Here is a 55019-nt window from a genome sequence, read left to right as displayed (position 1 = left end):
AGCCGGCGAGCCCGCCGGTTGCCGCTGTGCCGAGAGCCGCCAGCACCCGCCGTCGCGTCTGCGGCTGCGTCATAGCATTCGGTAGGGATGGGAGCCATATAGGCCGCGTGGTTCGATTCTCGATAGTCGAATGCAACGTCGCTCGCGTGGCTCTCGGCATCGGCCGCCGCCGCGTTGTCATCGCTGCTGGCTCCGGAGATAACAACACATAACCTCCCACTGACCAACGAGCAGATATGCAACCGCGGTTCGTCGGGCGACTCGGGGTCGCCGATGCGGTCACCGTCGCCAACGCCGCGCTTGGCTTTCTGGCGACCGCGGCCGCCCTTATCGACGTGACCTTAGCCGCCCGGCTCATCCTCGTCGGCGCGATCACCGACGCCCTCGATGGGATCGTCGCCCGCCGTCGGGGGAGCACGCCCGCCGGCGTCTATCTCGACTCGCTGGCTGATGTCGCCTCCTTCGGTGTCGCCCCTGCCGTCCTCGTCGTCGCCGTCGTCTTCGAGCAGTGGATGCCGAACGGCGATCCCGTGATCGTCGGTGTTGGCGTCTGTCTGCCCGCCCTATTTGTGGCGATGGCGGTCACCCGGTTGGGGATGTACACCGCCTACGACTACGACAGTGCCGAAACCCAAGGCGTCCAGACGACGCTGGCGGCGACGATCCTCGCGGCGGCCGTCTTGGCCGGCTTCACCGCGGTCTGGCAGCTCATCGGCCTTGTTGGCGTGCTCGCGGTGCTGATGGTTACACGGATCACCTATCCGGATCTCCACCCCCAGGACGCGCTGATTATGGGCGTTGTCCAGGGGTTGGCGATCCTCACGTCGGGCTACTACGGGCGTGTCTTTGCGTTCGCGCTGTTGTTTCTTGCCCTCGCGTATCTTGTCTTCGCGCCGCGGTTTTACTGGCGGGATCATCTCGACAGCACGTGGCTGCAGTCGTCGTTCGGTGAGGAGTAGTCCGGATCTGACCCGCTACATCCCCATATCGGCGGCCGCCTCGGGCACCGGGAGCGCGTTGGGGTCGACACCGAGTAGCTCCGCGGCGTGATCGAGTGCCATATCGAACCCATAGTAGCGTTCGAGCTCGTCACCCTCGGCTGTCTGTCGCACCCGCAACATCGCATACCCCTCGCTGTTTTGGGCGACAACCGCGCTCTGGCCCTCGCGGTCGAAGCTGAGTCGTCGCTCGCCCGCTGTTTCGGTGTAGGTGGCCTGGATATCGCTGTCGCTCGCCTCGCGTGCTGGATCGTCACTGTCTGTCGTCGCGTCGTCGGCCATACCGACAGCAGGGGCTGCTGATAGTCGAAGCTGTCGGTGGCCTGGTGGCGTTGGATAGAAGACCGCGTATGAATGGCGGACAGACCGACTTGCCGGCCGTTCCAAACACAGGGATTCTCGGTTGCCTTCTCCACCCCGCGATCCGGCGAGCGACGGGCGTTCGGCGATGGGCTGCTCGCTTCCGCGCCTGACCCACTGTCGCCGATCAACCGGTGTGGAACACCCCTGCGGGTGTACACACCGAACCGCTGTCCCCGACGGACGAGGTTTCCACGTTGGCTCCCGAGGCCTGTGTCGGTTCGACCGACGCCCCGGCTGTTCGGCCCCCGCTAAAGACTGTCTCACGGGTAAAGAGCAGGGCCTACCTGCCCAGCCTAGTCCACTCCGGAATACAGCCGAGGGCGTTAAGTCCCTTTCGGCTCGCCGCCCCGCGGATGTCGACGCCATCCGGGGGTTGCCACGCTGTCGCCGTCAGTTGCTTGTCGCCGCAATCAGCAGTGTTTCGCCGCGTTCCTCTGCACGCTCAACGCTGAAGCCGGCCTCGGTCAGCGACTCCCGGAGATCGGCCGCGCCGAGGCGTTCGCTTCGCGGCGGGCCAGCCTCTCCCCGTCCCTCAGCCGACCAGTCGACGATCACGAGCCGCCCGTCGGCGTCAAGCACCCGCCGAAGTTCAGTCAGTGTTGCCGCAAGCGGCAGCTCGTGGGCTGTCATCGTCGACACCACGGCATCGACCGAGCTGTCAGCGAGCGGCAGACTATCGGTCGAGCTCTCGACCAGCGACACATTCGCTGGCACCCCGTTGTCCCGAAAGTGGTCGTGCATTTCCGGTTGGATATCGACCGCCGAAACCCGATCGAAAAAGGGTGCGAGCGCGGTCGTGTAGAAGCCGGTGCCGCTGCCGAGATCGAGCAGGTGGTCGTCGGCCCCGCCGCCGGCCGCAAGCGCGCCGAGCAGCTCATCCCGCGAGCAGAACTGATACCGGCTTTCGTCGTCTAACCTGGCTGCCTTCGCCGGATCAAACGTGTGAAATCCCATCAGTCGATTGTGGCTGTCCAGCCCAATAGAGCCTCGGTTGCGCTCCCGTCTGGCGAGGAGTTACGTGGATAGAAGTGGGTCGGTGAGCGCGTCGCGTTACTCCTCGGCCGCGTGCTCCGTCGGCGGGACGACCAACACGGGCACCGGCGCGGTTCGGATCAGCGTCTCCGTCACGCTACCGAGCAGATACCGGTCGAGCCCGGTTCGGCCGTGGGTACCGACGACGATGCAGTCGCTGTCGGCGTCGGCGGCGTACGACCGGATCCCCCCAGCCACCGACTCGTCGTCCTCGACGGCGGTCACAACATCCGCAACGCCGGCGGCGGTCGCTCGGTCGCGGGCGTCGTCGATGATCCTCTCGGCGGCCGAGGTCAGACTCTCGGTGTACTGATCGGCTCGGAGATCTCCCCCAAACAGCCCGGTGTCGATGATCGACAGCAGTTGGAGCGTGCTGCCGTCGGCGACCGCGAGTTCGATGCCGACATCGAGAGCCCCGGCGGCGGTGTCGCTGCCGTCGGTCGGGACGAGCAGCCGCTCGATCGGCGTCGTCAGCGGCGCGGCGTCGGGCCGCAGCGTGAGCAACGGCACGGGCGTCTCGCGGCTGACGCGCTCGGTTGTGCTCCCGAGCAGTCGCTCCTCGATACCGGTTCGGCCCTGCGTCGGCATCACGATGAGATCGATCTCGGCGGTCTCGGCGTACGTCGTGATGGTCGCGGCGACACCGCCTTGGATCACCGCCGTTTCCGTGGGGATCCCCTGTTCGGCAGCTTTGGCTGCGGTTTCGTCGACGATCTGTTCGCCGGCCTGTTCGAGAGCGTCGACGACCTGGTCGCCGATCCGGGTGACGCTGTCGTGGGCGGTGTCGGCGACGTTGAGCACGTGGAGGGTCGCGTCGTGGGCGGCTGCGAGGGCATAGACGCTGTCACGGACGGCCGCAACACCATCGCTGTCGTCGATCGGAAAGAGGATGCGGTCGAACATACCCGTCGCTTCGGGCGGCGACCTAATAACAACCCCTGCCGACGCCGCTGTTAGCAGCCAGTCCCATCAGGTGTCATCCTCGCCCGACCAGCACGTCTCGTCAGCTGTCGTCCTCACGCGGTGGTTCGGGGGTCGACGATGTCTCCTTCATTCGCCCGTAGAGATAGCCGAAGTGGACGATCCCCGGGAGGACGAACCCACCGATCGCCCAGCCGGCCGCTACGGGGATCGATCGCTGTCGACGACGCGCATCCCGGAAGAGCCACACCGAGACAGCGAGTGTCACCCCATAGATGACGACCATGATGGGGCGGTCGATGACGGCGGCGACCAGCAGCGGCGAGCCGGCCGCGATCTGAAACGGTGACCCAGCGGCCGCCAGCGACGCCGCTACTGCCACGGCTGGGATTCCTCGGTAAGCTCGCCGGCCAGCGACCGACCCATCGCCTCGCTCGGATCACCGACGTTCGCCAGTGCCCACATCAGCTTCACCTTCGCGGTGCCGGGCAGCGTGTCGCCGGCTTCGACGATGCCGGCATCCAGCAGATCGCGGCCGGTGTCGTAAACGCGGTCACAAACTCGCCCCTCCAAACACTGGCTCGTCATCGCAACCACGGTTCCGTCGTCGACGAGCTCTTCGACCCGGCCGATCAGATCAGTGTGAATGTGGCCGAGGCCGGTGCCCTCGATGATCACGCCGTCGGCGTCGTCGAGGTAGTCCCACGCCGCGGGATCCATGCCGGGCGTGAACTTCACAAGTTCGACCGCGGGATCCAGGTCGTCGGCGAGCGCGAGATCGGTCTCGCCGCGGGCGGCGTACTCGCGGTTGAAATCGAAGGCGTCGTCGGCAGCGTCGCCGTCCGCGCCGTCGTCTCTGGCGGTCGCATACTCGATCGTTGCCAGCGGCTTGTTGCCAACGGTCTCAAACGCGTCCCGCCGGGAGGTGTGGTTTTTCCGGACGCGGGTGCCGCGGTGGAGCGCGCAGCGGTCGTCGCTGGCCGACGCGTGCATACAGAGCAGTACTTCCGCGCAGTCGGATTTCGCGGCTTCGACCGCCGACACCGCGTTCATCACGTTGTCCGAGGAGGGCCGGTCGGCCGACCGCTGGCTGCCGGTGAAGACGATCGGCACCGGGGTATCGAGCATGAACGACAGCGCGGCCGCCGAATACTGCATCGTGTCGGTGCCGTGCATGACGACGACGCCGTCCGCACCGGCCTCGATCTCGTCGTAGACGGCGGTAGCCAACTCCTGCCAGATCGAGGGATCCATGTTTTCGCTGAGGATGTTGGCGACGACCCGACCCCGGTAGTTGGCGCGGCCGGCGAGCTCGGGGACGGCTCGGAGTACGTCCTCGGCGGTGAACTGTGCGGTCACCGCGCCGGTGCGGTAATCAACTGTCGAGGCGATGGTGCCACCCGTCGAGATGAGCGAGATCGTCGGCCGGTCGTCGCCGAACTCGATCTCGGAGACGGTTCCGTCGTCGGGCTCACCCTCATCGTCGATATCGTGAACGTCGGTTTCCAGCAAGTCGACGCTGGCTGTCTCGCGGTCGATCCCGATGTTGTAGCCGCCGTCGAGCTTGAGGACGATGTGGTCGCTCGTCGAGGAGGGCAACACCACGCCTTCGTTGGTGGTATCGCCGCGCTCGACGCGGACGCGGTCGCCTGGATTCATACGCCCGCCTTGCCCGGGGGTCGACTTGAAACCACGCTTTTGCGGTTTAGATAGTGGGGATTCCAACGGAAGCTTTTGACTCCGCTTGTTTTGAAACGGGGGAGACCGGGAACAACGTTGATGTGTACCCAAACCCATACACAAAATACGGATGGCCTCGAAAAACATCGGCATCAAAGAAGATGTCTACGAGCGGCTGAAAGCGCACAAACGCGGTGATGAGAGCTTCAGCGAGACGCTCGACCGACTCTTCGAGGAACTTGATTCCGATTGGCGGACGAACGCCGGATTTCTCTCTCAGCAAGCGGCTGATGACCTCGAAGCAGCGGTTGAGCAGGGCTCTGAGGATATCGATGCTGCGTTCGATGAACAATCGAGGATCTAAAAATCGAGACGTATCGAGAATAGTTCTTCGCGGCTGTGATACAGATGGCAAGCCGCACAGTATCGTCGCTGACGGCACAACAGCCAAACCGCTGGGGCGTCAGCTACCGGTATGCAGCAGTCCGACGAACTAACCGAGACGGTCGAAGGGGTCGACACCGAGATCCCGTCGAGTGCCGACGATGATGGCGGCTCGGGTCGACTCGGTGGCCGCTTCTCGGCGAAAGCCTTCCTACTCTCGTTGGTCGCCGTCGTCATCGGCGTCGGTGTCGGCGGCGCGATCCCGATCATCGGCAGCATCGGCTCGCTCGCCGGTGTTTTCGCGGCGACGTTCGTCCTCGGTATCCTCGCTGGCGACGCTCGCTATCTCGAAACCGGCCTCGCCGGTGGGATCGTCGTCGGCATCAACTTCGCGTTGAGCCTGCTCACTACTGCCGCGCTCCCCATTGGAATCGACTTCTTCCAGCAGTACGGTCTCGCCTTCGGCGGCCTCGGCGTCGTCCTTGGTGCGGGCCTCGGGCTCGTCGGCCACTACTTCGGCCGGGATCTACGTGACGGGCTGACGCGGGAAATTTAGGCCGCCGTCGCGTCGCTAAGCCGGTCGAACTGCCAGGCCGCCAGCGCGACAGCCACAAACGATAGCACGACCGTCAGCGTCGGCACCACGATCCCGGGCTCGTAGCGCAGCGGCGGGTGGTAGCCGAAGCCGTAGTCGACGAGGTCGTTTGCGAGCAACAGCCCCAGCGAGAGCCCCAGCGCGCCGCGGGTCGTCCGGCCGTAGTGGAGGATAGCGAAGGCCAGCACGACAAACAGCAGGTGGGTGCCGATGATCCCCCAGTACGCATACAGCGCGTCGGCGTCGAACCCGATATACAGCCCAACGCGGCGGTTGAGCGCGATGACAACCCACAGGCCGTACTTGATAAGCCAGACGAAGGCAAAGGTGTGGAGATACGCCAGCGGCCGGTTTGTCGGGGTCGCCGCCAGCGGCTGTCCGATCGTCGGCAGCAACGTTGCCAGCGACAGCGTCGCCAACGCGATCGCGGTCGGCGAGTCCGCATACAGCGGCCACAGCAGCGTTGACACCGCGGGCATGGTGTCGACGTAAAACCGCACCCCGACGAGAAAGGCGACCGCGCTGGCAACGAGCAGCATGACCAGACTCGGGCCATGGGAGAGATACGACTCGGCGGTCGCTTCGGGCACCGGTCGCCGGCGCGTCGGTGTCGTCGCTCGGTCATCCGGCCGCGACATAGCTGGGCTCTGTGCGGCCAGCTACAGGTGTCTATCGGTCGGCCCCGATCACTCGTGTCTGAGCGCGTCGATGGGGTCGATGCGTGCGGCCCGCCAGGCCGGATAGAGGCCGGCGACGACCCCGACAACAACACCGACGACGACGGCGAGGGCGATCCAATCCGGTGCCAACGCGAACGTCACGTCGGCGTAGGCGGCGGCCCCGCGACCGACAAGGAGGCCGAGCGGCACACCGAGCAGCGAGCCGAGCGTTCCCAACAGCGCGGCCTCGATGACGAAGATGCTCATCACATCCCGGTTGCGCGCGCCGACGGCTTTCATGATCCCGATCTCCCGGGTGCGCTCGGTGACGCTGACCAACATCACGTTGGCGATGCCGATCGCGCCGACGACAAGCGAGATGACGCCGATCCCGGTCACAAACCGGGTGATGCGCTCGATCACGTCGCTGATCTCATCGACGAAATCGCTGCCCGAGCGGGCGACCAACTCGGTGTCGCTCGCCGATAGTTGGCGGGCATCGGCATCGCCTGCGAGATAGTCCTCGATCGCCTCGCGCGTCTCGGCTGTTTGTCGTGGATCGGTGACAACGGTCACCTGTGGGTAGGCGCGCTGCCGCACCCCAGCCGAGGGGCTCTCGACGACCGCCTCATAGAAGGGGTCGACCGGCGCGAAGAGCCGCGGCTGGCGGGCAAAGTTGCTCACCGGTAGCTCGCCGCGGGTGCCGTTGACGACGCCCGTCACTGTCACCGGTTGCTCCTCGCCGTCGGGGAAGGTGAGCGTCAGCGTCGATCCGGCTGTCAGATTTTCGCTGAACCCAGTTGCCAGTCGCTCGTTGACAACGACCTCGCGTTCGCCGCTGGTGAACGCCCGACCGCTGACCGTCGACGCCGGCGTGATACTCTCGGGTGTCGTTGCGGTCACCTGCGATCTGGCGAGCGTCTGATTGGCAGCGCGTATCGATGACACCTGAACTGAGCCGCGCGGCAACACCGCGGTGACACCCTCGATCTCACCGATCGCCGCAAGATCGGATTCGGTGAACACCGGCTGCAACACTCGGTCGAACCCCTCGTCGTCGCTGGGGGTGCCGAAGACGTAGATGTTGCCGGCGTTGCTGTCGCCGATATCGCCGATGATCTCAGCTTGGACGCTGGCTCCGAACGTCGCAAACGTGATCACCGAGGCGATGCCGATGACGATACCGACAACGGTCAACGCCGAGCGAAGCTTGTGGGCCCGTACCGATCGCACAGCGATCCGGAGGCCTTCGCGGCCGTCCATCAGGCCTCACCCGTGGCTTCGATCGAGCCGATCTCGCCGTCGGTGATGTGGACGATCCGGTCGGCGCGCTCGGCGACATGGCGTTCGTGGGTGACAAGGAGGATGGTGTTGCCCGCGGCGTGGAGCTCATCAAAGATATCGAGAACGGTCGCGCCGGTGTCGGTGTCGACGTTGCCCGTCGGCTCGTCGGCGAGGATGAGTGCCGGATCAGGTGCGAGCGCGCGGGCGATAGCGACCCGCTGGCGTTGGCCGCCGCTGAGCTCGCTGGGAACGTGGTCGGTGCGATCGCCCAGCCCGACGGCCTCCAGGCGGTCGACCGCGCGATCGATCCGGTCGGCCCGCGACCAGCCATCGAACACCAACGGAAGGGCGACGTTCTCGACGGCGGTCAGCCGTGGCATGAGGTTGAACGTCTGGAAAACAAAGCCGATGTCGGTGCCGCGGATCGCGGCGCGCTCGTCCTCGCTGGCCGTCGAAACCGATTTGCCGTCGACGGCAACGTGGCCCGATGAGGGGGTATCGAGCCCGCCGATCAGATTCAAGAGGCTGCTTTTGCCGGAGCCACTCGGCCCCATGATCGCGGTGTACGACCCCGTTGGGAGTGTCAGGCTCACCCCATCGAGTGCGGTGACGCGGCTCCCGACCGTGTAGTGTTTCGACACCTCGTCGACGACGACGGTCGGCTCGGCCTCGCCGGCCTCGGTTGCGGCTGCCGTCGCGGTCGCTGCTGTCTCGCTCACACCTTCCGTTGGCTGTCTGCGCGTATCAACGTTGGCCGCAAGCGACCGCGCCGGCGGCACCAGCCCACCTCTGCTCGGAGCAATGTACTTACGCCGCAAGCACGTACGTTGCGTGATGAGTTTCACTCCGTTCAGTCGTCGCCTCGGTGTACTAGCCGTCCTCCTCGCGGTCGGCTTGCTGGCCGCCGGCGCGGCAACCGGTCTTCCCGGCATGGCTGTCGACGATCAGCCCTCCGGCGACGAGATCCTCGATCGCGTTGAGACCCGGTACGATTCCGCCGACACGCTCAGCGGGACGGCGACCGTGACGGTCGAAAACGAAACGGCAACGTCGACGGCGACCGTGGCGTACGCCGCCAAACAGCCCGATAAGGTCGCCTACACAGTTGAAAAGGACGGCGAGAGCTACGAGGCTGGCTCGAACGGCAGCGTCGCGTGGGCGGTCGGCGAGAACCGATCCTACGCCCGTGAGATCCCGACCGAAGCCGAGTTAGAGGCGTATGAGGCCAGTGGCAACCCCGATCGGCTCCCAAGCGATGACAGCCAGTATGGCGCGCTGACCGATCCGGTCTCGGCGTCGAACGTCACCGCGACGCTTGTCGATATCACGGATATCGGCGGCGAGTCTGCCTACGTGATCGATGTTGAATCGACCGACGAGGCGGCGACCGTGACCGGCACGCTTTGGATCGCCACCGAGGACAGCCGCCTCCTGCGGGCGACCGCGACCGATGGCACCAACGAGACAACGGTTCGGGTTACCGAGACACAGTTCAACGTCAGCATCCATGACAGCACCTTTGATCCGCCGGCCGATCGGGTGTCGGTGACGACGACCGACGCCTACGACACGTTTGATGCTGTCCAGTCGGCAACAGACCGCTCACTACCGACCTACGACGGCGCGTTCACCGAGGCCACCGTGATCAGCCGGGCTGACGGCCAGGCAGTTATCCAGCAGTACACAGTCGATGACGACACCGTGTCGGTGATCACGGCCAGCGGCGCGTCGATCCCGTTCGATCAACTCGACGGTGAGACGACGGTAACGGTCGATGAGCGATCGGCAACCGCGGTCGAACGTGACGACCGCGCGGTGGTGTTTTGGACTGACGATGGGGTCACAACCGCCGTCGCTGTCGAGGGGACGATCGCCGACGCCACCGCGGCCGCAGCCGGACTGTAACCTGCTGTCGCCGACCGCTGATTTTACCGCCGTATCAGCAAATTATCTCCGGTGATAACTACGGGCGAACGCTTTTTGAGTGGTATGGTGACCATCCGGTATCAGTCAGATGGCGTTCCAGTCACCCCACCATGTTCCCCACTGCTGTTGTTGCGGTAGCCCGATCTCGTGGCTGAGCGACGAGCCGGGATCGGATCGGCCCACAGAGCAGGCCGTCGGCCCAGATTCGCCCCCGGTGCTTGGGGGTCAGCCGACGATCGGAGCCGATCCGGCGACAGGCGACGCGACCCCCGAACCCGACGGGGGGACGCGGCTGCTCACCCCGATCCCGAACCCGGTCTGTGAGGGCTGTGCGACGGCCGCGACGACCCCCGATGGTTCGTCGATCGACCCGCCGTCGGCAACCGATTTGCCGTCAGCAACCGATTCGCCGTCGGCAACCGACCCGTCGTCAACATCCGATTCACCCGCTGAGCCTCCGGCGACCCCACCCGCGAGCGGCCCCAATCCCGTCGTTGTCGATGGGGTCACCTGTTGGCGGATCGGCACCGACGAGACGTGGCAGCTGGCCCGCGACGCGCTCGGCTGTGAGTCGGCCGCCGAGTTCCTGCGCCGCCACACCGACGCCGACGGCCGGCCGTTGCGGTGGTTCGGGATCGACCATCACGGCTCGCCACGACAGGTACGGATCGAGCCCGACACCGTTGGCGACATCACCGCGTTCTGTGAGCACGTCGCCGACGGCACCGCCATCCGGATCGAGACGACGGCTGGGGCGCGATCGATCGATGTCCCCGTCGTCGACGTTCGGCGCGCGGCGGACGATCGCTCCGCTCACGCCGCCCCGCAGGTGTCGGCGTTGACAGCCGAATCTGCCCCTCGGCGACTCACCATCTCACCGTCAGCGATCGAGACCATCTCAATCCCTCCGCAGCCAACGGTTTCAGCACCTGAGCCGGATGCCTCGCCACAACAGCTCGATCGCTACGGTCAGCTGGCGAGTGCCGCCCCCGGCGTGATCGATACCGCCGGGCTTGCGGCGGTCGCGCGGACGGCTGACCCTCAGACACAGACGACCGCGCTCCGGATCGTTGCATCGGTGCTTGCGGCGACACCGACCCCCGGAGTGACGGCGGTCGAGTCGCTCGTGGCGTGTCTGGATGATGGTCGACTCAGCCGACTGTACGCCCTGCGTTCGCTGGCCCATATCGCGGCGGTACAGCCGGCTGTCGTCGCCGACGCGGTCGACGCCGTGATCGACACGCTCCCCGCCGACAGCCGGCTGGTGGCGACGGCGGCAACGCGGCTGTTGGGCCATGTGGCCGACCACGATCCCGGTGCTGTCGTGGATGCGATACCCGCTTTCGGCTCGCTGTTGGCCCCGACCCCAACCCGCGCGCGCCGGCAGGCACTGGCGACCGTCGGGCTCGTTGCCAAGAACCATCCTGACGCCGTTCGACCGCTCGTCCCGCAGCTGTGTTCGCTGCTGGAGACCGACGACACCGCCTACCGGATCACCACCACCGCCGCGCTCGGCCGCGTGACGGCTGCCTACCCGGCCGCGGCGACGCCGGCGGTGCCGACGCTGCTCGCACAGCTCACCGCCGACAGTTCGGAGCTTCGCGCCAACACGGTCGGGATTCTCGGCGATATCGCGGCCGAGTATCCGACCGATATCGCCCCCTACACCGACGAGCTCGCCGGGCTCCTCTCCGATAGTGATCCGACGGTGCGGTCGAATACAGCCGGTGCGTTCGCCCGCATCGCCGCGGTGAGACCCCGACATGTCAAACCGTTTGTCGACGCCCTGGTCGATCTGTTAGACGACAGTTGGACGCGCAGCCGCGTCCACGCCTGTTGGGCGTTGGGCCGGTGTGACGCCGCCGCGGCAGCCGACGCGTTGGCCGAGCGTCGCCACACCGATCCGAAGGAATCAGTGCGACAGCGGGCGGCGTGGGCACTCGACCGGATCACGTGATAGGGGCGCACGAAGGGCTCAATAGCGGCCCCGCCCAACTGATGGCAATGAGTTACATCGTCACCTACCACTGTCCACACTGTGAGGCGATCGTCGAACTCGAACGCACGGGCTATCTCGACGACAAGGCGGTGACACCGTACCCCTTCGAGGGCTGGTCGTACGTCGCTCCCGATGAGCCATTTGAGGACGAGGACGGCGTTGATGGCGTCGAGTTCACCTGCGGCGAGGATGGGACGCTTCGGGAGGGCGAAACCGGCTGTGGGGAGTCGTTTTATCTGAGCTTTGTTCGGTTCGAAGCCGGCCAGGAGATCGATCCACGACAGCCGAGCGAACGCGTCGAACTCGCCGATGAGTCACCCACTGCACCCAGCGGCCCGCGCGGCCCCTCTGGGCCGGGATCGGGCGGATTCTGGTCGTAAGTAGTTTGTTGGCGGCTGTACCAGCGGCTCAACATTTTCAGGATGACGGACAACATCACGGTGGAATCAATGCAAACGGTAGAGGCAACCATCGGTGTCCCTACCCGACATGTTGATATAGCTGGTCGACATATGGTATAGTGACCACCCTGTTCCGGGTGGTCGTAGCACTTGACCCCGCTACCAGCACACTACGTTTGCGCCGCCGGCCAGTTTTTGGCTGGCGGCGTCCCTGATCGGTGAGCGGTGACTCTATCGTGATTCAGACGACTTCTTGTTGGGTTGTTGCCAACGATCCTGAGAAGTAGATACGCCCCCGACTTAGGAGCCATCAGTGAGAATCTCAAATCGGGCCCCACCAGCTGTCCCCTCAGTCGCGGTGATCGTCCAGCCGTGGGCCTCAATCAGGTTCCGGGTGATGGCCAGCCCAAATCCAGTCCCACTGTTATTGGTGGTAACTCCCTGCTCAAACACTGACTGTGCATCAGTTTCGGGCAATCCGGCACCGGTATCTTCAATATAGAAGCCGCCGCCGTCTAACTGGCCGACAGAGACGGTTACCGGCGACTCGTTGTGTTCGACGGCATTGCGGAACAGATTCTCAAAGACGTTTTTCAGGAGTGATTGATCGGCCACAACGGTCATCGAGTCCGGAAGGTCACACGTGATCGTCGCCGCCCCTGTCTGGGTAGTTTCCCAGGCCATCGCAACAATGTCGCCCAGACGGAGCGATTCAGTCTCGGGATCGACTGTCTCGGTGCGAGCCAACGTCAGCAACTCATCGATCATCGACTCCATGCGACCGAGCGACCGTTCGATGGTCTCAAAGGCATCGTCCTCACCGGTCTCCCGAGCAACATCGAGGTATCCCTGTGCGATCTCAAGGGGATTCCGCAGGTCATGTGAGACTGTCGCAGCAAACTGATTGAGCCGCTCATTTTTTTCTTCGAGGCTCTGTTTTGTTCGTTCGAGTTCGCGTTCACGCTCTTTCTGGGCCGTGATATCGGTTTGGACACCAATTATCCGGTCTGGGCTCCCATCATGGTTGTACTCGACGACCCCACGAGCCTGGATCCAGCGTTGGGGCTCGTCTGGCGGTTGCACCCGGAAATCAGCCTGGTATTGTTCGCCGGTCTTAATGGCGTGTTCAAGCTGTTCCGATACCCGATCGAGATCCTCATCCGGAATGCGATCTCCGTATTCAGGTCGGTAGTTGGGCTCAGTCCCTGTTGTGTCGGTCGTTTCCCCGGTGGGTGCTGTTTCGCTGTCGACAACTCGGCTGCCAACCCCAGCGTATGTCCCCGGAAATTCCCCAGGGTCGTATCCGAACAGGCGTTCACTGGTTGTATCCCAGCGGACTGTCCCGGATGCTATGTCGAGTTCCCAGATCCCTGTATCAGTTTGGGACAACGCCAGATCAAACCGTGTGTTCAGTGCTTTCAGTTCCTCCTCTCGGTGTTTTCGGGTCGATATATCCCTTCCAATGCCGATGATGCCCGTCGGGGTACCTTCGGCGTCAGTTTGTCTGACCCCTCGAAACTCATGGGGGATGGTGTGGCGCTCTTTGGTGGTGATCTCAGCTTCGGTGATAGTCTCGCCCGTCTGCAAAATTGTCTCAATTCCCGATTCGATCGTCTCGCGATCGTCCCCCGTGAAGAATTCGAGGGCGTTCATCGTCCCGATCTCTTCGTCGGTGTAGCCGGTGCGTTGTGGGAGTTTGTCGTTCCACCGCTGGAAATCGCCTTCAGTATCGACGACATAGAAGATATCTGGAATCGCATTGAGACTCGCTTCGATGAAGTCTGGTTTTCCCTCCTCAGAACTGATGATATTACCATCGTACGTGAATTGCTCTTCAGGCATAGGGGGAATCAATCAATTGCTTCATTCGAGGGCTTTCTCGCATATTATTCTGTCTACTACAAACGCCTGGTATCGCCCTCCGGGTAGAAAGCGACAGTCTCGATCAGTCCATCGAACCCGAGGTATTTCACCGACGACGCTTCCACCTCAGCCCTTGATATTACAGACCGGCACCGTGCGGGCGACCGGATCGGCGAGATCGAGAGCCTCCGAGACGGCGACCACGTCATCGATATCCTTGTAGACGCCGGGTGCCTCCTCGGCGATCGTTTCGCCGTCCTCGGCTTTGATGTAGATCTGTTGTTGATCGCGGAGGTCGGTTTGTACGTCGCTCGCGCCGTACTCGCGTTTGGCCTGCGTGCGGCTCATGAGCCGACCCGCGCCGTGGGCTGTCGACCCAAAGCTCTCGGCGAGCGAGCCATCCCCGCCGCGCAGCACGTAGCTGCCGGTGCCCATGCTGCCCGGCAGGAGAACGGGCTGGCCCACCTCACGGTAGGCACGGGGCACCTCCTCGCGGCCGGCCGGGAACGCCCGCGTCGCGCCCTTGCGGTGGACGTAGAGTTCCCGCACGTCGCCGTTAACGTCGTGAAACTCCTTTTTGGCGATGTTGTGGGCGACATCGTACAGCAGCTCCATCCCCATCTCTTCCCAGTCGCGGTCGAACACGCGCTCGAAGACCTGCCGCGTTTGGTAGGTGAGCAGCTGGCGGTTGACCCACGCGAAGTTGATCGCCGCGCCCATCGCGCCGTAATACTCCTCGGCAACCTGACTGCCGGCGGGGGCGGCCGCGAGGTTGTCGTCCGGGAGGTCGGCGTTGAACTCGGCGTGTTCCTCGCTGATGCGGCTGACGTAGTCCTTACAGACCTGGTGGCCGAGCCCGCGGCTCCCGCAGTGGATCATCACGACGATCTGCTCGGGTTCCAGCCCGTAGGCGTCGGCCACCCCATCGTCGAAGATCTCGGTGACGCGCTGGACTTCGAGGAAATGGTTGCCCGAGCCGAGGCTGCCGATCTGGTTTTTGCCGCGGTTTTTCGCACCTGCTGAGACGAAGTCGCTGTCGGCGTTCGGACGGCGGCCTTCATCCTCGCAGTGCAGCATATCGTCCCGTGTCGCATACCCTTCCTCGACCGCCCAGTCGAGCCCGCGGTCGAGTACCTCGGTGACGGTCTCCACGTCGGTTTCGACAACGCCACCGTGGCCGATGCCGGTCGGGATGTTGGCAAACAGCGCGTTGACGAGCTCTTCCTCCCGACCGCGGAGGTCGTCGTAGGTGAGGGTCGTCCGCACCATACGGACGCCGCAGTTGATATCGAAGCCGACCGCGCCGGGCGAGATGCAGCCATCCTCGGCGTCGATCGCGCCGACGCCGCCGACCGGGAACCCGTATCCCTGGTGGCCGTCCGGCATACAGAGCGCGTGGGTGGTGATCCCCGGCAGTTGGGTGGCGTTTGTGATCTGATCGAGGGTGTTGTCGTCGCCGATCTGGTCGAGGAGGGCTTCGCTGGCGAGCAGCCGCGCCGGGACACGCATCTCACCCGTCTTGGGGATCTCCCAGACGTGCTCCCGAATCCGGTGGAGCTGATAGCCGTTGATCTCTCGTGTGGTCATAGTTGGCCGTCGTCGGCCGACGCGAAAGAGCGTTGTGCCCGCTATCGGTGGGTCGTTGTCAGCTGCACGTCAAGACAGACGTTCAGTTCGTGTGGTGCGTACGACCGAACGACGTGTTCGGTCTCGACGCTCACGGCGTATTCCGGCTCGGCGGCCTCGCGGATCGCCGCGATTCCGGGCCCGAAGGGATCGTCCTCGTGTTGGATGTCGTAGTAGTGGATCACACACTCCTCGCCGGCAAGTTCGACCGCGGTTTCAACAAACTCGTTCGCGCTGTGGGGGAGATTCATCACCAGCCGGTCGGCCCACCCGCGATAGTCGTCGGCGACATCGCGCACGTCGCCGGCGATCGCGGTCACCCGGTCGGAGACACCATTGCGGCGGGCGTTCTCCCGGCAGTAGTCGATCGCCGTCTCGTTGAGGTCGACGGCGACAACGCTGGCCCCGCGGCTGGCGGCGGGGATCGCAAACGGGCCGACGCCGGCAAACATATCCAATACTTGCTCGCCCGGTTCGATCTGCTCGACAACGCGGTGGCGTTCGGTGGCGAGCCGCGGCGAGAAGTAGACGGCGGCAAGATCAAGCAGAAATTCATGGCTGTACTCTCGATGCACTGTTTCGGTCGGCGAGAGATCGCTGGCTGCGGCCGCGTTGGTCTCCTCGGCTGTCGCTGAGCTATCGACAGCCACCACCTCCCACTCTCGCACCCGAAGCTCGCCTTTGATCTTCGAGGCGCGGTTGAGCACCGACCGAGCCGGGAGATCGGCGTCGATGACGGCCTCGGCGATCGCCCTCGCGCGGTCGGGGTCATCCTCGTCGATGACGACGATATCGCCGATCCGCTCTAAGGAGGGCTCGAAGCCGAGGATATCGGCGGGCGTGCGAACCCCTTGGCGGACGGGGAGGTCGCGGGTCGTCATCTCAGCGTCGCCATCGAGTGCGGCGACAGCGTCGACAGCGGCGTCGGTATCGGTGACCGGAATATAGATCCTGCCGTCGTCGACAGCGATCTCGTGGTCGTCGTCGAGCGCGCCCGCCTCCGCCAGCGCGGTGCGGGCCGCCTCACCGGCTTCGCGGGCGACGGCGACACACGGAACGTCCATACTGGGTCTCCGATATCGCCGCGCCTAAGAGTGACGTTTGGCGGCGACCGCGAGGGCTTTCAGGGCGGCACCCCAACGACCGCCAATGAGCGACAGCGAGTTTCCCGCGCCCCGCCCCGGGCCGTCGTGGGAACGACTGCGGGTGCGGGCCGCCTGTAGCGCGGGTGTTGCCGTCCTGCAACTCGCCGTCTTCTGGGAGTTTGTCGTTCGAACAATTCCGATGCTGTGGCCGCCGGTCGAGCCGCTCACGCAGTGGGTGAGCTTCCTGATGGTTTCGATCGGCTCGTTTGTCGTCATCTCCGGGCTGTTTGGAACCCTGCTCGGTGACCAACTCTATGATCGGTATCTGACAGACGCCTCGTAAGCAGGATCGACGACGCACATTCGTGGTTATCGCCGACGCACATTCCGCGTTGTCGACGCTACGCTTCGTCGCTGGTCGATGCCGACTCGTCCGGCAGCGCGGTCACCCGTGGTGTGTCGGTCACCGCATCCTGAGAGACGACTGCGGTCGCATCGAAGGCGTCAGCCAGGGTTTCGCTTGTCAACACTGTGTCCGGGTCGCCAGCGGCGACAACGTCGCCGTCGGCCAACAGGATGAGCCGATCGCAGTAGCGGGCCGCCAGATCCAGGTCGTGGATCGCGGCGACCGCGGCGGTGCCGTCGTCGACGACCGACCGAATCGTTTCCAACGTGCGGATCGCGTGGTTGATATCGAGGCTCGCGGTCGGCTCATCCAACAACAGCACCGGCGTCGCCTGCGCCAGCGCGCGGGCCAACAACACCCGCTGGCGTTCGCCGCCGCTGAGATCGGTGACCGGGCGATCCACCAGCGACTCCAGCGAGGTTCGCGCCAGGGCGTCGGCGACCGCCTCCCGATCCGTCTCGTCGGGGGTGCCAAACCGGCCGATGTGGGCGTGCCGCCCCATCGCCACCGCCTGCTCAACGGAGAACCCAAACGAGAGCTCGGTCTCCTGTGGCACCGTTGCCACCCGCCGGCCGATTGCTCTGGCCGACAGCGACGACACCGATTGACCGGTCACCGCGATCTCGCCGGCCGTCGTGGGCACGCCACCGCGGATCGCCCGCAGCAACGTGGTTTTCCCCGCGCCGTTCGGGCCGATGAGGCCAACGAGTTCACCGCGGTCAGCCGTCAGTGAGACATTCGACACCACCTCGCGCCCGCCGAGCGTGACCGACACGTCGTCGACGACGAGCGGCGGGTCGCTCACAGCGCGTGCACCTCCCGGCTGCGGAGCAGATACAGGAAGAACGGCGCGCCCAGTGCGGCGGTGACGATGCCGACCGGGATCTCTGTCGCGCCAGCGCGGGCGACCGTGTCCGTGATGACGAGGAAGGAGGCCCCGCCCAGTGCGGCCGCCGGCAGCAACACCCGATGGTCGGGGCCGACGACCAACCGCAGCATATGCGGAACGATGAGCCCGACAAACCCGATCACACCGGAGACGGCGACCGCGGCGGCGGTCAACACCGCCGACACCGCAAGCAGGAGTCGTTTCGTGCGCTCGACCTCGACACCCAGCCCCGCGGCGGCCTCCTCGCCGAGCAGCAGCACGTTCAGATCGCGGGCATATGCCAGCAGAACCCCAAACAGCACGGGGACGATGAGCAGCGTGATCGTCACGTCATCCCAGCCGGCATTGCCGAGATGGCCCATCAGCCAGTGGACAACCGCCCGAAGCCCCTCGCCGCTGTACAGCTGGAGGGCGGCGATCACGGCCCCGAGGAAGGCCTGGATCGCCACTCCCGCCAACAGCAGCGTCGCCACCGGCGTCCGGCCGCCCTCGGTGGCGATCAGGTAGACGACAAAGGCCGTTATCACCGCACCGAGAAACGCCGCGCCGCGAAGCCCCAGGCCGAAGGGGATCGCCGCGGGGACGACGATGGCGGCGACCGCGCCGACCGCGGCCCCCGAGGAGACGCCGATGATCGAGGGATCGGCCATCGGATTCCGAAAGAAGCCCTGCATTACGGTGCCGGCGGCCGCCAGCGCGAAGCCGACCGTCGCGGCCAGCAGGATTCGCGGGAGTCGAACGCGCATCACGATCGTCTCAGCCGTCTGATCGACCGGGTAGGCAACCGCCGACTGCCACTGTAGCGTCGGCAGCGGAAGCTGGAGCGCCCCGGCAACCGACAGCGGTGTCAGCTCGATCCCGGCCGGCAGCGACACCGCGTTGAGCAGAATTTTCACGACTGTTGCCGGCGGGATCCGCACCGGGCCGATCCCCGCGCTCAGGGTAACAGCGACAGCAAGCACCGCGGTCAGCCCCAGCGACCACGTTACGGCGCGCTGTCGGACTCGCATGAATGAAACCGGAGTTGCAGTAGGCAAATACTTATTGCCTTCACCCGGAGATGGGGTATGATCGGTCGACGACCGCTTTTGATCCTGTGTCTGTTGGTGGCTGTGAGTCTCGGTGCTGGGGTGGCGACCGCCGACCCTGTGTCGGCGACGGCGTCGCCGTCGAGTGGCGATTCCCCGCCGACCGCAAACGATTCGTTCCCGGTCACGCTCACCGATGCGACCGGGACGGCGGTCACCGTCGACTCCCGTCCTGAGCGTATCACCACGACCAATCCGAGTGCGGCCCAGACGATGTGGACGCTCGGGGCGGCCGACCAGGTCGTTGGCGTCACACAGTACGCGAGCTACCTCGATGGGGCCGAACAGCGAGACAACGTCTCGGCGGCCGGTCTCGGCGTCAGCATCGAGCGGGTGGTAGCGACCGAGCCGGATCTGGTGCTCGCGCCGAACGCGACCAGCCGTGAAACCGTTGCCACGCTTCGAGATGCCAACCTCACGGTGTATCACTTCCCGGCGGCGACCGATTTTGAAGCTGTGGCTGCCAAAACACAGACGACCGGCCGGCTCACCGGCAACACCGCCGCGGCCGCCGAAACGAACGCGTGGATGTGGCAAAATGTCGCGGCGACCGAATCCCAAACCGCCGACGCCGCTCGCCAACGCGTGCTGTACCCGCTGCTCGGCGGGTTCGCCGTCGGCAACAACACGTTTATCGACGAGATCATCACCACGGCTGGCGGGGAGAACGTCGCTGCCAGCGAGTTCGATGGCTACCGACAGCTGAACGATGAGACGGTCATCGCACTCGATCCCGAGGTGCTGATCGTCACCGACCAGACCGAAGGACAGATTCTTGGCTCTACCCCGTACTCCCAAACAGCTGCAGGACAGAACAACCGAACCGCCACCCTGTCGGTGCAGTATCTCAACCAACCCGCCCCGCGGAGCGTTGTCTACTCGACCAGCAATCTCAGTGCCCAACTCCACCCTGATTCGGCGGCGGATGTGAGCACTACAACCGAAGACGGCGACCCGGCAACCGGTGTCTCCGCGCCAGGATTTGGGATCGGTGTTGCGGTCGCCGCGCTGGTGGCGATCGTTGCCAGCGCGCGACTACGGGAGCGACCGTAGCGTCGCCTACCGCGGGGTCGATACCGTTGCTGTCGCCGTCGTCTCAATACCGTGGTCGGCGTCGCCAACCGATTCGGGGTGTTCTTCGTTCTGATACCGTGCGTCCAATGCGGCGGTGAGGCCGTCCCGAACACAGGCGCGGGCTGCGTTACCGACCGCTGTGGCCGAGCCGACAAACCGCGTTGGCTCGCCGTCGGGGTCGCTGCCGACGATCACCGCGTCGCTCGTCGTGCCGGTGAAGCCGGTTCGGCGGGCGAGGGTGGCCGTTTTGGCTTCGACGACGCTGGCGAGAAGGCTGGCTAGCGCGGCCGGCGGCAGGGCCCGCGAGGTGCCGACGATGATGTTGATCGTTCCGGGGTGGCCGTGATCAGCGTTGCATTCTGCATCGCCGGATTCAGGGGTTGGCGTCGACGTATCGATGCTGTCCCGCGGCGGTAGCGTCGCCGGATTCGAGAGCCCCGCGGTCACGATCGCCTCGACCGGGTCGAGGGCGGCCCGTCTCGCATGTCGTTGCTCGACGCCCGTCAGCAACGCTGGCCCGTCGGCGTCGAACCCAGCGTCAGCCACCCGCCGGTCGATGTAGGCTCGGAGATCGGTTTTCTCCCACCCGGTAGGCACGGTCACGTTGTAGGCCGCATCCGCGTGCTGTCGCCCGCCGTCGACACCCGTCGAGAGCCAGTCGGTGTGTGGTCGCCGCGCCTGTAACACACCGTCGGTGATCGTCGTCTCGAAGATACCCTCGTCCATCGTGGCGTGCCAGCCGCTCCAGTTGGGTAGCCCTATCGCCTTCGAGGGGCGCACAGAAATAAACATAAATTAAATTTTCTGGAAAATAGTGTGGGATAGTAGTATTAAAAGTGTCTTGAGATTGTACTTCACAGATATAGGCGCAAATCTTTTGACGATCGCAGTTCCTATCCGTTTAGTATGAAAACGGAGCGATCCGAACCACACGAATATCGTATTGTTGCGGAGATGAATCCAAATAATGCAATCAATCTCCTGAATCCATCAGCGAACCGTGTGTTTCAGGTCGTTGATTACGAAGATGAGGAACTCAGAGAGGAGCTCGCAGCACTCCCTGCCGGCAAACTGGTTGAGCTCCGGCTTGATCGCATCGGGGGGCGGGCGAACGTCTGGCAGGCGCGTCGCCCGGCAAACGTCGCCTCGCTAACCCCGTGATCGCTTCGATCGCCCTGTACGCCTCGTGATCGCTCAGTTCGCCTCGTTGCGGCTGATCTCGTAGCCGAAGTCGATCGTGTTCTGCGGCATAATCTGAACCGACCACTCGCCGGCGGCCGGATCAGCGATCTCATAGGTGAACGTTTGCTGACTTCCCCGGGCGGCGTAGGTGCCGTCGGTCGTCTCCCGTGGCCGCTGCGCGCCGAGGTTGACGCTGCCGGAGTCCGTCAGGCTGGTGCGGTCGGCGTCAATCTCACGGCCGTCCGGCGCGACAAACGTCACGTCGAAGGAGGCCTCCTGGCCTCGCTCCGCCGCGCGCCGTCGCTGATTGGCGGTGAGTTCCAGTGTCGCGTTGGTTGTCGACTCGCTCACACTGAAGCTTGTCTCGAAGGGCTCCTCGGGGGCCGTCCAGACCTGGAAGTTGAGATCGACCTGCTGCCAGTAGGTGTTGTCGGAGTTCCGGGCCGGATCGGTGATCCCGAGGTCGACGGTCGCGCTGTAATCGCCGCGCTCGGCGTCAGCGGGGGGTTCGACGGCCAGCTCGACGCTGTCGGTCTCGCCGGGAGCGATCTCACTCGGGGCGTCGATCGTCACCCACGAGCGATCCAGGGTGGTGCGACCGCCCGGTCGGTGACGAACTCGGTTCTCGGCGTTGAACTGCGGGTTGACCGGGACGGCTTCCTCGCCGGTGTTGGAGATCTCGATCTCTCGGCTGATCGTCTCGCCGGCCTGCAGATGGGTGTAGATGTGTGTTTCCGAGTTGAGTTGGACGGTTGGTTCCTCCCAGACGTTGACGCTCACCGAGACGCTGTGCACCGGCTGTGGCGGTCGGCCCGGATACCGGAGCGTTTCGTCGGTGAAGGCCACAAGCCCGCTGTAGTCGCCGATCTCGGCGTCGTCAGGTACGTCGACGGTGATATCAACCTCGACAGACTCGCCGGCATCGAGCGTGGTCTCGCCGCCGTCGATCGAGAGCCAGTCGGCTTCGACCGGTGGCTGGCTCCGGGTCGGCGGCGTGGCGACCCGCGGCGAGATGTCGACCGCCTCGTCCTCGCCGTTTTCGACGGTGACGGTAACGGTCTCGCTGTCGCCGGGTTTGAGTTCGAGATTCCGATAGCTGTCATCGATATACAATCGTGTGTAGTTTGCTGGATCAGGGGCGTTGCCCCCGGTGGTTGTTTCGACGGTCGTTGTCTCGCTTGCCGTCGCACTATCCGTCGTCGCGGCGACCACGCCCGTGGCAGCGAGAGCACTGACTCCCACCAGCGTGATCAGGATGAGTGTTCGTGTGTTCATAGCTCGCGCCAGCGTGTCGGATCCATCCGCGTGGAGGGCTATGGACTGGCAGGTGAAAGTCGCCGCCGGCGGGTACTACCCCTTGTGGAGACTCAAACCATGATTTGTGTGACTCACTCACAGGCGACGACGCGGCTCCGCCGGCCCTGAGCTATCAGTCAACCCCGAACAACGGCCAGCAGTGTGGCGGCTGTCAGTACTACGTTCCGGATCAAAACGGCGACGGGATGGGTGCCTGTACGCTGATTGCCGGACAGATCGATCCCGAAGGGTGGTGTATCAGCTACGCGGTCTACAACGGCTGAGCCGGCTGTCGGGTTGATCGTGCGTCCAACACCGGGTGCAGTAGGGTGTGCGATGGCGGCTACAGTAGGGTGTGCGATGACGGGTGCAGTAGGTTCTTGCCGCCGTGGTGTGAGCTATCCGGTATGCGTTGGCCTCGGATCGCTCGCCTCCGTCGGGTTCGAAATCGGGTACGCGATGCGATCGAGGCGTCGTTCGACGACGACCAGTCACCCGAACAGATCGCCGGCAGCTTTGCTATCGGGGTCTTTCTGACAACCCTGCCGACCCTTGGCGGGAACCTTGTCCTGATGGTGATCTTGGCCTCGCGGGTCGCGTGGATCAACACGGTCGCGCTGTTTAGCTCCGGGATCGTCATCAACCCGCTTGTCAAATGGGGGATCTACGCGCTGAGCGTCCCGCTCGGGATCTATCTACTCGGCCCGATCGATGGCGGGATCGCCGTGGAGCTGTCGCTGTCGGGGAACCGACCCCTCCTCGTCCGGCTGGTCGTCGGCTGCGTGATTCTTGCTGTCGTTGCAACCGCGATCAGCTACGGGCTTGTGCGCGGGATGGTCGTCGCATACCGTCGCCGGAATCTTACCCTCGTCGAGGAGGTCGCCGATATCGTGGTTAGAGAGATCGATCCGAGCAGTGACCCCGATACCACGATCGAGATCGACAGGCCAAGCGATGCCACCGACTCAGTCGAAGATAACTAAGTTATATCAACAGCTTATAGTTAGTGCCGAGACGATGGCTATCCCATGACCGGTAGCGACCATCTCCTCGAAATCGGCGAACCGATCTGGCAGGCCCAGAAGACCCATCCGTTCGTCGTCGAACTCGCCGACGGCAGCCTCGACAGCGACGCCTTCGCACACTGGATCAAACAGGATTATCGGTATTTGCAGGATTACGCCCGGCTGTGGGCACTTGCGGGCACAAAAGCCCGCGACGAGGCACGGATGACCGCCCTGCTGGATGTGGCGCACACCATTCTCGACACCGAAATGGATCTGCATCGGTCGTTTGCGGCCGACTACGGCATCTCACAGGACGAACTGGAAGCGACCGAGAAGGCCCCGACCTGTGTCGCTTACACGAACTTCCTGCTGCGGACGGCCTACGAGGGGAGCATCGCCGAGATCGCCGCCGCGCTCTACCCCTGCATGCAGGGCTACCTCGATATCGCCGACCACATGGCCGAGTTGGCTGACGAAACCCACGAGTACACGCCCTTTATCGACACCTACACCGGCGATGAGTTCCGCAAGGACGTGGCCTGGGGCCGGGGGTTCGTTGACGACTGCTGGGAGCGATACCCTGGCGAGCGCGAGGCGATGGAGGAGGCATTCCTCACCAGCGCGAAACTGGAGTACAGATTCTGGGAGATGGCTTATACCGTGGAGGACTGGGGCCTATGAGCGGTGATTCCTTCGTTGACTACGCCGCCGACCGCGACGAGCCGCGGTTCACCGACTGGCTCCGCGAACGAAGCGAGCCGGTCTGGAGCGACGCTGTCGATCACCGATTTACCCAGGAACTGGGCGCGGGCACCCTCGACGACGAAGTGATGGCTCAGTATCTCCTCCAGGATTACGCCTTCGTCGACACGCTGGTCGGTGTCTTCGGCTACGCCGTCGGGCAGGCTCCGACGATGACCGAGAAACGCCGGTTCGTCGAATTCCTCGATGTCATCACCGATGACGAGAACGACTACTTCGAACGCTCATTCGACGCGCTCGACGTGCCCGCCGAGCGGTGGCAGGCCCCCGACCGAACCGCAGCGACGGAGTCGTTTATCGATCTCCTCCTCGCGGCGAAAGCACAGGGCGGCTACGCCGAAACACTGGCTGTGTTGGTGCCGGCAGAATGGATCTATCTCTTGTGGGCGACCCGCGAGGCCGGGGATCGCCCCGAGCCGTTCTATTTTGCTGAGTGGATCGATCTCCACGCCAACGACGGTTTTGTCGCCTTCGTCGAGTGGCTGCGCGAGCAACTCGATACGATCGGCCCGACGCTGTCAGCGCGCCGCCAGCAGCGTGTCGCGCGGCTCTTTGAGCGGACGGTTGACCACGAGGTTGCCTTCTTCGACGCCCCCTACGACCAGGCCGACGAGCGGTAGGCTACTCGTCGGTCGACGAAAGCTCCGCCCCGTCAAACTCGTCCAGAAAGCCGCGGTACTGGCAGACGTACTCGTCGCGGATGAGCTGTTCGTCGACGACTTCGAGGCCGAGGCGGTTGAGCTCCGTGCTGATCCGGTTGAGGTCGTCGTGGTCGCGGCCGATGGCGTTGACGTAGACGTTTCGCTGGCCGGTCATCACCTCCCGCACCGCGGTGACACCCTGAATCTCGCGGGCGTCGGCGGCGAGGTTGTCGCGCTCGGGCACCGGCGCGGTACAGATGATCTTGGTGTACAGCGGGTAGCCCGCAAGGTCGTAATCGATATCGATGTGGTAGCCGCGGATGATCCCGCTTTCTTCGAGGGTGTTGAGCCGGGTGCGGATCGTACTCGCCGAGAGATCAAGTTTGTCGGCGATCTCGCTGGAGGAGGTGTGGCGGGCGTCCTGCTGGAGGTGATAGAGGATCGCACGGTCGACCGCGTCGAGTTCGCCGTCCTTCATTGGGTATGGCTGTCGAACGGCACTGACATGAGTGTTGGGTAGTGGTTAGCGACGAATCCGACGGACGCATGGCGGTAGCGGACACCTCAACACGAGAACTGTGGATGTGCTTCGCCAACTCAGCGAAATAAGTGTTATTCTGGAGATAGTGTCCATAGTTGGCGTGCAAGATGGGGTGCGCGAATGCAGCCAAACAGAGACCGATCGACGGGAGAGATCGATCACTCAGTACAGGAGTAATAATGTACAGGTCTCTGGATGCGAAGTTATTGCGTGCTAATGGCATAGCCTGTTATGCCGAGCCCTATTGAGGAAAGACCCGCGAGCGAGGCGAACCCGATCGTCAAAATCCCCGAAAAGAGGGTTACACCCACAATGCCAGTAATGAATGCAAGTGCAAATACGAGTCCCATCCCGACAAGAGGTTTATTCACATATGTATTGTATGAACTGTTTCACAAAATAACTATTGGCCAGGCACTTTTCAGCGACCAGCTGTTTTATACAATAATATGTCCGAAGAAGAGGATTTCAACAGAGCCTTCTAATGAATTGATATCGTTGTATACCTTGTGCACGCATTTGTAAGCAATTACTCCTCTGTATCGCTCACTCGGCTATCTATCAATTACCCTATAAACTGATTCGCCAACTGCTGAATAGAACGCGCAGACGCTGCAACGATGCTCGGTCGAAAAGCACTCACGCAGTCCACTGTCCTGTCGCGGCCAATTGGTAGTGACACAGTATTTGGCTGACCGTCGAGTACGGTGACGAGCGTATCTTGCACTGTCCGCACGGACGAAGACAATCTGACACGCGGATGAGAAACCACCGACAAGGTTATATTCTCATACAGCTTATGTAAAATGAGTGATAAAAATGGCATCGTCTACTAACCAAGCAGTCGAACGTATTGAGCGGCCGACCGGTGCGAGTCGGTGGAACTACCTTCGTGTAGGAGGTCTGGCCGCACTCATTGAGGCGGCCATTTACGTGGCTGGTATCGCGTACTTCCTCGTCATCCTCGATTTCGCAAGCGTCACTGGGGTACTCCAAGAGATCGAACTGTTCGTCGCGAATGAGACGAGTCTGTACGCGATGTACCTGCTCATCTACGTGGTCTTCGGTATCGTACTGGTGGCACTCACGCTGGCACTTCACGAGCATCTCAAAGCCGACGCACCGATGCTGATGCGGGCGACGACCGCATTCGGGCTCATCTGGGCCGGTCTCGTCATCGCCAGCGGGATGATTGCCACCCTCGCGACGGGGGTCGTCGTCGACCTCTACAGTACTGATCCAACGCAGGCGACCACGGTCTGGCTGGCAGTTAATCCGGTCATCGACGGGTTGGGCGGCGGTAACGAGATTATTGGCGGGCTCTGGACGCTACTCGTGAGCGTTGCCGCGCTGCGAGCGCGGGCTCTCCACCGACTGGTAAACTACCTCGGGTTCGTGGTCGGGACTGTAGGCATCCTCACGGCGGTTCCAGTACTCAGTGAGATCGGCGGTGGCATCTTCGGGCTTACCCAGATTGTCTGGTTCGTCGCTCTCGGCGTCCTCCTACTAAGCGCAGGTGGCCGTGAGGCGTCCGCACACCTTCGTGAGGAGTGATGCGACCGATGCTGGTGTGAGACGAAGATGGAGAGGGTGCTAAATACACGCTCTATATCGGTCACTCTCACACACACATCAACGACCGGATAGAAATAGTCGGCGAGTGCTGAAGAGACGGCGCGTATCGGGCAGTAGAAGCAACCCATAATGCAAGTGGGACTATTTGGTCAGTATAGCAGGTATGGGAGATTCATAGAGAGTGTGACACAGAGTACGGCCATGCTCATATCTGGCTATTATATGGCAATAGCAGGTTTCCCTCCACGCGTATAATAGCTGGATATGAGCGAAACTGACAATTTCCATTACGAACCTCCTGATGGCGAACCGCTTAGTACAGCCGTCGTTGAGGCCGTCGCAATTGCCCATGACGAAACTATCCTCGAACAGGAATGGCTCATCAGCGACGACATCAATACCGACGCACTTGATACGCTCTTTCAAGACCAGAAGCTCAAAATGTCTCTCCAGTTCGAAGCCGATAACGCAACTGTCACGATTGTCGCCGACGAAAGTGGTAACCCCGTCATCACCATCCAATCACACCGCTAACGGCACACATTTACTGCTCAATTGTTCCACCTACGGGTACGTGATGGAACCACACCTCGCTGCTGACTACAATCTCTATATTTTGCACAGATCGACCTTCCATATCTGAAACAGGTCGCGCTGTCTGTCTTTGGCAAGAGCCACTGTGGAACCAGGGCGGCAGTGACGGATCCACGCCTATATCCCCCTATCAATGTCAATATACCTTATATTGGGTTCTTATTTTGACGGTTCGTCAATAGAATCGTCCTGTTTATACGGATGCGTCACCAAGCCGCCGATAAGCAACGTCCCTCCATGAAGGAACTCGAACGCGACCTCGGTCTGCTGTCGGTGTTGGCGATCAGTATCGGCGCGATGATCGGCAGCGGGATCTTCATTCTGCCGGCCCTCGCCCTCGATATCGCGGGCCCGGCGGTCATCCTCGCGTATCTGCTGGCCGGCCTGCTGGTCGTGCCGGCCGCCCTCTCGAAATCCGAGATGGCGACGGCGATGCCGGAAGCCGGCGGCACCTACATCTATATCGAACGCGGGATGGGACCGCTGTTGGGGACGATCGCCGGCGTCGGCACGTGGTTTTCGCTGTCGTTTAAGGGCGCGCTCGCGCTCGTCGGCGGCGTTCCCTATCTCCTCTTGCTGTTTGATCTCCCGTTGCAGCCGGTCGCGTTGGGGTTGGCGACGGTGCTCATCCTCGTCAATCTCGTCGGCGCGAAACAGACCGGTCGCCTTCAAGTGATCATCGTCGTCGTCATGTTGGCCGCCCTCGGTTGGTTTGCCGCCGGCAGCGCGCCCCAGGTGCAGACGGCCAACTACGCGAACTTCTTCGGCGACGGCCTCTTCGGGCTGCTGGAGGCCACCGGCCTGGTGTTCGTCTCCTATGCCGGCGTCACCAAGGTCGCCAGCGTCGCCGAGGAGATCGAATCCCCCGGCCGGAACATCCCGCTCGGGATCCTGGGATCGCTGGTGTTTACGACCATCCTCTATGTCGCCATCGTCGCCGTCCTCGTCGGCGTCACCGACCCCGGCAGCGTCGCCGGCTCGCTGACGCCCGTTGCCGTCGCCGCGGAAGCGACGCTCGGCGAGTGGGGCGTCATCGCCGTCATCCTCGCGGCCATCCTCGCGCTCATCTCGACGGCCAACGCGGGCATCCTCTCCTCATCGCGGTACCCCTTTGCGATGAGCCGCGATCAGCTCGCACCGCCATCGCTGTCGACGATCAGCGAGCGGTTCGGCACCCCGGTCAACTCGATCACGCTCACCGGCGCGGTGCTGTTGGTGTTGATCGCCTTTGTCCCCATTCTCGAAATCGCCAAGCTCGCCAGCGCGTTCCAGATCCTCGTGTTCGCGCTGATCAACCTCGCTGTCGTCGCCTTTCGAGAGGGGAGTATGGCCTACGAGCCGGAGTTCACCTCGCCGCTGTACCCCTGGATGCAGATCTTTGGCGCGGCCAGCGGCCTCCTGTTGTTGACCCAGATGGGGACGATCGCGCTTCTCGGTGCGGTCGCCATCGTCGTCGGCAGCCTCGTCTGGTATCTGCTCTACGTCAGCCCGCGCGTCGACCGCGAGGGGGCGGCGACCGACGCGGTGCGGCGGCGTCTCGGCCGGGACGTGCTCGCGGACACCGAATCCGCCGTCGACGAGGGGTCACGGGAGGTGCTGCTCGCGCTCACCAAGGAGCTCGACGCCGACCGCGAGCGATCGCTGGTCGCGCTGGCGGCCGACACCGTTCGGCCCGACGGCGGCCGCATCGTCGCCGTCCGGTTCCAGGAGGTGCCCGATCAGGTGCCGCTCACCGAGGAGCAAACCGTCCAATCCTCGGCGGATCGCTCCTTCGAAACCCGGATGGGCGACTACGCCGCGGAGATGGGTGTCGACATCGAGCCCGACGAGATCGTCAGCCACGACACGAAACACGCCGTGGTCAACTTCGCGGCCGACCGCGGCGTCGACACCATCATCGCCGAACACGAGCCGCTCCGACTCCGCTCGCGGCTGTTCGGCGATCCAATCGACTGGGTCGTCCGCCACGCACCGTGTGACGTGTTTCTCGTCGATAACCTCGGCTACGACGCGCCGGCACAGATCGCTATCGCCGGCGACGACGGGCCGTACCCGCCGCTGGCGGTGACGCTTGCGGGAGCACTCGCCGACGCCAACGACGGCGATGTGACGCTGTGGCATCCCGCGGGACAGCCCGGAACCGACCAGTACGAGCGCACGATCGACGACTACCAATCGGAGCTCTCAGCGCTGTTGTCGGTGCCGGTGTCGGCCGAGCCGATCAGCACCGACGGCGGCCAACCCACAACCCCAGATGTGTTGGTTCGGCGCGGTGAGGTCAGCCGTCTCAGCGATGTCGGCGGCGACGGGCTGCTGTTCCCAAGCCCGGGCTGTACGTCGATCACGGTCTACCCACACGAGTCGCGTCGGCCGCCGCTGGGTCGCCGGCTGTTGGAGCGGCTGACGTTCAGCCCGTGACGACCCAACCGGCGTGATCCGATCTGGCCCCGTTGGGCCGCGCGGTCGTCGCCGGGTTCAAGGGTGACCACCACCCTTGCTCGGACAACGATGAAGGCGGCTGCCGCCGGTGTCGACGGGTCGACGCTGCTGGTCAGCGGGCTCGCCGGGAGCCTGACGCCGGAGATCCTCGTTGTCTTCGGGATCATCCTGCTCGCGCTCGTTCTCTTTGTCACCGAGTGGCTCCCGATCGACGTGACCGCCATCCTCGTCATGGTGTTGTTGATCCTGTTGGGCCCCGACGGCGTCGTCAACCTCACCCAGATCACGACGACGGAGGGTGTCTCGGGGTTTTCGAACCCGGCGACGATCACTGTGTTAGCAATGTTGATCCTGAGTTCGGGGATCAGCCGGACAGGCGTCGTCCAGATCCTCGGCCGGAAGATGGCGAACTTCGCGGGCGACAGCCTCAACAGGCAGCTGCTGTCGACAATCGGCGTCGCCGGCCCCGTCTCGGGGGTTATCAACAACACGCCGGTCGTGGCGATCCTCGTCCCTGTGGTGTCGGATATCGCTCACAAGGGCAACACCTCGCCGTCAAAGCTGCTGATGCCGCTGTCGTTTGCCTCCATGTTCGGCGGGATGCTCACGCTGATCGGCACCTCGACGAACATCCTCGCCAGCGACGTGTCGGCGCGGCTGCTCGGCCAGCCGTTCGGGATGTTTGAGTTCACCCAATTGGGCATCGTTGTCTTCGTTGTCGGCTCGGTGTACCTGCTGACGATCGGCCACCGGCTGCTGTCCGAGCGCGTCCCACCGGAGGAAGACTACATTCAGGAGTACGATCTCGAACCCTACCTAACAGAGGTCGTTGTCACCGAGGAGTCGCCGATGGCCGGCAAAACGGTTGGCGACGCCATCGATTCCGCCGAATTCGACGCCGACATCCTCGGGCTCGTCCGCGACGACGAGACGACCATCGAACCCTCGCAGTTCACCCGGCTCCGGGCGGGCGATACCCTTCGGCTGCGCACCGACCGCGAGACGCTCGACGAGCTCGTCGAGGGCGAAACTCTGACCGCCGCGGGGACGCCCGAGACTGACGCCGAACTCGAACCCGACGATGCAGTCGACCAAACTATCGTTGAGGTCGTCATCCCGCGGGGCTCGTTTCTGGCCGGCGAGACGCTGGCGAGTTCGACGTTCCGCCAGCGGTACGACGCCACCGTGTTGGCGTTCCGGAGTCGCGGCGGGACGATCCAACAGGGGATGGATCGCAAGCGGCTCCGCGTCGGCGACACGCTGCTGTTGCAGGCCGATCCCGACAGCATCGATCGGCTGTCGCACAACAGTGATTTCATCGTCGCCCACGAGCCCGAACGGCCGGAGTACCGCACCGAGAAGATCCCTCACGCCGCGGCGATCATGGTCGGCGTCGTCGGCCTCGTCGCCATACCCTTCGAGACGATCGGCGCGTGGCTCGCGGCGGCGACGGGGGTCGCCGCCTTCGGCGCGTTGTCGGCGTTTTCGCTGCCGATCATGCTCACGGCGTTGATGGGCGTCGTGGCGATGGTGGCGACCGGCGTAATCAAGGCCACCGAACTGTACGACGCCGTTGAGTGGGACGTAATCCTGCTGCTTGCGGGGATCATCCCGCTTGGGATCGCGCTCGAACAGACCGGCGGGGCCGACCTGCTTGGCGCGCTTGTCGCCGCGACCGCCAACTACCTCCCGGTGATCGGCGTGCTCTGGGTGTTCTATCTCTCGACGGGGTTGATCACGGGTGTGATCTCGAACAACGCCAGCGTCGTGTTGATGCTCCCCGTCGCTGTCGAGGCGGCGACAGCCATCGGCGCGAACCCGTTTGCGTTCGTCATGGCGGTCACCTTCGCGGCCTCGACGGCGTTTCTGACACCGGTTGGCTATCAGACGAATCTCTTTGTTTACGGGCCGGGCGGCTATCGGTTCTCGGATTTCCTCAGAGTTGGCGCGCCGCTGCAGTTGCTGCTGTCGGTGGTGACAGTGCTCGGGATCGCGTTCTTCTGGGGGCTGCGGCCCGCGTAAGGTCGCTACGAGGACTCACTCGACTTCGATTCTGTATCGGGCGGGTCGTCAACGACGTGGTGGGGCCCAAGTGGGCCATGCGTTGGACAGACGCCGTCGATCGTGGTCGCGTTGAGACAGCAGGCGCGCTGCTCGCTTGCGATGGCCCCCTGCCGGAGCGGTGATCCACAGAGCCGGCAATAGCCGTCATCGCTGCCCATGAGGCGTGTTGGCGTGGAGCTGGGATATGTGTCCTGGTCGGCACGTCCCACTCCTCAGTGAACGCTCGGCAAGCCTCGGCGTCGATATCGACACCGCCGACAAAATTCGCGCCGTGTTCTTTGAGGCGGTCGGCGTGGTGGTGGCCGATCCCGCCGAGGCCGACAATCCCGACTCTGACTGGCGGTTCTGACATACTTGCCGATGGCTACTGGCGCGGTCGGTAAAACGGATGGTTCCGTTCGGCCGAAACTGCACACGCTCCAGATTAGATTAGTCTAATTTATGTATTCGATAGTAACAACTATATGCGCTCATCCGTGCTGTCTATGTACGATGGCCGATCACACTCCGTCCGGCATGCTCTCCCGCAGACGTGCGGTTGCTGCAGGGGCAGGACTCCTCACTGCCGGTTTCGCTGGCTGTGCGGGCGGGCAGACTGTTAGCGACTCTTCGAGCGACGGCCCCGTCGCTGTTGCCTCGTTTTTCAGTTTCTATGACTTCGCTCGCAACATCGTCGATGGCACCCCGGTCGAGGTGGAAAACCTCGTGCCGACGGGGCTCCACGGCCACGGCTGGCAACCGAACGCGAGCGTCACCCAGCGTATCATCGAAGCCGACGCGTTCATTCACGTCGGCGCGGGCTTCCAGCCGTGGGCCGACCGCGCTATTCAGACGATTCAGGACGACGAGGTCGACACGCAGTTGATCAACGCTCGCACGGGCGTCGAGTTGGCCGATCTCGCTGCCTCGCTTGACCCCGAGGAAGAGGGCGTCGGCGACCAACAGGGCAAGGATCCCCACTTCTGGCTTGATCCACAGCGTGCAAAGACCTCAATCGACAACATCACCGACGGACTCGCCGAGCTCGCGCCCGACCATGCCGGCACGCTCCGCGAGAATGCGGCGACGTACAAATCCGAGACGATTGAGCAGATCGACGCGGATTATCAGGCGATTTTCGACGCCGCCGACCGCGATGTGGTGCAGCTGGCAGCCCACAACGCCTTCCAGTACATCGGGCTGCGCTACGGTGTCCAAATGCGCCCGCTCGTGACGAACCTCGCTGCGAGCGGTGCGGTCGCACCGGAGGACATCACGCAGGCCAAGCAAGTCATCGCCGACAACGACATTCGGTACATCGCCAACGGCGTTTTCGAGTCGCGGCGTCCGGCGATCCAACTGATCGAGGAAACTCAAGCCGAGGCGTACTTCCCGGTCACCCCGTACGCCGGCGTCCGTGAGAACTGGGTCGAGAACAACTGGGGCTACGAGGAGATCGCCTACAACATCAACATGCCGACCTTCGAGGTCGTCCTCGGGAACAAACCGCCTGCCGAGGCCGGCCCAGACGGCTGGGCGGATACGTGGAGGAACTTCGAATGAGTGCCGACAGCGACGCAGAGCCGACCAGTGGGTCTCCGTCCTCCGTACGGACTCCGCTCATCGAGATCGACAACGTCGACTTCGGCTACACGGCGACGCCTGTCGTCAGGGATATTTCGCTGCGGATCGATGCCGGCGAGTACGTGGCTGTCGTCGGCCCGAACGGCTCGGGCAAATCGACACTGATGGAGCTCATGCTGGGACTCTTAGAGCCTGATCAGGGGACAGCCCAGCTGTTCGGCGAACCCGCCCACAAGTTCGACGACGGCTCCCGGATCGGCTACGTCGCCCAGCACGCCAGTGCGTCCAAGGAGATGCCGATCACCGTCCGCGAGGTCGTCAAGATGGGGCGGTTCCCCCACGTCGGCTTCGGTCGACTCTCGGATTCCGACTGGGATATCGTCGACCGCGCTCTCGACACCGTCGGGATGTCGGCGTTTGCGGATCGGCGAGTCACACAGCTCTCGGGTGGCCAGCGACAACGGGCGTTCATCGCCCGCGCCCTCGCCGGCGAGGCCGACCTTCTCGTCCTTGATGAGCCGACCGTCGGTGTCGACGCCGAGTCCGTCGAGGCTTTTTATAAATTGCTGGAATCGCTCAACGACGAGGGGATCACGATTCTCCTGATCGAGCACGACCTCGCGGCGGTCACTGACCACGCCGACCGCGTCGTCTGTCTCAACGGCGAGGTCTACTTCGATGGCCCAACTGAGGAGTTCGTCGACAGCGACGCGCTCGCGCGCACCTTCGGGGCTGTCACCACGACTCCCGGTGATGCGACATGAGCGAGGCGGTGGCATTCCTGCTACAGGGTGGATTTGATGCCGTGTTCAGCCCGCTGTACTGGCTCCTTGATCTCTGGTCGGTGTTGATGTCGTGGCTCGCCGGGGCGACCGGGCTTAAACTGCTCCAGTACGAGTTCATGCACCGGGCGATCCTCGTGGGACTCTGTATCGGTGTCATGGCACCGCTGATCGGTACGTTCCTCGTCCATCGCCAACTCGCGCTCATTGGCGATGCCCTCGCGCATACCGCCTTCGCGGGTGTCGCCGTCGGCCTCTTTCTCAACGCCGTCATCGACCTCGGTGTCTCGCCGTACCTGACCGCGGTCATCGTCGCCATGCTCGCCGCGCTGTTGATCGAACTCATCTCCGAGGCGACCGACGCCTACAACGATGTCTCGATGGCGATTGTCCTCTCGACAGGGTTCGCCCTCGGCACGACGCTGATCAGCATCAACGCCGGCGGGCTGACCGTCAGCGTCGAACAGTACCTCTTCGGCAACCTCTCGACGGTCACGACGCAGGCCGCCGCGATTCTGCTGGTCTTGTTTGCCATCATCATCGCCGTTGTCGCGGTGACACGGAATCAGCTGCTTTACGTCACCTTTGACGAGACAGCCGCCGCGGTCTCGGGGCTCTCGGTGAGTTGGTACAACCGAATTATGGTCATGTTGACCGCGCTCGTCGTCGTCGGCGCGATGCAGATCATGGGCGTGATTCTCGTCGCGGCGATGCTGGTCGTCCCCGTTGCCGGCGCGACGCAAGTCTCCCGCAGCTTCAGCGAGGCGTTGCTCGTCTCGGTCGTGCTCGCCGAACTGTCGGTGATTCTCGGGATCGCCGTCGCCTTTTATGCAGGTGCGACCGCCGGCGGCGTCGTTGTCCTCGTCGCCGTCGCCATCTACGCACTCGCCGTGATCGCCGGCAAGCTTCAGACCGTCATCGGCGAGACGGCGCGCCCGAAGATGGACAGCATCGATGCCGAGGCGACCGAACAGCCCGGCGATTGAGCGTGCGGCTGCGGTCGCTCTGTGCCTGTCCCGCCCTCACTCGACGAGATGCCGCGTTGCCAACCCGACCAGATGCGGAGCCTCGGGCAGAATGATCTCCTCGGTCGCCAACTCGACGGCGTTGGTGCTGCCCGGCAGGACGAAGACGGGCGTGTCGCGGGCGATGCCGCCGGTCGCCCGGCTAGCGATGGTTCGCGGGCCGATCTCCTCATACGACAGCTCCCGGAACAATTCGCCAAAACCCGGTAGCTCCCGGTCGAAGCGGTTTGCGACGGCGTCCGGTGTCACGTCGTCGGCGGTCGCGCCGGTACCGCCGGTCGTAACGACGAGATCGACCGTCCGGTCGTCGAGCATCGCGTCGAGTTCGCGCCGGATCGCCCCGACACGGTCGGCGACAAGTCGGCGGTCGACGACACGGTGGCCCGCCTCCTCGAACAGCGATTCGATGTGGTCGCCGCCGGGATCGTCGACCGCGCCGTCGGCCTCGGCCCGAGATGTTGAGACCGTGAGGATCGCCGCTTGGAGCGGGGAGACGATATCGTGCCCGTGGTCGTCGGCGGTTCGGCGGTCGGGATCGGTCGTCGGTGTGGGGGCCGAGCTGTCGGTCATACCGGCTGTGCGGTCGCCGATCGCAAAACGATGGCGGCTACTCGATGCTGACGAGCGCGACGGCGACGACCGCCAACCCGATCCCGAGCAGCTTTCGCGGCGTCGGTGCCTCCCCGAGGACGGCAATCCCGATGATCGAACTTGTCACCAGAAACATCCCGAAGATGGGCGTTACCACGCTGACCGGACCGCGGGCCAGCGCGCGGTAGTACGCCAGAATCCCGACGGTGAGACAGATGCCGGCGGCGAGGATGTAGCCGGCATTCGGCCCGCGGAGATGTGACATGACCGGCTGATCGGTGGCGACGACGAGTGTACCGACGACACCGATCAACAACCCGTTGGTGAGCAGCATGGCTACGTCGCTCGGCACCGCGTTCGGCCCCGTTGTCGCCACCCGCAACAAAACCGGGACGAGTGTGTACCCAACCAACGCTAGGAGTGCCCACGGGAGATAGCTCATATCCGCGTTCGGTTCGCTGCGATGATAGCGGTTCTGGATATCGTTGCGGCAGCTCCCTCGACGGGGTGCCGGCGGAGTGTCGCAAATGATATGCAACCCGGGGCCTCACCACATGTATGGACGAGAAACAGGAACTCCTGTCGCTGCTGTCGACCGATGCGCGGGAGGATGTCGACGACATCGCCCGCCAGCTCGGTACCGACCCCGAGACGGTCGAGGGGCTCCTCGATGAGTTGGAGTCGGAGGGCACCGTCCGCGGCTACCAGGCGGTCATTGACTGGGACAACACCGACAGCCAGCGGGTCGCCGCCTTTGTCGAGCTCAACGTCGAACTCGACCGCGAAACCGGCTACAAGGAGATCGCCGACCGGATCGCCAAGTTCCCCGCGGTCGAATCGCTCCGGCTCGTCTCCGGCGATTACGACTTTGCGATCGAGGTGACCGGCGAGTCGATGCAGGCTGTCTCCCAGTTCGTCTCCGAGCAGATCGCACCCATCCCCGAGATCACCCAGACGGTGACGCACTTCATCATGGAGACCTACAAGGAGGCCGGCATCGACTTCGGCGACCGCGACGACGATGACCGCCTCTCTGTTTCGCCATGACGCTCCAGCCGAACGACCGCGTCGCCGACACGCCCGAGTCGGGTATTCGAAAGTTCTTCGAGCTCGCCGAGGAGCGCGACGACGTGATCTCGCTGGGCGTCGGCGAACCCGACTTCTCCGCGCCGTGGGCCGCCCGCACCGCCGCGATCCACTCACTGGAGGCCGGCAAAACCTCCTACACCGCCAACCGCGGGAAGCTGGAACTCCGCCGTGAGATTGCTGACCACGTCGAGCAGTGGGGCCACCAGTACGATCCCGACAGCGAAATCCTCGTCACGACGGGCGCGAGCGAGGCGGTCGATCTCGCGCTCCGCACCTTCGTCGATCCCGGTGATCGGGTCGCTGTCCACCAGCCGACCTACATCTCCTACAAGCCGGGGGTTCGCTTTGCTGGCGGCGAGCCACTGCCGGTGCCGACAGGTGCCGACAACGATTTCGTGTTGACACCCGAGGCCCTGCGCGAGGCTGGCGCGGCCGACGCCGACGCGCTCATCCTGTGTTATCCGAACAATCCGACCGGCGCGGTGATGGACGCCGAGGAGATCGCCGCTGTCGCCGAGTTCTGCGTCGACAACGAGATCGACGTGATCGCCGACGAGATCTACGCCGCGCTCACCTACGACGGCGAGCACACATCGATCGCAACGATGCCGAACATGCGGGAGCGAACGGTCGTCATCAACGGCTTTTCGAAGGCCTACGCGATGACCGGCCTCCGGCTGGGCTACGCGATGGGGCCGCCCGACGCGATCGAGGCGATGAACCGTGTCCACCAGTACACGATGCTGTCGGCGCCGACGACCGCCCAGTACGCCGCCATCGAGGCCCTGCGCAGTTGCGAGGAGAGCGTCGACGAGATGGCGACCGCGTTCAATCGCCGCCGGCGGTTTGTCCTCTCACGGTTCGAGGAGATGGGACTGGACTGCTTTACCGCCAAGGGCGCGTTCTACGCCTTTCCGGCCTGCGGCGGCGACGACGAAGCCTTCGCCGAGAACCTCTTGGAACAGGAGGGCGTCGCCGTCGTTCCTGGCAGTGTCTTCGGCCCCGGCGGCGCGGGCCATCTCCGGATCTCGTATGCGACGGGGATGCGTGAGCTCAAAACAGCGATGAACCGGATCGAAGTGTTCGTCGGTGATCGGTGATCGAAGTGTTCGTCGGTGACCGATAACCGCGGGCTGTCGCCCGCGTTGTCGACGCGTTACTCGAAGGAGACCTCGTCGTCGGCGTCGTCGAACTCCTGGTAGAAGCCGGCGTAATCCTCGTGGTCGGTGAAGGCATCCATGGTGTTGTCGAGATTATCCCGAAGCTCGTTGATCTGCTCGGTGAGCTCCTGGTACTCCTCGTTGTCGGCGAGGGCCGACTGGCTCTTTTCGGACTCCAAGAGGGCTTTCTTCGAGGAGAGCGAAAACAGCTCTTGGACACCCTCCTCGTAGGAGTTCCGGGAGAGCAGATCCTCGATCGTTTCTTCGAGCGTCTCTCTGGTGACGGGTTTGACGAGATAGGTGTCGAACCCCATCTCGATGATATCGAAATCCGGCTCGACGGCGGTCACCATCGACACACGGCAACTGATCCCGCGGTCGCGGACTTCCTCCAAGACCTCGTCGCCGGAGAGGCCGGGCATCCGCCGGTCAAGGAGGATGACATCGATCTCGTCGTCCAGCTGTTCGACGGCCTCCTCGCCGCCGTAGGCCGTTCGAACACGGTAGTCCGCCCGGAGCCAGGTGGCATACAGATCAGCAAGGTCAGGTTCGTCCTCGACAACAAGTACGAGTGGGGGTTCGTCGGTCATATCTCGATGGATCCCTCGTCGCTCATAGTGGGTATGATAGCCGAGGATATATGAAAATACCCCTTCCGGCGACAGGCCACAAACAGTGTTTTCAAGCCCCCGCCGGTGTACCACCACACATGGAGCAGGACGCCGCGGAGATGATCACAGCCTACTACGAGGCGTTGGAAGCCAGCGAACCGCTGTCGCCGTTTTTCGCGGAGTCGCTGTCGACGGTCAAGGTTGGCCTCAGCGAGCAGCTGGTCGGCTATCCGGATGTCGCCGACGGCTTGGCCGAACAGACGGCGACAACGACCGACTGGCGCGTCGAGGACGCTGAGCCATCGGTCACCACCCGCGAGGAGTTTGCGTGGTTTCACGATCGGCTGACGCTGGGGTGGACGGACACAACCCTTGATACCGACTACGAGTTCGACACGCGGTGGACGGGCACGCTGGAAGCCAACCCGGATGGCACCTGGCAGTTTGTCTCCCTGCACGTCTCAGCCCCCAACGAGGAGCTGCAGGACGCCGAGGATGACCTGTTTTCCTGGGACGACTGATGGTCGGCTCAAGCCTCACGGACGACGAGAAGGAGACCGCGAACACGCGGCTCAAGATCGGGTTCGTCCTCCTCGTCGCCGCCTCGATGGGGCTGATGGCACTCCAGGCCGATCCGACACCGATACAGCTGCTTGTTGCTGTCGCCGCCGGCATCGTCGTTGGCGTCGGCCTGCTGTGGTTTGTCCTCCGGAATCTTGCGGATTATCGATCCTCGTTGCGGTAGCGCGGCCGCGGCCGCCGGCTGGGACTGCCGGCGCGCCGCTGCCGACGTATCTGTCTCGCCGCTTCGCGTCCGGATCGCCGCACACTAAGTGAGTCAGGCCGTTGGGCCGGTATGGTTGAGTTTGGAACCGCCGGTATCCGCGGCCCGGTCGCCGAGACGGTCACCCCGGAAGTCGCCCTTGCGGTCGGGAGCGCGGTCGGCCGTCTCGCGGTCAACGACGAGCCCACCGACCACCCGGAGATCGGGATCGGCCGCGATGGCCGGCTGACGGGGCCGGCCCTCGCCGCGGCTGTCGAGGCCGGCGTCGCCGCGGCGGGGGCGACCCCGATCCGGCTCGGTACCGTTCCGACGCCGACGCTGGCATTCGAATCCCGCGGTCGCTATGGGGTGATGCTCACGGCCTCGCACAATCCGCCGGCCGACAACGGGATCAAATGCTTTGTCGACGGCCAGGAGTTCGACGATGCTCGGGAGGCCCGGATCGAATCACTTGTCGACGACGCGTCTCCCCCCGCGGACTTCGAGGCGTGGAGGTCTCCACGCCGCCGCGAGCCACTGCCCGACTACCGGGCTGCGGTCGCCGACTATATCCGGGAGCAACTGCCGACCGACGGCGAGGCGGCCATCTGCGATGGCCTGCGGGTCGCTGTCGACTGCGGCAACGGGATGGCCGCGCTGTCGACACCACAGGTACTCAACGATCTTGGGGCGACCGTCGTCGCGCTCAACGCCAACGTCGACGGTCGGTTTCCGGGCCGGCCGAGCAAGCCAACCCCGGAGACGCTCGGCGATCTTCGGGCCTTTGTCGCCGACGGCGACTTTGATCTGGGGATCGCCCACGACGGCGACGCCGACCGGATCGTCATCCTCGATGGCGACGGCGAGATCGTCCACGAGGACAGCGTGGTGGCGATGCTGGCGGGCTACTACACCCGCCAGGCGTCTTCGGACGCTGACGCAGGCGATGCCGATGCAGGTGACGACGCAGGCGATGCCAACGCAGGCGACGACGCTGACGCCACCGATCCGGTTGTCGTCACAACGCCGAACGCCTCCGGCCGGATCGACGAACAGGTGACTGCCGCCGGCGGGCGCGTCGAGCGGGTGCGGCTTGGCGCGCTCCATGAGGGGATCGCCGCGGCCGAACGTGACGGCGGGTCGGTCGTCTTTGCGGCCGAGCCGTGGAAACACATTCATCCCGCTTTCGGCGGCTGGATCGACGGCGTCGCCAGCGCGGCCCTGCTCGCTGGTCTCGTTGCGACCCGTGGGCTCGACGAGCTCCGCGAGCCGATCACCGAACGCCCCTACCGAAAGGTCAGCGTCGACTGCCCGGAGGCGGCAAAGTCCGCGGCGATGGCGACGCTGGAATCCTCGCTGCCCGAGGCGTTTCCTGACGCGACGGTCTCGCTGGAGCATGGGATTCGCCTTTCGCTCCCGGATGGCTCGTGGCTGCTCGTGCGGCCCTCCGGCACCGAGCCCTACATTCGCCTCTACGCCGAAAGCGAGTCGGTCGATGATCTCGTTGCAACGGCGACTGAGCGGATCGAGACGGCCGTCGACGACACTGCCGGAGCGGCGGACTGACGGCTCTCCGTTGAGCAAAAAATACTGAGAACTGCGGGTCGCGTTAGGCGTCTTCGGCGGCCGCGATCAGTTCCTCGTAGTCTGGCTCGTTCGTCGGATCGTCGGCGACCCAACTGTAGACCACGGTGCCCTCGTCGTCGAGGACGAACGCCGCGCGGTTGGCGATGCCGTAGAGGCCGAGATCCGGGATCTCCATCTCAAGGCCGTAGTCGCGGATTGCCTCGCCGGCCATATCGCTGACGAGGGTAAACGAGAGGTCGTACTCATCGCTGAACGCGCCCAGCGAGAACGCCGAGTCGGCACTGAGGCCGAGGACGGTCGCGCCGGCGGCCTCAAAGTCAGGGAGGTGTTCTTCGAGCGCGACCATCTCGTTGGAACACGGCGGCGTGAACGCGCCGGGGAAGAAGGCCAACACGACAGGGCCGTCGCCGAGATACTCAGAGAGCTCGAAATCTTCGTGATCGCTCGTACCGATCGTTGCGGAAATGTCGGGGGCGGTGTCTCCGGTTGAAACCATAGGCACTCGGAGCAATGGGTGCGACCATCATAAGCCCGGTGTGCGATCCGATCGCATACGCAATCGATTCTCGCTACACAGCAACCTCGCTACATAGCAACTGTTGTGTCGGTCGCGGTCGTACGCGGTGTGTGCACACCAACGACAACGGCCACTACGCGGCGGCGGTCGCCGCGCTCGCCGACCGACGCTACGAGGCGGCCGGCGACGCCTCCAGTCGGGCCGGCTGGGCGGTGCTTGCCGACCCCCGCGACGACCAGGATCCGTTTGCCCCGGACGACCGCGGCGCGATCGGCGACGGCCTTCGGCACTTGCTGACGGCCGCGCTCTGTTATCGCGTTGCTGATCGACCCGCGCGAGCGACCCGACGGGCGACCGCCGGGATCGCGGCGGCTGGCGATCTCGGGGCGACGATGGCAACCCCTGTACAGGCCGCCTGTTTCGATGAGTTTGCCGCCGATTTCCGGGTCGCTGGTGGGCTGGATGGGGCCGCCGACGCGTATGCCGACGCCGCTGCGGCCTACCGGGCGGCGGCCGACGAGACAACCGATCCCCAGACCGTCGGGGCCACATCCCTGTTTTTGGCCGCGGCCGCGCCGGCAAAACAGCTCGCTCGCACCCTCGATAACGGTGAGATCGCCATCGAGTGGGAGGATCTTCATGGGTCTGATCCGTCCGATCCGGGGGACTTTCTCGCCGCCCGGGCCGAGTACAAACGGCAGCGATTCCCCTCGTTGGTCGATGGCTGTGTCGATCGGGGCGTTCTCGCCGCGCCGCGCGGGACAACCGAGTATGCAACCGACCACCACGCGTGTCCGGCCTGTGGCTCCCGCGATGTCAACTGGATCGCCGACAGCACCCTCTGTCTCCGCTGTTCACGACCAACCGAACCGCAGTAGCTACCCGGTGTACTCGGCGAGGACGAACTCGGTGCTGCTCCCGAGTGGGTCGGTCGCCGTCGGTGTGGCGAGGATCTCGAAGCCGGCCGCCCGCAACTGTGCCAGCGTGCGGTCTCGCCCCGGTGCCGAAAAGAACATCTCGCCGCCCATCCAGCCGCGCCGTACCGTCTCGAACCGCCCGTTGGGAAGTGTACTCAGCAGCACGCCACCCGATCGCAACACGCGGGCGAACTCGGCGTACACGTCGGGGTGTTCCGCCCGCGGGACGTGAAAGATCGCGTGGTAGGCGGTCAGCCCGTCTGCAACGGTTTCGGCCAGCGGCAGCTGTCGCATATCGGCCTGTATCAGTCGCGCGTCGGGGACAGTGTCGGCCGCCAGCGAAAGCCCGGTGCGGGCGAAATCGATCCCGATGCTGTCGCTCGGGAGGTTTGCCAGCGTGCGCGCGCCATCCCCACAGCCGATGTCGACGATGGTCGGATCCGGCGGACAGCGGTCGAGCAGATCGTCGATGAGGGCGGCATCCGAACCATCGGGATCACGCCGGTCGGCGTAGGTTGTCGACAGCCCTTCCCAGGCCGCCTGTCGTTCGCGGGGTTCCATACCACGGCTACGGGCGCGATCGCAATGAGTGGTCGCCCGATCGAAGTCGATATCCGGCCGGTCTACGGCTCGCGGCCGCCCCAGACCAGTTTATCGTCCAGCAGTTCAACCCGCATATCGCGGTCGACGGTCACCTGACATGACAGCCGCGGGTAGCCGAACCGGTCGGCAAGCCGGTCGTGCCAGTGATCGGCGGCAACGTCGTCAGCGAGTCGCACCCCACAGGTCGCACACAGTCCGCGGCCGCCGCAGTTCGCCCGTTCGGACAGCCGGCCGTACGGCGAGCAATCGGCCGCCAGCAACGCATCCCGGAGCGTCGTCCCGGCCGGCACCGATAGCTCGGTTTCGGTTCCTTCGCTTGTGACGACGACACGATAGGACTCACTCATCGGTTGAACCTGTCGCCCCAGCGACCTGAATCCGTTGCCGTGACCGCGTCGCTGTCGGCTCTGACGGGTCGAGACAGGAAAATTGATACCACCGAGGGCCAAAGGTTAGCTATGAGCAGTGCGGAGGCGTCGCCACAGCTGTTGTATGTCGACGCCGACGAGAACTGCCGAAAGGCGGTTCGCGGGGCCTTTGAGCCGGAGTGGACGGTGACTGCCGTCGAGAGCGGTGGGGCTGCCACCGACACCAACACTACCGATGTCGACTGTTTTGTTGTGTCACCGTCGCTGCCGGAAACGAACTGGCAGTCGGTGTATGAGTCGCTGACGGCCTCAACAGATGTCCCGTTCATTTTGTTTGCGACCGATCCGACCGCCGAAACGGTGCGGCAGGCGTTCCGTCTCGGCGTCGACGATGTCATCTACACGGCAAGCGACAGCGGCGCGACAACCCGCCCCGCTCCCGGGGTAGGGTCGTCGACCGATCCTACCGGTGATACCGGAACCGAAAGCGGGGTGCAATCGCTTGACGCCGAGGCTGTTACCGTCCAAGAGCCCTCAGCGAATACCTCGACGGCCGAACCGCTCGATGGGGTTGTCGGGCTGCGAACCCGCGCCGAATCGCTCGTTGCCGCCCACCGACTCGACATCCGCGATACAACCCTCGATGTCTCGCGGTCGCTGATGAGCGCGGCCGACGACGAGGTCGACGTGAAGATCGAGTGGGCACTCCAGTCGCTGGCGACCGATCTTGAGGCGGTGGGGTGTTCGCTCTACCATTACGACGAGGAAAGCGGGCTGCTGACAGAGGATTTCGGCTGGCGTGACACTGAAACCCCCGATGGCCCCGCGAGTGAACTCCTGGCCGACGCGGAGATCCCAGATTCGGAGTTTCCCGGCTTCGAGGAGCAGCTGAGCCAGTTCGAAGCCGTCTGTTATGATGCAACGACTGACGACGCGGTGTTTGACGCCGAGGTCGGGACGCTGCTGGCGGTGCCGATCGTCATCGACTGGCAGCTGGCCGGCGCGCTCGTGGTGACGATGGCGGCCCCACGACGCTGGTCTGCCTCGGTGCGCCAACAGCTGACCTCAGTCGGTGAGTTCATCGGCTACACCGAACGCCGTCGTCGCCGCCGTGCCGAACTCGAACGCCAGAACGAACGCCTCGAACAGTTTACCTCCGTCATCAGCCACGACCTCCAAAACCCACTCAGCGTCGTCACCGGTTATCTTGAGTTGGTCTCCGAGACCGGTGATGTCGACCGCCTCGATCCCGCGATCGAGGCCGCCGAGCGCATGGAGACGATGCTGAATGAGCTGTTGACGCTGGCCCGCGAGGGCCGAGCCGTCGGCGACACCGAGCCGGTCGCGGTCGATACCATCGTCACCAACGCCTGGGACGGCGTCGACACGCCCACGGCAACGCTGGAAACCGAGGGACTGGAACCGATGGAGTCCGTCGAGGCCGATCCAACACGGCTCCAAGAGGTCTTCGAGAACCTGTTCCGCAACGCGATCGACCACGTCGGCGAGGACGTGACGGTGGCCGTCAGAGCGACAGACGGCGGCGTTGTCGTCGGCGACGACGGCGAGGGGATCCCGGCTGCCGAACAAAAGGAAATCTTCGATCACGGCTACACCGGCGGCGGCGGCACCGGTCTTGGGCTGTCGATCGTCGAAACGATCGTCGAGGGCCACGGCTGGGAGATCGGTGTCGGCGACAGCGAGGCCGGCGGCGCGGCGTTCCGGATCGATTTCGACCCCTGATTTTGCGGCGTCGCCGCGGCAGTGACCGCTTCAGTGAAGCTTGAGCTCGACCCGTCGTCCGTCGGGATCCCGGACATAGATCGCCCAGTCGTTGCCGTAGGCACCGTACCGCTCGTAGGGTTCGCCCGCCTCGACGGTGTAGCCCGCGGCCTCGATCTCGGCGATCAGCTCGTCGATCTCTTCGTGTGTGTCGACCGCGTCCGACCGCACCAGCAAACAGAGGTGTTCGCCGCCGACATCGATCGCCTCGTCGGTCGGCACGAGATGGATGTGGCGACCGCCGGCGATGACAGCGACGAAGGGTACCTCGCCGTCCTCGAATCGCTCCTCGTCACGCGTCTCAAGGCCGAGCAGATCACCGTAGAACTGAAGCGATTCGTCGAGATCACTCACGCGGATGGCGATGTGATCGATGTCGACAACGTCGATCGTCATGGTCGTCGGAGGGGCACGGAGCGACTAAGCGATACTGGTGCTGCGTCTGGGGAACTGCGTCGTTGCCAACCAATCACGCGTCGGGTTCGTTTTCGTCGGCCTCTGTGTCAGTTTCGTCGAGAGCGGGCATCCAGTTGGGATACGTGTCGCCTTCGAGCAGCTCCCGTGTTCGACGGTGGCGATACCGAAACATCGGCTCGAAGCCGACGACAGCCAGGCGATCGACCAGCGGGCCGACCGGGCCGGCCGGGAGTTCGTAGTCAACGGTGTCGATCATGACGGTCTCCTCGCCGTCGCCGTAGAACTCGTGGGTGTGGATCCACAGCGCGAAGGGGCCGCCGAGCATATCGTCGCGGAACATCCGATACCCCTCTTCCTGTTCGCGGGCGACGATCCGTGACAGCCACCGGCTTTCGGGGGCGAGGCCGAACGGCCGGCTCGCCATCGTGATCTCGCTGCCCGCGACCAGCTCGGGGGGATCCCGGTCGCCGTCAGGGCCGACGACGCCCTCGACGCTGAGGCCCATCCATCCCGGCGTCAACAGTTCGAGCCCGTCGATCTGCCCGTGAAACGCCCAAACGGCCTCCAGCGGGGCATCGATCCGCGTTCGGCGGCTGTAGGTTGCCATACCACCTGTAGGGGTGCCGAGCGCAAAAACACCCGGTCAGATCGTGAACCGCCTGACCGTCGTGCCGGCCGCTCTAAGGTCGGTGTCGGTGGCGGCTGCGACCGTAACCGTTGTCTTCCCGTGGCCGGCCGGCAGCGTCAGTTTGAACGTTCCGTCCTCGGCGGTTGCTGTCGTCGCCGTGCCGTCGGCACTGGCCGCGACGATCGCGCCATCGGTCTCACCGGTGATCGTTAGCTTATCCTTCGAGACCCGACGTTCGACCGACAGTGTCGGCCCGGTGGGCCGCACACCGTGGCGATACCGGTCGTCGACGGCCGTCGGCGTCTCGACGGGTTCGCCCTCGGCGATCCCGTGAGCCAGCCGGATGAACTGCGCCATACTCCAAGCCAGCGGCGTTGCCGACCCGGTGCCGTCACCGATATCCCAGTTGTACTCGTTATCGATGTGGCGATCCCAGACCTGCTCGGCGATCATCCGGCCGCTGTTGGCAAAGCGGGCCATCGTCTCCAGGAGATTCCGCGGGGCGAGATCGCCCTCGTCGGTGCCGGCCAACAGCTCGTACTCGCCGCGCTCGCCGGTAAAGATCGGCCACAGCCGACCCTTCCCTTTTGTCTGAACCGACCACGGCGCGCCCTTCTCACCCATCGCGCGCTCGCCGTAGCCGTCGCCGTTGTAGCGGTAGAACGCCGGGCCTTGAGGCGTATCTAGCCGGATCGTTTCGTCGACTTCGACCAGCGAGTTTGTGATTACGTCATTATCGGCCGACTTGATGCCCAGCCGCGTCAGCTCAAGGAAGCCACCGTCGATGATCTCCCGCTCGTCGAGTGTCGGCCCCGCGTTTGCCAGCGTCCGCAGGTGGCCGGCCTCGGGGTTGCCGTCCCGCGTGACGCGTACGTAGTACGGCGTGTTGGTGTGGAGTTGCGTCCCGGTTTTGGTCGCACACCACTCCTCGACACGGTCGGTCCAGTCGTCGGCCAACGCGAGCCAGACGAGCGCGTCGGCCGTTTCGTCCTCGTCGATGGCGATGTCGGCCGCGCTGACCAGCCCGGCGACCTCGGCGGCGATCGATGAGGGTGAGTAGCCGGCCTCCTCCTCCCATCGCTCCTGGGCGGTTGCCGGCCCATTGCGGGCGACGTAATCCGCCGATCGCTTGACGTTGATGTAGCCGTAGGTGACCTCCTCAAAGGCGATGTCGTTTTCGGCCAGCTGGTAGGCCATGATCAGCGGGAAGGAGATGTTGTCGATCTGCTCGCCACCCCAGCGGGTGAGCCCGTTGACGTAGGTGTTCTGGGGAATAAAGCCCTCATCGTCCTGCTGGTACTCGAAGATGTACTGGAGGGCGTCGGTCGCAGTTTTGTGGTCGCCGATCGCCTCGAAGACGGTAAAGACCTGATACAGATCCCGCGACCACACGAAGTTATAGCCGTACCCCTTCGGCTCGTCGGCGGTGACCGCCTCACCCCACGGCACCGAGGGGCTGGCGATCCCCGCGCCGAGATAGGTTTTGTCCTCGACAGCCCGGAGGGCCATCAGACAGCTTTTGTACTGTTTGTAGAGTGCCTCGTCGTCGAGGATGAACTCGGGAACCTCCTTGTCGGCGAGGAACTCCCCCCACGTCTCGCGGTAGGACGCCCGCACGTCGTCGTAGCCGGTCGCCAACGCGCCTTCGGCCTCGCCGAGGGCGGCGGCGGTGTCGGCGTTGTTACCGAACCCGATCGCCAGCGTCTCGCCGACCGTTGTTCCGGTTCCGAGCAGGCCCGCAAGCACGATATTGTCGTCGTCCAGTCGGTCGTTTGGCAGCGGCCGATCACCGTCGCTGAACAGCTCAGCGAGATGTTTGGAGCCGGCCGCGCCGACCGTTGCCCAATCGAACTGGTTCGGCGTCGTCATCGCCATGGCGACGCTGTAGACATCGCCGTCCTCGTCGGTGAGGAGGGCCTCCGCGCCGGTGTCGTAGGCCTCGGCGTCGCGGGCGGCCAGATGGTAGTTGCCGCGCTCGCCGAGTCGGTAGCCCCGATCGCGGGTGCCGGTGTTGGTCAGCGAGATGTCGGCGACAGCGTAGATGTCATACTCGTTGTTGTCGTCGCTTTCGAAATCGATGTCGGCGACGATGGCGTCGTGGTCGGGATCGATCGCGTACTCGACGGTCAGCGTCCACTCGTGGCCGCGGCCGTCGCCCTGTTCGGTGATGATATGCCGGAAGAGCAGCGCGTCGTCGTCGGCCGGCTCGACCCGGCGGTCGATGGTTTCGGTGTCGTCGTCGGTGCGGGTCTCGTTGTGTGTGCGGGCGGTGTATTCGGCGGTGTCGCCGGCGTCGGCAACGACGAAATCAACGGTTCGAAGATTCATCAGATCGACCCGGGGGAACCGCGCCTCGGTGAGCGCGCCCTCGGTGAGCGTAAACCACACCTTCGAGGCGTCGTCGTTGCCGTGGTCGGCGACCGTCGCCACGCCGTATTTCTCGCCGGTCGTCCACCGCGGCCGGCTCTCCGGGCCGGATGGCGCGGGTGTGATGAGCGGCAGGGCGTTCTGCTCCCGCAGTGTCGCCGTCGCCCGCAGGCGCAGCGCGTGCGACCACCCAAGCGGGGCCGCGCTGTCGACGGTGCCGTCGTCGAAGGCCTGCTCGGCGAGATAGCCGGCCCGCGTCGTCAACGGCCCGTTCGGGAGCAGATGCTCGTACAGCGTTCCGGCCTGATCGAAACACTCCTCGGCGTCGTCCTCGCGGTCGTATGTCGACAGCAGGACGCCAAGCTCTGTTGCCGCGACCGCGCCCCACGCCGTCGAGGGCGTCCAGATCTTCTCGCCCTGTTGGCCCTCCGACCGCCAGGTGTCACCCTCAAACCGTGCGAGCCCGGCGACCGAGCTCTCCTCGGGATTGCGGTACAGCGCGTCGAAGACGTGTTGGACGTGATCGCTGAGTCGGTCGAGGGTCTCCGACGACAGCTCGTCGTCGACGAGCTCATCGTAGTCGACAACCGCCTCGACGATCCCGAAGGTGGCCGAATCGATCCGGTCGTCGAGCTTGCCGCTGTTGTTGAGCCGGATCCCGTAGGCCTCACGCGTCTTACTCCAGAACCGATCGAGACCGTCGAAGACCGTCTTCGCCTGGGCTCGCGCGTGCGACTGGAGTTCGGGTTCGACCGGGGCGTCGGCGACCGCCACGTAGGCCGCGAGATAGGTCGCCGCCGTGTGGCTGAACCGCCCGGTCATGTTCTCCCAGAGGTTCTGACAGGCCACGGGCAGCCCATCGTCGGCCAGCGTCTCATCGAGCACATCGACCGCATCCCGGATCGTCGTTCGGATCTCCTCCCGTAGCGGCTCCGAGAGTGCCTCGCCACGTTCGGTCAACAGCCGGCCAAGAAAGCCGACCACGCTTGCGGTCTGGTCGGCCTGGTAGTCGTCGTTGCCGCCCTCGATGCGGCCGTGAGCCCACCCTGGGGCGAGCGAGCCATCCATCGCCCACACGCGGTGTGACCACGAGCCGTCGTCTTCCTGTGTTTCACAGAAGAACTCGGCTGTCGATGCTAGCGACTCCTGGAGATCGAGATCCAACAGCGAATCCGCCGTCAGGAGGTGGCGGCCGACCTCAGCCTCGTCGCGGAACCAGGTGTAGCCGTAGCCGCCGGAGTGGGCGTAGAAGGGGTCGAACTCCGGGGCAGCGACGTGGGCACCGGTCGGGGCGGTCAGCAGTGAGAGTGCCCGCAGATCCTCGCGGACGACGTTGCCGTTGGGGGCCGACTCCGGCACCGACACCTCGGCGCGCTGGCGGCCGGCCGCCCGGATGTCGTCGGCACCCCGGTGGGCGGCCGCACACTGTCGGAGATCCGCGAGGGCGGCCTCCCGGTCGACCGTCTCGTGATCCGATAGCTGCGTGACGATCGTCGTTTTGGCCGCCCGGCCGCTCTGTTCTAAGGGGGCGTTGACGACGACATCGCCGCTGAGATGGGTGTCCTCGAAGCGGTTGATGACGGCCTCGCGCGGGAACTCGTAGGCCTCATCGGAGAGGATCTCCTCGAAGCGTTCGGGGATCTGCCCCCGCACGTCGATGATGCCGGTCGAGGCGGTGACGTAATCGTGTTCGCCGCGGTGGAAGACCTCGACGACATCGGTGTCGTTGGGGCCGGCCCCGTCATGGATGAGCCGGCCGACCTGTGATTCCTGCCCCTCGGGGGCGAAGGTGAGAAACGCCGTCAGCTCGGCGTTTGGTGGGATCGCGCCCCGAAGCTCGATGTGGGTGACGTGGGCACGGCCGAGGGTGAGGTCGTACTGGTGGACGGTGAACCCGTCGGCGGCGTACTCGGTTTCGACGACGTTTGTCTCCCGGTAGTAGTGTTGGCGAACCGTGGAGAACTCGTCGAACCACTGGGTGTCGGTTTCGGTCTCGATGCCGAGTCGTGCCCGATCGATGCCATAGAGGCCTGACAGCGGTGAGGAGTAGTCCCGGAGCCCGCCATCAGGATCGACGTAGACGAGCCGATCCCCGTGCGCCGAAAACGCACCGTCGATGGTTCGGCACTCCGCCGGAAACCGACCATCGCGGTTGCGTTTGAACTCGTTGAGCGCGGTGCGGAGTCGCATGTACGAGGTGATTTGCTGTCCACAACTAAGTATTGGCGGCTTTGCGTTCGCCGATATCTTTCTATGATAATGAACAAATGTGACACAGCACGCCTCAGATCCAATCACCATTATGTGGAGATATCAGCCTCCTCAACCGATTTGAAGGCCATTTGGCTGTTCGTTGCCTCGGGTCAAACAGTCGAACCTAGTATCTCTCAAATACATAAGACCAAAGTAACCCTCGGCGTACGTACGAGTATGAACCATCCAGGGCAGCCGCAGTTCATCGCCGTTGGGGATGCCGTGCAGTTAGCTCCCCGTGATCCCGATCCGGACGCCGACTACAGTTGGACGATCAGCGACGCACCGATCGACAGCGACGTCACCCTCGGCGACGACTCCGTCGAGCATTTCGTCCCCGACGTATCGGGGCGATACGTGGCGACGCTGACGACGCCGCGGAACACGTTCAACCAGACGATCCGCGTGTTCCCCAGCTCGTACCAGCCAACCGGCGAAGGCACCGGCGCGACCGGCGTGAGCGGCTACAGCGGGTACAGCGGCTACAGCGGTCAAAGCGGCTCGGCACGGCCACAACAGCGCAGCGGGAGCGGCTTTGCCTCGGGCTCCGGCTCGGGCGCGCTCGGCCAATCAGAGGGCGAGGGCGAAGGTCGCCCGCGGGTTCGCCTTGACGGCGAGATTCACGACGACGAGGCCGTCATCACGGCGACGCCGAAACCGCATCCCGACTCCTCGCGTGACGCCGACGAGCTCGATGTCGAGTTCCTGCTCGACGACCGCGACGGCGTCGACGAGTCTGAGGTCACCATCGACGGCCACGAACTCCGCGCGCCGCTCGACGTGATCGACGACGAGCTCCGCGTTCACGCCGTCGCCATCGGCGACAGTTACAGCGTTGCTGACGCCGTCAGCATCGATCGCCTCGGCGACGAGGGCGATTTTGCGGTTCACCGGCTGTACGACCCGCCGCAGTGGGGCAAGGAGGTCACCCTCTATGAGATCTACGTCCGCGGCTACGCGGCCGACGACGACGAGGCCGAAACGACGTTCGAGGCCCTCGAAAAACGCCTCGACTACATGGAGGATCTCGGTGTCGACTGTCTGTGGCTGACGCCCGTGCTCCAACACGATGGCGCGCCCCACGGCTACAACATCACCGACTTCTTCTCTATCGCCGACGACCTCGGCGACCGCGACGACTACGAGGCCTTCGTCGAGGCCGCCCACGACCGCGGGATGTCGGTGCTGTTCGATCTCGTGTTGAATCACTCCGCGCGTGACCATCCATACTTCGAGGATGCCTACCAGAACCCAGGCTCCGAATACTACGACTGGTACGAATGGCAGGACAACGGCGAGCCCGGCACCTACTTCGGCTGGGAGTTCATCGCCAACTTTGATTTCACGAATCTCAAAGTCCGCCGACACCTGCTTGAGGCCCTCGACACATGGGCGGAGGTCGCCGACGGCTTCCGGTGTGATATGGCGTGGGCCGTTCCCGAATCCTTCTGGAAGGAGATGCGCGAGCGGCTGAAAGCCATCGACCCCGAGTTCCTCCTGCTGGATGAGACGATCCCGTATATCGCGGACTTCCACGAGGGGATGTTCGACATCCACTTCGATACGACGACCTACTTCACGCTCCGGCAGGTCGGCGACGGCAACCAACCCGCCGAGGCAATCCTCGACGCCGTCGAGGGCCGCCAGCGGTCGGCGTTCCCCGATCACGCCGCCTTCATGCTCTACATGGAGAACCACGACGAGACCCGATACATCGTCGAATGTGGCGACGCCGCGACGAAGGCCGCCGCGGGCGCGGTGTTTACGCTGCCCGGCGTGCCGATGCTGTACGGCGGCCAGGAGCTCGGCCAGCGCGGCCGGCGTGACCACCTCGCGTGGGATCACGCCCGCGATGAGATCCGCGATCACTACGACCAGCTGATCGATCTCAAACAGGAGCATCCGGCACTGGGCTCCAACGGCGATCTCCAGCGGATCGACTACGACGCCGACAACGAGGACGAGGTCGTCGCCTTCGGCCGTGAGAGTGCCGACGACCGCTATATCGTTGTGCTCAACTTCGGCGAGGGTGAGACGGTCGTCGGCGTCGACGAAACCGTTGATGCGACCGATCTCGTCTCCGGTGAGTCCCGCGCCGCCGAAGAGGGGCTGACCGTCGACAGCGTGGCCGTCTTCGAAGCCGCCGACTGAGCCCCCTCAGCAGTCGACGATCCTTTTCTATCCGACCCGACAGTTTTGTTCTCGGCGACGCTACCGTGCTGTATGTACGACCGACTGTTGCTTCCGGTTGACACGAGTGCCGGCGTTGATCAGGCGATCGACCACGCGATCGACGCGGCCACCCGGTATGAGGCGACCCTCCACATCCTGTTTGTTGTCGACACCGACACCTACAGCTCCTATACGGGCGACGAGTACGTCCACGAGTTCGAAGGGTTAGAGGACGCCTTAGAGCAGGCCGGTGGGGAGGCCGTCGAGTCGGTGCAAGCGCGCGCGGCCGACGCCGGTGTCGAGACCGTTATCGCTGTTCGCCACGGTGTTCCCCACGAGGAGATTCTGCGCTACGCTGACGAGGCCGACATCGGGCTGACGATCATGGGATCGAAACACCGATCCAGCGAGTATCGTCGCCTGCTCGGCAGCGTCGCCGAGCGCGTCGTCAGAACGACCGAGCGGCCGGTCACCGTCGTGAAAACACCGGTCGATGCCGACTAATCGGCCGTTCTGATCTCTCCAACGGTGTTGCCGCTGGGGCATGTGACGAGTCATCATACAATCAGCCATGTGTTCAGTTCTCATGGGCTGGTATCGTTGCTGACGTGACGAACGGCTGAAAATCCTGCTTTGTTTTCGAATCTCGGACTGTATCAGAGGCCTTTTGTATAAACCTCGTCTTCGGTAGAATGCACTGGTCGTGTGCGGAAACACACGCGATCACTGCCGTCCGGAATCGCCGGACGGCTCCCAGTTCGAACCAACGCCCTTAAGTATAACAGGGCGTTCGACTGGAATGCAGCAAAAACACACCGCGAGCCGCCGACCGTTCGAATCGGTCAGCACTCGCATGGGTCAGAACGCGTGGTCGACACGAGTCGACCACAACTGATCCGACGGGCTTATACCGCCCAGTCGGGTACGTTCAGATCCGACACAATGGGGATCCCACCCCTGCGGTACGCCGTACAGATGGGATCCGACGTTAGCCTTGGTAGTTCGGTGCCACCCGATCGCTCGCGTGGCTCCGAACACAGACCATGCAATGAGACACATTTGGTGACCGATTCCCGTCAGGGAATCGTTCCCGCCAACCCCCAACTGTCTCGGAGAGACAGTTGGACACATTCCGGTTGATCCTGCCGGAGGACATTGCTATTGGGATTCGATTTAGCCATGCTAGTCGAGCGAGTTCAGACTCGCGGCGCATAGCTCAGTAACACGTGGCCAAGCTACCCTTCAGTCAGCGATACCCTCGGGAAACTGAGGCTAATAGCTGATACGAAACACCAGCTGGAATGCGGTGTTTACGAAAGACATCGCTGAAGGATGCGGCTGCGGCCGATTAGGTAGACGGTGGGGTAACGGCCCACCGTGCCAGTAATCGGTACGGGTGATGAGAGTCAGAGCCCGGAGACGGAATCTGAGACAAGATTCCGGGCCCTAC

56 protein-coding genes, 1 rRNA gene, 1 other RNA gene and 1 pseudogene (1 of these 59 running past the window's edge) are annotated in these 55019 nt (G+C 64.1%); 30 read left to right on the top strand and 29 right to left on the bottom strand.

Going from position 1 to position 55019, the window contains the following annotated elements; translation table 11 throughout:
- On the bottom strand, positions 1-73 hold the 5' portion of the coding sequence (locus tag EWF95_RS10305; protein ID WP_142443995.1) for a plastocyanin/azurin family copper-binding protein. 353 nt of this gene lie to the left of the window's left edge; only the first 73 of its 426 coding nucleotides appear in the window; the start codon lies at positions 71-73; the stop codon falls past the left edge of the window.
- A 163-nt stretch (positions 74-236) separates the two neighbouring features.
- Between EWF95_RS10305 and EWF95_RS10300 the strand changes: the two genes are divergently transcribed.
- Entirely contained in the window at positions 237-959 is a 723-nt protein-coding gene (locus EWF95_RS10300) for a protein sorting system archaetidylserine synthase (RefSeq protein WP_142443994.1), read from the top strand.
- A gap of 15 nt (positions 960-974) precedes the next feature.
- On the opposite strand, the gene EWF95_RS10295 is transcribed toward EWF95_RS10300, so the two are convergent.
- The 6 genes from EWF95_RS10295 to gatD form a co-directional block, all read right to left on the bottom strand.
- Positions 975-1280: a DUF7111 family protein gene (locus tag EWF95_RS10295; protein WP_142443993.1), complete on the bottom strand. Its 306-nt coding sequence runs from the start codon at positions 1278-1280 to the stop codon at positions 975-977.
- 73 nt (positions 1281-1353) lie between these two features.
- An RNA gene (gene ffs / locus EWF95_RS10290) (signal recognition particle sRNA) lies at positions 1354-1665 on the bottom strand.
- A gap of 86 nt (positions 1666-1751) precedes the next feature.
- Entirely contained in the window at positions 1752-2315 is a 564-nt protein-coding gene (locus EWF95_RS10285) for a class I SAM-dependent methyltransferase (protein ID WP_142443992.1), read from the bottom strand.
- A 96-nt stretch (positions 2316-2411) separates the two neighbouring features.
- Positions 2412-3296, bottom strand: coding sequence for a universal stress protein (locus EWF95_RS10280; RefSeq protein ID WP_142443991.1), 885 nt, complete (start codon positions 3294-3296; stop codon positions 2412-2414).
- Between the two features lie 100 nt (positions 3297-3396).
- Entirely contained in the window at positions 3397-3696 is a 300-nt protein-coding gene (locus EWF95_RS10275) for a hypothetical protein (protein ID WP_142443990.1), read from the bottom strand.
- Positions 3687-4973: a Glu-tRNA(Gln) amidotransferase subunit GatD gene (gatD, locus tag EWF95_RS10270; protein WP_142443989.1), complete on the bottom strand. Its 1287-nt coding sequence runs from the start codon at positions 4971-4973 to the stop codon at positions 3687-3689. Before gatD ends, EWF95_RS10275 begins: the two co-directional genes overlap by 10 nt.
- A gap of 151 nt (positions 4974-5124) precedes the next feature.
- Here gatD and EWF95_RS10265 point away from each other — a divergent pair, with 151 nt between their 5' ends.
- Both EWF95_RS10265 and EWF95_RS10260 read left to right on the top strand, forming a co-directional pair.
- The gene (locus tag EWF95_RS10265; RefSeq protein ID WP_142443988.1) at positions 5125-5358 is read left to right on the top strand and encodes an antitoxin VapB family protein; all 234 of its coding nucleotides are present in this window, start codon (positions 5125-5127) and stop codon (positions 5356-5358) included.
- 111 nt (positions 5359-5469) lie between these two features.
- Positions 5470-5934, top strand: a complete 465-nt coding sequence (locus tag EWF95_RS10260) for a hypothetical protein (protein ID WP_142443987.1) — start codon at positions 5470-5472, stop codon at positions 5932-5934.
- On the opposite strand, the gene EWF95_RS10255 is transcribed toward EWF95_RS10260, so the two are convergent.
- From EWF95_RS10255 to EWF95_RS10245, 3 genes are read right to left on the bottom strand one after another with little or no spacing between them, the layout of a single operon-like run.
- Positions 5931-6611, bottom strand: coding sequence for a DUF1405 domain-containing protein (locus EWF95_RS10255; RefSeq protein WP_142443986.1), 681 nt, complete (start codon positions 6609-6611; stop codon positions 5931-5933). The genes EWF95_RS10260 and EWF95_RS10255 overlap by 4 nt on opposite strands.
- A 48-nt stretch (positions 6612-6659) precedes the next feature.
- Positions 6660-7895 (bottom strand): ABC transporter permease, encoded by a 1236-nt coding sequence (locus tag EWF95_RS10250; protein ID WP_142443985.1) that lies wholly within the window; start codon positions 7893-7895, stop codon positions 6660-6662.
- Positions 7895-8635 carry an ABC transporter ATP-binding protein gene (locus EWF95_RS10245; protein WP_246055696.1) on the bottom strand — a complete coding sequence of 247 codons (741 nt, stop codon included), beginning with the start codon at positions 8633-8635 and terminating at the stop codon, positions 7895-7897. Before EWF95_RS10245 ends, EWF95_RS10250 begins: the two co-directional genes overlap by 1 nt.
- Positions 8636-8750: 115 nt before the next feature.
- Between EWF95_RS10245 and EWF95_RS10240 the strand changes: the two genes are divergently transcribed.
- The 3 genes from EWF95_RS10240 (at position 8751) to EWF95_RS10230 (ending at position 12221) form a co-directional block, all read left to right on the top strand.
- A complete protein-coding gene (locus EWF95_RS10240) occupies positions 8751-9821 on the top strand; it encodes a LolA family protein (protein WP_142443983.1) in 1071 nt (356 codons plus the stop codon).
- Between the two features lie 109 nt (positions 9822-9930).
- Entirely contained in the window at positions 9931-11799 is a 1869-nt protein-coding gene (locus tag EWF95_RS10235) for a sister chromatid cohesion protein PDS5 (protein WP_142443982.1), read from the top strand.
- 47 nt (positions 11800-11846) lie between these two features.
- Positions 11847-12221: a hypothetical protein gene (locus EWF95_RS10230; RefSeq protein WP_142443981.1), complete on the top strand. Its 375-nt coding sequence runs from the start codon at positions 11847-11849 to the stop codon at positions 12219-12221.
- A gap of 321 nt (positions 12222-12542) precedes the next feature.
- Here the strand turns inward: EWF95_RS10230 and EWF95_RS10225 are convergent, their stop codons facing one another.
- The 3 genes from EWF95_RS10225 to EWF95_RS10215 all read right to left on the bottom strand — a co-directional run bounded on the left by EWF95_RS10225 (position 12543) and on the right by EWF95_RS10215 (position 16795).
- Positions 12543-14084, bottom strand: coding sequence for a PAS domain-containing sensor histidine kinase (locus EWF95_RS10225; protein ID WP_142443980.1), 1542 nt, complete (start codon positions 14082-14084; stop codon positions 12543-12545).
- Positions 14085-14231: 147 nt separating this feature from the next.
- Positions 14232-15692 (bottom strand): RtcB family protein, encoded by a 1461-nt coding sequence (locus EWF95_RS10220; protein WP_142443979.1) that lies wholly within the window; start codon positions 15690-15692, stop codon positions 14232-14234.
- Between the two features lie 41 nt (positions 15693-15733).
- Positions 15734-16795: a class I SAM-dependent methyltransferase gene (locus tag EWF95_RS10215; protein WP_142443978.1), complete on the bottom strand. Its 1062-nt coding sequence runs from the start codon at positions 16793-16795 to the stop codon at positions 15734-15736.
- Between the two features lie 85 nt (positions 16796-16880).
- Between EWF95_RS10215 and EWF95_RS10210 the strand changes: the two genes are divergently transcribed.
- Complete coding sequence (locus tag EWF95_RS10210) at positions 16881-17159, top strand: hypothetical protein (RefSeq protein WP_142443977.1); 279 nt, start codon at positions 16881-16883, stop codon at positions 17157-17159.
- Positions 17160-17217: 58 nt separating this feature from the next.
- Here EWF95_RS10210 and EWF95_RS10205 read toward each other — a convergent pair whose 3' ends face one another.
- A complete protein-coding gene (locus EWF95_RS10205; protein WP_142443976.1) occupies positions 17218-18027 on the bottom strand; it encodes an ABC transporter ATP-binding protein in 810 nt (269 codons plus the stop codon).
- Entirely contained in the window at positions 18024-19121 is a 1098-nt protein-coding gene (gene btuC / locus EWF95_RS10200; RefSeq protein ID WP_142443975.1) for a vitamin B12 ABC transporter permease BtuC, read from the bottom strand. Before btuC ends, EWF95_RS10205 begins: the two co-directional genes overlap by 4 nt.
- Before the next feature lie 57 nt (positions 19122-19178).
- On the opposite strand from btuC, the gene EWF95_RS10195 reads away from it, so the two are divergent.
- Complete coding sequence (locus EWF95_RS10195) at positions 19179-20252, top strand: PGF-CTERM-anchored ABC transporter substrate-binding protein (RefSeq protein ID WP_221886650.1); 1074 nt, start codon at positions 19179-19181, stop codon at positions 20250-20252.
- A gap of 6 nt (positions 20253-20258) precedes the next feature.
- On the opposite strand, the gene EWF95_RS10190 is transcribed toward EWF95_RS10195, so the two are convergent.
- Positions 20259-20999, bottom strand: coding sequence for an adenosylcobinamide amidohydrolase (locus EWF95_RS10190; protein WP_321167595.1), 741 nt, complete (start codon positions 20997-20999; stop codon positions 20259-20261).
- 180 nt (positions 21000-21179) lie between these two features.
- Here EWF95_RS10190 and EWF95_RS10185 point away from each other — a divergent pair, with 180 nt between their 5' ends.
- On the top strand, positions 21180-21434 hold the full coding sequence (locus tag EWF95_RS10185) for a hypothetical protein (protein WP_246055694.1): 255 nt from the start codon (positions 21180-21182) through the stop codon (positions 21432-21434).
- Between the two features lie 33 nt (positions 21435-21467).
- On the opposite strand, the gene EWF95_RS10180 is transcribed toward EWF95_RS10185, so the two are convergent.
- Positions 21468-22730 (bottom strand): COG1470 family protein, encoded by a 1263-nt coding sequence (locus EWF95_RS10180; RefSeq protein WP_142443974.1) that lies wholly within the window; start codon positions 22728-22730, stop codon positions 21468-21470.
- Between the two features lie 104 nt (positions 22731-22834).
- Here EWF95_RS10180 and EWF95_RS10175 point away from each other — a divergent pair, with 104 nt between their 5' ends.
- The 4 genes from EWF95_RS10175 (at position 22835) to EWF95_RS10160 (ending at position 25140) form a co-directional block, all read left to right on the top strand.
- Complete coding sequence (locus EWF95_RS10175; protein ID WP_142443973.1) at positions 22835-23035, top strand: high-potential iron-sulfur protein; 201 nt, start codon at positions 22835-22837, stop codon at positions 23033-23035.
- Between the two features lie 123 nt (positions 23036-23158).
- Positions 23159-23734, top strand: a complete 576-nt coding sequence (locus EWF95_RS10170; RefSeq protein ID WP_142443972.1) for a DUF2062 domain-containing protein — start codon at positions 23159-23161, stop codon at positions 23732-23734.
- 45 nt (positions 23735-23779) lie between these two features.
- Positions 23780-24439 carry a thiaminase II gene (gene tenA, locus EWF95_RS10165; RefSeq protein WP_142443971.1) on the top strand — a complete coding sequence of 220 codons (660 nt, stop codon included), beginning with the start codon at positions 23780-23782 and terminating at the stop codon, positions 24437-24439.
- Positions 24436-25140 carry a TenA family protein gene (locus EWF95_RS10160; protein WP_142443970.1) on the top strand — a complete coding sequence of 235 codons (705 nt, stop codon included), beginning with the start codon at positions 24436-24438 and terminating at the stop codon, positions 25138-25140. Before tenA ends, EWF95_RS10160 begins: the two co-directional genes overlap by 4 nt.
- A gap of 1 nt (position 25141) precedes the next feature.
- On the opposite strand, the gene EWF95_RS10155 is transcribed toward EWF95_RS10160, so the two are convergent.
- On the bottom strand, positions 25142-25639 hold the full coding sequence (locus EWF95_RS10155) for an Lrp/AsnC family transcriptional regulator (protein WP_142443969.1): 498 nt from the start codon (positions 25637-25639) through the stop codon (positions 25142-25144).
- Between the two features lie 882 nt (positions 25640-26521).
- On the opposite strand from EWF95_RS10155, the gene EWF95_RS10150 reads away from it, so the two are divergent.
- The 4 genes from EWF95_RS10150 (at position 26522) to EWF95_RS10135 (ending at position 32332) form a co-directional block, all read left to right on the top strand.
- Positions 26522-27256: a DUF4386 family protein gene (locus EWF95_RS10150; protein WP_142443968.1), complete on the top strand. Its 735-nt coding sequence runs from the start codon at positions 26522-26524 to the stop codon at positions 27254-27256.
- Between the two features lie 285 nt (positions 27257-27541).
- Positions 27542-27811, top strand: a complete 270-nt coding sequence (locus EWF95_RS10145) for a HalOD1 output domain-containing protein (RefSeq protein WP_142443967.1) — start codon at positions 27542-27544, stop codon at positions 27809-27811.
- A 297-nt stretch (positions 27812-28108) separates the two neighbouring features.
- Positions 28109-30289 (top strand): amino acid permease, encoded by a 2181-nt coding sequence (locus EWF95_RS10140; RefSeq protein WP_142443966.1) that lies wholly within the window; start codon positions 28109-28111, stop codon positions 30287-30289.
- Between the two features lie 90 nt (positions 30290-30379).
- Positions 30380-32332, top strand: coding sequence for an SLC13 family permease (locus EWF95_RS10135; RefSeq protein ID WP_142443965.1), 1953 nt, complete (start codon positions 30380-30382; stop codon positions 32330-32332).
- A 5-nt stretch (positions 32333-32337) separates the two neighbouring features.
- On the opposite strand, the gene EWF95_RS10130 is transcribed toward EWF95_RS10135, so the two are convergent.
- Complete coding sequence (locus tag EWF95_RS10130; RefSeq protein ID WP_142443964.1) at positions 32338-32532, bottom strand: hypothetical protein; 195 nt, start codon at positions 32530-32532, stop codon at positions 32338-32340.
- Positions 32533-32567: 35 nt separating this feature from the next.
- Positions 32568-32726, bottom strand: a pseudogene (locus EWF95_RS13770) (Gfo/Idh/MocA family oxidoreductase); the annotation flags it as partial.
- A gap of 140 nt (positions 32727-32866) precedes the next feature.
- Between EWF95_RS13770 and EWF95_RS10125 the strand changes: the two are divergent.
- The 3 genes from EWF95_RS10125 to EWF95_RS10115 are packed head-to-tail and all read left to right on the top strand — an operon-like array spanning position 32867 to position 35705.
- Positions 32867-33916: a metal ABC transporter substrate-binding protein gene (locus EWF95_RS10125; RefSeq protein ID WP_142443963.1), complete on the top strand. Its 1050-nt coding sequence runs from the start codon at positions 32867-32869 to the stop codon at positions 33914-33916.
- Positions 33913-34701, top strand: coding sequence for a metal ABC transporter ATP-binding protein (locus EWF95_RS10120; RefSeq protein WP_142443962.1), 789 nt, complete (start codon positions 33913-33915; stop codon positions 34699-34701). Before EWF95_RS10125 ends, EWF95_RS10120 begins: the two co-directional genes overlap by 4 nt.
- Positions 34698-35705: a metal ABC transporter permease gene (locus EWF95_RS10115; protein ID WP_142443961.1), complete on the top strand. Its 1008-nt coding sequence runs from the start codon at positions 34698-34700 to the stop codon at positions 35703-35705. The genes EWF95_RS10120 and EWF95_RS10115 overlap by 4 nt, the downstream gene beginning before the upstream one ends.
- A 36-nt stretch (positions 35706-35741) precedes the next feature.
- Here the strand turns inward: EWF95_RS10115 and EWF95_RS10110 are convergent, their stop codons facing one another.
- Together EWF95_RS10110 and EWF95_RS10105 are read right to left on the bottom strand one after the other, a co-directional pair.
- On the bottom strand, positions 35742-36314 hold the full coding sequence (locus tag EWF95_RS10110) for a MogA/MoaB family molybdenum cofactor biosynthesis protein (protein ID WP_142443960.1): 573 nt from the start codon (positions 36312-36314) through the stop codon (positions 35742-35744).
- A 37-nt stretch (positions 36315-36351) separates the two neighbouring features.
- A complete protein-coding gene (locus tag EWF95_RS10105; protein WP_142443959.1) occupies positions 36352-36777 on the bottom strand; it encodes an EamA family transporter in 426 nt (141 codons plus the stop codon).
- Between the two features lie 116 nt (positions 36778-36893).
- Between EWF95_RS10105 and EWF95_RS10100 the strand changes: the two genes are divergently transcribed.
- Together EWF95_RS10100 and EWF95_RS10095 are read left to right on the top strand one after the other, a co-directional pair.
- Positions 36894-37382 (top strand): Lrp/AsnC family transcriptional regulator, encoded by a 489-nt coding sequence (locus EWF95_RS10100; RefSeq protein ID WP_142443958.1) that lies wholly within the window; start codon positions 36894-36896, stop codon positions 37380-37382.
- Positions 37379-38524 (top strand): pyridoxal phosphate-dependent aminotransferase, encoded by a 1146-nt coding sequence (locus EWF95_RS10095; protein WP_142443957.1) that lies wholly within the window; start codon positions 37379-37381, stop codon positions 38522-38524. The genes EWF95_RS10100 and EWF95_RS10095 overlap by 4 nt, the downstream gene beginning before the upstream one ends.
- A gap of 56 nt (positions 38525-38580) precedes the next feature.
- Here the strand turns inward: EWF95_RS10095 and EWF95_RS10090 are convergent, their stop codons facing one another.
- Positions 38581-39174, bottom strand: coding sequence for a HalX domain-containing protein (locus EWF95_RS10090; RefSeq protein ID WP_142443956.1), 594 nt, complete (start codon positions 39172-39174; stop codon positions 38581-38583).
- Between the two features lie 119 nt (positions 39175-39293).
- Between EWF95_RS10090 and EWF95_RS10085 the strand changes: the two genes are divergently transcribed.
- The 3 genes from EWF95_RS10085 (at position 39294) to EWF95_RS10075 (ending at position 41524) form a co-directional block, all read left to right on the top strand.
- A complete protein-coding gene (locus tag EWF95_RS10085; protein ID WP_142443955.1) occupies positions 39294-39716 on the top strand; it encodes a nuclear transport factor 2 family protein in 423 nt (140 codons plus the stop codon).
- Positions 39716-39940, top strand: a complete 225-nt coding sequence (locus EWF95_RS10080; RefSeq protein ID WP_142443954.1) for a hypothetical protein — start codon at positions 39716-39718, stop codon at positions 39938-39940. Before EWF95_RS10085 ends, EWF95_RS10080 begins: the two co-directional genes overlap by 1 nt.
- Before the next feature lie 111 nt (positions 39941-40051).
- Positions 40052-41524 carry a phosphomannomutase gene (locus EWF95_RS10075; RefSeq protein ID WP_142443953.1) on the top strand — a complete coding sequence of 491 codons (1473 nt, stop codon included), beginning with the start codon at positions 40052-40054 and terminating at the stop codon, positions 41522-41524.
- Between the two features lie 43 nt (positions 41525-41567).
- Here the strand turns inward: EWF95_RS10075 and EWF95_RS10070 are convergent, their stop codons facing one another.
- Positions 41568-42041, bottom strand: coding sequence for a redoxin domain-containing protein (locus EWF95_RS10070; protein WP_142443952.1), 474 nt, complete (start codon positions 42039-42041; stop codon positions 41568-41570).
- Between the two features lie 131 nt (positions 42042-42172).
- On the opposite strand from EWF95_RS10070, the gene EWF95_RS10065 reads away from it, so the two are divergent.
- Entirely contained in the window at positions 42173-42940 is a 768-nt protein-coding gene (locus tag EWF95_RS10065; protein ID WP_142443951.1) for a hypothetical protein, read from the top strand.
- On the opposite strand, the gene EWF95_RS10060 is transcribed toward EWF95_RS10065, so the two are convergent.
- A complete protein-coding gene (locus tag EWF95_RS10060; RefSeq protein ID WP_142443950.1) occupies positions 42941-43540 on the bottom strand; it encodes a class I SAM-dependent methyltransferase in 600 nt (199 codons plus the stop codon).
- Between the two features lie 62 nt (positions 43541-43602).
- Positions 43603-43929 carry a 2Fe-2S iron-sulfur cluster-binding protein gene (locus EWF95_RS10055; RefSeq protein WP_142443949.1) on the bottom strand — a complete coding sequence of 109 codons (327 nt, stop codon included), beginning with the start codon at positions 43927-43929 and terminating at the stop codon, positions 43603-43605.
- 111 nt (positions 43930-44040) lie between these two features.
- On the opposite strand from EWF95_RS10055, the gene EWF95_RS10050 reads away from it, so the two are divergent.
- Positions 44041-45693: an ATP-binding response regulator gene (locus tag EWF95_RS10050; protein ID WP_142443948.1), complete on the top strand. Its 1653-nt coding sequence runs from the start codon at positions 44041-44043 to the stop codon at positions 45691-45693.
- 30 nt (positions 45694-45723) lie between these two features.
- Here the strand turns inward: EWF95_RS10050 and EWF95_RS10045 are convergent, their stop codons facing one another.
- The 3 genes from EWF95_RS10045 to EWF95_RS10035 form a co-directional block, all read right to left on the bottom strand.
- A complete protein-coding gene (locus EWF95_RS10045) occupies positions 45724-46128 on the bottom strand; it encodes a VOC family protein (protein WP_142443947.1) in 405 nt (134 codons plus the stop codon).
- A gap of 73 nt (positions 46129-46201) precedes the next feature.
- Positions 46202-46756, bottom strand: a complete 555-nt coding sequence (locus EWF95_RS10040; protein ID WP_394348585.1) for an SRPBCC family protein — start codon at positions 46754-46756, stop codon at positions 46202-46204.
- Between the two features lie 36 nt (positions 46757-46792).
- Positions 46793-51334 (bottom strand): glycoside hydrolase family 15 protein, encoded by a 4542-nt coding sequence (locus tag EWF95_RS10035; RefSeq protein ID WP_142443946.1) that lies wholly within the window; start codon positions 51332-51334, stop codon positions 46793-46795.
- 240 nt (positions 51335-51574) lie between these two features.
- On the opposite strand from EWF95_RS10035, the gene malA reads away from it, so the two are divergent.
- The 3 genes from malA to EWF95_RS10020 form a co-directional block, all read left to right on the top strand.
- A complete protein-coding gene (gene malA / locus EWF95_RS10030; protein ID WP_246055692.1) occupies positions 51575-53548 on the top strand; it encodes an alpha-amylase MalA in 1974 nt (657 codons plus the stop codon).
- Between the two features lie 72 nt (positions 53549-53620).
- The gene (locus EWF95_RS10025) at positions 53621-54073 is read left to right on the top strand and encodes a universal stress protein (protein ID WP_142443945.1); all 453 of its coding nucleotides are present in this window, start codon (positions 53621-53623) and stop codon (positions 54071-54073) included.
- Positions 54074-54698: 625 nt separating this feature from the next.
- Positions 54699-55019 (top strand): 16S ribosomal RNA (locus EWF95_RS10020); the annotation flags it as partial.

Source organism: Halonotius roseus (genome assembly GCF_006861655.1).
GTDB lineage: Archaea > Halobacteriota > Halobacteria > Halobacteriales > Haloferacaceae > Halonotius > Halonotius roseus.
This window is presented reverse-complemented; position numbering and strand designations above follow the sequence as displayed.

Excerpts from the sequence above, each read along its gene's own strand:
- EWF95_RS10300 (WP_142443994.1), top strand. The coding sequence starts at position 237 with ATGCAACCGCGGTTCGTCGGGCGACTCGGGGTCGCCGATGCGGTCACC.
- EWF95_RS10295 (WP_142443993.1), bottom strand. The coding sequence starts at position 1,280 with ATGGCCGACGACGCGACGACAGACAGTGACGATCCAGCACGCGAGGCG.
- EWF95_RS10285 (WP_142443992.1), bottom strand. The coding sequence starts at position 2,315 with ATGGGATTTCACACGTTTGATCCGGCGAAGGCAGCCAGGTTAGACGAC.
- EWF95_RS10280 (WP_142443991.1), bottom strand. The coding sequence starts at position 3,296 with ATGTTCGACCGCATCCTCTTTCCGATCGACGACAGCGATGGTGTTGCG.
- gatD (WP_142443989.1), bottom strand. The coding sequence starts at position 4,973 with ATGAATCCAGGCGACCGCGTCCGCGTCGAGCGCGGCGATACCACCAAC.
- EWF95_RS10265 (WP_142443988.1), top strand. The coding sequence starts at position 5,125 with ATGGCCTCGAAAAACATCGGCATCAAAGAAGATGTCTACGAGCGGCTG.
- EWF95_RS10260 (WP_142443987.1), top strand. The coding sequence starts at position 5,470 with ATGCAGCAGTCCGACGAACTAACCGAGACGGTCGAAGGGGTCGACACC.
- EWF95_RS10255 (WP_142443986.1), bottom strand. The coding sequence starts at position 6,611 with ATGTCGCGGCCGGATGACCGAGCGACGACACCGACGCGCCGGCGACCG.
- EWF95_RS10250 (WP_142443985.1), bottom strand. The coding sequence starts at position 7,895 with ATGGACGGCCGCGAAGGCCTCCGGATCGCTGTGCGATCGGTACGGGCC.
- EWF95_RS10240 (WP_142443983.1), top strand. The coding sequence starts at position 8,751 with ATGAGTTTCACTCCGTTCAGTCGTCGCCTCGGTGTACTAGCCGTCCTC.
- EWF95_RS10235 (WP_142443982.1), top strand. The coding sequence starts at position 9,931 with ATGGCGTTCCAGTCACCCCACCATGTTCCCCACTGCTGTTGTTGCGGT.
- EWF95_RS10230 (WP_142443981.1), top strand. The coding sequence starts at position 11,847 with ATGAGTTACATCGTCACCTACCACTGTCCACACTGTGAGGCGATCGTC.
- EWF95_RS10225 (WP_142443980.1), bottom strand. The coding sequence starts at position 14,084 with ATGCCTGAAGAGCAATTCACGTACGATGGTAATATCATCAGTTCTGAG.
- EWF95_RS10220 (WP_142443979.1), bottom strand. The coding sequence starts at position 15,692 with ATGACCACACGAGAGATCAACGGCTATCAGCTCCACCGGATTCGGGAG.
- EWF95_RS10215 (WP_142443978.1), bottom strand. The coding sequence starts at position 16,795 with ATGGACGTTCCGTGTGTCGCCGTCGCCCGCGAAGCCGGTGAGGCGGCC.
- EWF95_RS10210 (WP_142443977.1), top strand. The coding sequence starts at position 16,881 with ATGAGCGACAGCGAGTTTCCCGCGCCCCGCCCCGGGCCGTCGTGGGAA.
- btuC (WP_142443975.1), bottom strand. The coding sequence starts at position 19,121 with ATGCGAGTCCGACAGCGCGCCGTAACGTGGTCGCTGGGGCTGACCGCG.
- EWF95_RS10195 (WP_221886650.1), top strand. The coding sequence starts at position 19,179 with ATGATCGGTCGACGACCGCTTTTGATCCTGTGTCTGTTGGTGGCTGTG.
- EWF95_RS10190 (WP_321167595.1), bottom strand. The coding sequence starts at position 20,999 with ATGGACGAGGGTATCTTCGAGACGACGATCACCGACGGTGTGTTACAG.
- EWF95_RS10185 (WP_246055694.1), top strand. The coding sequence starts at position 21,180 with ATGAAAACGGAGCGATCCGAACCACACGAATATCGTATTGTTGCGGAG.
- EWF95_RS10180 (WP_142443974.1), bottom strand. The coding sequence starts at position 22,730 with ATGAACACACGAACACTCATCCTGATCACGCTGGTGGGAGTCAGTGCT.
- EWF95_RS10170 (WP_142443972.1), top strand. The coding sequence starts at position 23,159 with ATGCGTTGGCCTCGGATCGCTCGCCTCCGTCGGGTTCGAAATCGGGTA.
- tenA (WP_142443971.1), top strand. The coding sequence starts at position 23,780 with ATGACCGGTAGCGACCATCTCCTCGAAATCGGCGAACCGATCTGGCAG.
- EWF95_RS10160 (WP_142443970.1), top strand. The coding sequence starts at position 24,436 with ATGAGCGGTGATTCCTTCGTTGACTACGCCGCCGACCGCGACGAGCCG.
- EWF95_RS10155 (WP_142443969.1), bottom strand. The coding sequence starts at position 25,639 with ATGAAGGACGGCGAACTCGACGCGGTCGACCGTGCGATCCTCTATCAC.
- EWF95_RS10150 (WP_142443968.1), top strand. The coding sequence starts at position 26,522 with ATGGCATCGTCTACTAACCAAGCAGTCGAACGTATTGAGCGGCCGACC.
- EWF95_RS10145 (WP_142443967.1), top strand. The coding sequence starts at position 27,542 with ATGAGCGAAACTGACAATTTCCATTACGAACCTCCTGATGGCGAACCG.
- EWF95_RS10140 (WP_142443966.1), top strand. The coding sequence starts at position 28,109 with ATGAAGGAACTCGAACGCGACCTCGGTCTGCTGTCGGTGTTGGCGATC.
- EWF95_RS10135 (WP_142443965.1), top strand. The coding sequence starts at position 30,380 with ATGAAGGCGGCTGCCGCCGGTGTCGACGGGTCGACGCTGCTGGTCAGC.
- EWF95_RS10130 (WP_142443964.1), bottom strand. The coding sequence starts at position 32,532 with ATGGGCAGCGATGACGGCTATTGCCGGCTCTGTGGATCACCGCTCCGG.
- EWF95_RS10125 (WP_142443963.1), top strand. The coding sequence starts at position 32,867 with ATGGCCGATCACACTCCGTCCGGCATGCTCTCCCGCAGACGTGCGGTT.
- EWF95_RS10120 (WP_142443962.1), top strand. The coding sequence starts at position 33,913 with ATGAGTGCCGACAGCGACGCAGAGCCGACCAGTGGGTCTCCGTCCTCC.
- EWF95_RS10115 (WP_142443961.1), top strand. The coding sequence starts at position 34,698 with ATGAGCGAGGCGGTGGCATTCCTGCTACAGGGTGGATTTGATGCCGTG.
- EWF95_RS10110 (WP_142443960.1), bottom strand. The coding sequence starts at position 36,314 with ATGACCGACAGCTCGGCCCCCACACCGACGACCGATCCCGACCGCCGA.
- EWF95_RS10105 (WP_142443959.1), bottom strand. The coding sequence starts at position 36,777 with ATGAGCTATCTCCCGTGGGCACTCCTAGCGTTGGTTGGGTACACACTC.
- EWF95_RS10100 (WP_142443958.1), top strand. The coding sequence starts at position 36,894 with ATGGACGAGAAACAGGAACTCCTGTCGCTGCTGTCGACCGATGCGCGG.
- EWF95_RS10095 (WP_142443957.1), top strand. The coding sequence starts at position 37,379 with ATGACGCTCCAGCCGAACGACCGCGTCGCCGACACGCCCGAGTCGGGT.
- EWF95_RS10090 (WP_142443956.1), bottom strand. The coding sequence starts at position 39,174 with ATGACCGACGAACCCCCACTCGTACTTGTTGTCGAGGACGAACCTGAC.
- EWF95_RS10085 (WP_142443955.1), top strand. The coding sequence starts at position 39,294 with ATGGAGCAGGACGCCGCGGAGATGATCACAGCCTACTACGAGGCGTTG.
- EWF95_RS10080 (WP_142443954.1), top strand. The coding sequence starts at position 39,716 with ATGGTCGGCTCAAGCCTCACGGACGACGAGAAGGAGACCGCGAACACG.
- EWF95_RS10075 (WP_142443953.1), top strand. The coding sequence starts at position 40,052 with ATGGTTGAGTTTGGAACCGCCGGTATCCGCGGCCCGGTCGCCGAGACG.
- EWF95_RS10070 (WP_142443952.1), bottom strand. The coding sequence starts at position 42,041 with ATGGTTTCAACCGGAGACACCGCCCCCGACATTTCCGCAACGATCGGT.
- EWF95_RS10060 (WP_142443950.1), bottom strand. The coding sequence starts at position 43,540 with ATGGAACCCCGCGAACGACAGGCGGCCTGGGAAGGGCTGTCGACAACC.
- EWF95_RS10055 (WP_142443949.1), bottom strand. The coding sequence starts at position 43,929 with ATGAGTGAGTCCTATCGTGTCGTCGTCACAAGCGAAGGAACCGAAACC.
- EWF95_RS10050 (WP_142443948.1), top strand. The coding sequence starts at position 44,041 with ATGAGCAGTGCGGAGGCGTCGCCACAGCTGTTGTATGTCGACGCCGAC.
- EWF95_RS10045 (WP_142443947.1), bottom strand. The coding sequence starts at position 46,128 with ATGACGATCGACGTTGTCGACATCGATCACATCGCCATCCGCGTGAGT.
- EWF95_RS10040 (WP_394348585.1), bottom strand. The coding sequence starts at position 46,756 with ATGGCAACCTACAGCCGCCGAACGCGGATCGATGCCCCGCTGGAGGCC.
- EWF95_RS10035 (WP_142443946.1), bottom strand. The coding sequence starts at position 51,334 with ATGCGACTCCGCACCGCGCTCAACGAGTTCAAACGCAACCGCGATGGT.
- malA (WP_246055692.1), top strand. The coding sequence starts at position 51,575 with ATGAACCATCCAGGGCAGCCGCAGTTCATCGCCGTTGGGGATGCCGTG.
- EWF95_RS10025 (WP_142443945.1), top strand. The coding sequence starts at position 53,621 with ATGTACGACCGACTGTTGCTTCCGGTTGACACGAGTGCCGGCGTTGAT.